Source organism: Modestobacter sp. SYSU DS0875 (assembly GCF_054050915.1).
The window spans coordinates 1-44,662 of record NZ_JBJHAH010000033.1; the positions used below are offsets into that span (position 1 = coordinate 1).

A 44,662-nucleotide genomic window follows, 5' to 3' on the forward strand; every position below is an offset into this window, starting at 1 on the left:
GTGCGCTGCCCACCCGCGGTGGGCAGCGCACGACCGCGCCGGGTGGCGCCGTCAGAGCAGGTCGAACTCGTTGTAGGCCGCGCCGCCGGCGAGCAGCGCGTAGCCCGGTCCCCGGTCGAAGAACGGCTCGGTCTCCGGGCGGTCCGCCCGCATCGCGGCACGCAGTTCTCCGGTGGCGGCCTCGTCGGCGGTGCCGTCCTCCCGGACGACCACCCCGTAGTCGCGGCGGGCGCCCTCGACGCTGACCTTCCGCCACGCGATGTCGCGCAGCACCTCCTCGACCGGCCGGTCCAGCGGGTCGCCCCAGCCGCCACCGCCCGTCGTCCGCACCCGGACGACGGTGCCGGCCTTCAGCGGCTCGGCGTCGGCCAGCGCGTCGACCTCGTGCTCGTCGGGACCGCCCGGGTCGACGGTGATGGAGAACGGCCGCCCGGCCTTGCCGCCGTTGACGCCCCAGCAGGACAGGATCGAGCGGTCGGCGATGGACATGAAGTGCGCGTCGCGCAGCACCCGGATGTCCTTCTCGTAGCCGCAGCCACCGCGGTAGCGGCCCGGGCCACCGGAGTCCTTCGCCAGCGCCAGCCGCTCGATCCGCAGCGGGAAGCGCGACTCGGTGAACTCCGTCGGCAGGTTCCGGGAGTCCGGGACGACGTGGATGGTGTCCTCGCCGTCGGCGTAGTACCGCCCGCCCGAGCCGCCGCCGAGCACCTCGCGCATCAGGTACGGCTCGCCGTTGGCGTCGGTGCCGTAGACGCCGGTGTAGCGGATCGTCTCCTGGTCGGCGGGCATCCGGCCGCCGGTGGCCTTGGCCAGCACCCCGGCCAGCACGCCGAGCAGCCGCAGGATGACGAACGTCCGGGCGTTGGTGGGCGCCGGGAAGATCGGGGTGAGCAGGGTGCCCTTCTCCGGGAACCGCATCTCGATCAGCGGCACGACGCCCTCGTTGACGTCGAGCTCGGCCATCCGCTCGGGGCTCTCGGCGAGGTTGCGCAGGATCGGGGCGAGCCACTTCTTCAGGAAGTTGCCGTCGGCGTAGTCGCCGCAGTGGTTGATCGGGCCCTTGGCCTGCGGCCCGGTGCCGGTGAAGTCGATGACCAGCGGGACGTCCTTGCTGGAGTCCATGGTCAGCGTGATCCGCTGCCGGTGCAGCTGCGGCTCCTCCACGCCGTCGTGCTCGGCGTAGTCCTCCCACACGTAGGAGCCGTCGGGGATCTGGGACAGGATCTCGCGGCGGTAGACCTCGGTCGAGCTGCTCAGGATCGCCTCGAAGCAGGACTCGACCGCGGCCACCCCGTACCGGTCGAACAGCTCGCCCAGCCGGCGCGCGCCGGCCAGGCAGGCGGAGCACTCGGCGTCGAGGTCGGCGGCGAGCGAGTCGGGCATCCGCGAGTTGCGGGTCATGATCGTCAGCGCCGCGTCGTTGCGGACGCCGCGGTCCCACAGCTTGATCGGGGGGACCATCAGGCCCTCCTCGAACACGCTGGTCGCCGCCGACGGCATCGAGCCCGGCACCGCGCCGCCGATGTCGTCGTGGTGGCCGAAGGCCTGGATGAACGCGACCACCTCGGGGGTGCCGTCGGCCGCCGCGGCGAACACCGGCACCGTGACGCACAGGTCGGGCAGGTGGCCGATCCCGCCCTCGGAGAGGTAGACGTCGTTGTGGAAGAAGACGTCGCCGGGGTGCATGGTCTCGATCGGGTGGTCGCGGACCACCGGGTGCACCAGCGCCGAGTACGACCGGCCGGTGAGCTTGCGCAGCTGGCGGTCGTGGATGCCGGCCCGGAAGTCGTGCGCGTCGCGGATCATGGGGGATCTCGACGTCCTGCCGATGGAGGTCTCGACCTCCTTCTCGATCGCCGCCAGCGTGCCGGCGACGATCTCGACCAGCACCGGGTCGGCGGCGTCAGTGCCGCCAAAATGGCCATTCTGGCGGTTCATCGGGTGGTCTCCTTCGTGAGCAGCAGGTTCCCGAAGCGGTCGACGGTGGCGAGGAACCCGGGGTGCACCGGGACGGTGGAGCCGAACTCCTCGATCACCGCGGGCCCGGCCACGACGTCGCCGGGGGAGAGGTCCGGCCGCCAGTGCAGCGGCGCCTCGACCCACTCGTCGAAGAACACCGGCCGGGTGCCCCGGCGCGAGTCCCGGCCGGTCGGCGCCGGCTCGACGATCTCCGGACGGCGGATCGGGCCGACACCGCTGACCCGCAGGTTCACCCACTCCACGGCCTGGCGCGGGTCGTCGGCGAAGTCGTAGCCGTACAGTTGGCGGTGGGCGGCGTGGAAGGCGGTGGCCACCGCCTCGATCGCCGCCGCGTCGAGCTCGCCCTCACCGACCGGCACCCGCACCTCGAACGCCTGCCCGACGTAGCGCAGGTCGGCGGTGCGCTGCATGCGCTGCTCGTCGCGCGGGAAGCCCTCGCCGTCCAGGGCGACCCCGGCCTGGCCCTCGAGGTCGGCGAAGGCGGTGGCCAGCGTGGCCGGGGCGACGTCGGCGTGCCGGGCGACCATCGTCTGCACGTAGTCGTTGCGGACGTCGACGGTCAGCAGCCCGAAGGCGCTCACGTTGCCCGGGTTCGGCGGCACCAGGGTGCGCGGCAGGCCGAGGACGTCCATCAGCCGGCAGGCCAGCAGCGAGCCGGAGCCGCCGAAGGTGGTGAGGGTGAAGTCGCGGACGTCGAGGCCACGGGCGACGGTGACCTGGCGCAGCGCGTTGGCCTGGTTCCACGCCGAGATCTCCAGGATCCCGGTGGCGGCGCGCTCGACCGACAGGCCCAGCTCCCCGCCGAGTCGCTCCAGCCCGGCGCGCGCGGCGTCGACCGACAGCGGGATCTCACCACCCAGCAGGTGCGGGGGGATCCGGCCGAGGACGACGTGCGCGTCGGTGACGGTCGGCTGCTCGCCGCCGTTGTCGTAGCAGATCGGCCCCGGGTCGGCGCCGGCCGACTTCGGCCCCACCTTGAGCGTGCCCTCCGGTGACAGCCAGGCGATCGAGCCGCCGCCGGCGCCGACGGTCACGACGTCGATCATCGGGATCTTGGACGGGTAGTCGCCCACCGAGCCCTCGGTGGTCAGCGTGGGCTCTCCGTCGATCACCACGGTGACGTCGGTGGAGGTGCCGCCGCCGTCGCAGGTGAGCACCCGGTCGAAACCGGCGGTGCCGGCGATGAGCGCGGCACCCAGGGCACCGGCGGCGGGGCCGGAGAGCATCGTGGTGATCGGCTGGTGCACCACCTCCGACGCGCTCAGCACGCCGCCGTTGCTCTTCATCACGTAGAACGGCACGCCGGGGGCGATCTCGTCGAGCCGGCGGCGGATGTTGGTGACGTAGGCGCCGACCCGGGGCTTCACCGCGGCGTCGACCAGCGTGGTCACCGACCGCTCGTACTCGCGGTACTCCCGCAGCACCTGCGAGCTGATCGAGACGACGGCGTCGGGGTGTTCCACGTGGAGCACGTCGAGCATCGCCTGCTCGTGCGCGTCGTTCGCGTAGGCGTGCAGGAAGCAGACGCCGATGGTGGTGATGCCGGCGTCCCGGAAGAAGCGGGCGGCGGCGACGGCGTCGTCCCGGTCGAAGGGCCGCACCTCGGCGCCGGTGACGTCGAGCCGGCCGTGCACCGTGCGGACCAGGTCGGCCGGGACGATCCGCGGCGGCTTGACCCAGAAGTAGCTGTTGCCGTAGCCGTCGGGCACCGACTGCCGGGCGATCTCCAGCACCGACTCGTAGCCCTCGGTGGTGATGAACCCGATCCGGTCGAGCTTGCCCTCGAGCAGCTGGTTGGTGGCGACCGTCGTCCCGTGGCTGACCGCGGTGACCGCCGAGCCGTCCAGGCCGAGCTGGCCGAGCACCTTCTGCACGCCGGCGAGGAACCCCTCGGCCGGGTCGGCCGGGGTGCTCGGCGTCTTGGTGGTGGCGACCTCACCGGTCGCCTCGTCGACGGCGACGACGTCGGTGAACGTGCCCCCGGTGTCGATCCCGATGCGTACCCGGCGCCCGCTCATGCCGAGAAACCTTAGCGGTGAGGTACCGCGGCCGGAAGACTCCTCCCGATGAACGCCGCGGCAGGCGCGGGACGGCCGACGGCTGTCGTTCCGTCGGTGCGGCTGGCTAGCGTCGGTGCATGGCAGACCGCCCGCGGATGACGCTGACCGCCACGGTGCTCGACACCCCGGACCCCCGTGGGCTGGCCCGGTTCTACGCCGCCTTGCTCGACTGGCCGATCGGCACCGACGACCCGGAGTGGGTGACGCTGCGCCCGGGTGGCCCGGCGCTCAGCTTCCAGCTGGAGCCGGACCACGTGCCGCCGGTCTGGCCCGCCGGTCCCGGCGACCCCCCGATGCAGTCGCACCTGGACATCGCCGTCGACGACCTGGACGCGGCCAGCGCGTTCGCCCGGTCGCTGGGCGCCACGCCGGCCGCGTTCCAGCCGCAGGAGCACGTCCGGGTGCACCTCGACCCGGCCGGCCACCCGTTCTGCCTCTACCTGCCGGAGTAGGTCAGCCTGCTGCCCGCGGCTGTCCCGGTGGGTCCAGCAGCGCGTTGCGCAGGCCGCCACCGGCGTGCACGGGAGTGCCGGCGCCGGTGAGTCGGTCGCGGAGGAAGGCGACGGCGTCGGCCCGGGCGTCGCTGGTGGGGTGGCCGGGTTCCTCGGCCTGGGGGTGGGTCAGCACCCGGTGCGCGGTCCTGCCGATGCCGGCGGGGTTGCCGGCGCGGGAGCTGATCACGATCGGCAGCCAGCCGTCGCCGAAGGCGGCGCGCAGGGCGCGGAAGCGGTCGGGCGGGCAGGCCTTGTCCTCGCTGAACCGGAGGCCCAGCAGGCGCAACCCCTCGCCGTGCACCCGCTCGATGACGGCGTCCCGCTCCTCGTCGGACACCCCCAGGTCGCCCCGCCGTCCGGGCGTGACGCCGAAGGGCAGCGACGGGTGGCTGGCCACCGGTGCGAGCACCACCGGTTCGGTGGCGGCCGCGAGCGCGAGCCCGCCGCTGATGCCCGTGCCGACCACCCCGACGCCCGGCCCGCCGAGGCGGTCGTGCAGCCGGCGGGCGACCGCGCGGACGTAGCCGGCCACCGGGCGCTCGGCGCGCCTGGCGAGGGTGCGGAACTCGCGGGTGAGGCAGGTTCGCGCCGTCGACCCGAGGGCGTACCCGGGGGAGAGCGGCCGGCCGGGTTCGCCGAACAGCGAGATCGCGGTGACGGTGAAGCCGGCCTCGACCAGGTGGTCGGCCAGCCCCATCACCTCGGGCGTCATGCCGGGGACCTCCGGCAGCAGCAAGACCCCCGGGCCGGAGCCGCGCGAGAACAGGGTGTGGGTGATGCCGGCGTCGGTGAAGTCCTCGGACGTCCAGCCTGCCAGTGCTGACGACTCTGTCATCGCCTGATCGTGGCGCACGGGGCACCGATCGGTCGAGACCTGTGCGCGCGGCCGGGGCAGCTGGTCGGGCCCGGCAGCCCCATCAGTCGGTGAGCTGGCGCAGGATCCGTTCCAGCGTCGCCCGGTCCTCGGCGGAGAGCCGGCCGAACAGCTCGGTGGAGTCGGCGGCTCGCGCCTCGTCGACCTCGCGCTGCACCGTGCGGCCGACGTGGGTGGCCACCAGCACCACGGCGCGCCGGTCTCGCGGGTCGGCGGTGCGCTCGACGAGCCCGCGCTCGGCCAGGCCGTCGGCGACCTCCGTCGCCGAGCGGGGGGCGATGCGCAGCGCGTCGGCGAGCTCGGAGAGCCGGACGCCGTCCCGCGAGCAGACGACGCGCAGCGCGCGGGCCTGGTGCGGGGACAGGTCCCAGGGCGCCAGCGTGGCGGTGAACCGGCGGCGCAGCGTGCGCGCGACCCGCATGAGCAGGTCGCCCAGGGTCGCCGTCCCGCCGTCGCGCATGCCGGAAACAGTACCGGGGGGGTGTGCGGTTACCACACCATGAGGTAACCTCAGCAACCTTCGAGAGAGGGGTGGTCGCCATCGACGACACCTTCCAGTCCGGCCGGGGAGGCGGGCGCCCCGGCGGGCGGCCCGACCCGGCCGACCGCGCGCAGCTGGAGCGCTCGCCCGTCCGGTGGTCCCGGGTGGCCGGGCTGTTCCGCCCGTACCGCGCGCAACTCGCCACCGTGGTCGCGCTCATCGTGGCCAGCTCCGCCATCGCGCTGGCCACTCCGTTCCTCATCCGGCTGGTCATCGACGAGGCCATCCCCGAGCAGGACGTCCCGCTGCTGGTCTGGGCGGTCGTCGGCATGATCGGCGTCGCGGCGGTGACCGCCGTCCTCGGCGTGCTGCAGACCTGGCTGTCCACCACCGTCGGCCAGCACGTCATGCACGGCCTGCGGACATCGGTCTTCACCCACCTGCAGCGCCAGTCGCTGGGCTTCTTCACCCGCACCAAGGGCGGCGAGGTCCAGTCGCGGCTGACCAACGACATCGGTGGCATGCAGTCGGTGGTCACCTCCACCGCCACGTCCTTCGCCGCCAATGCCACCACGGTCGTCGGTACGGCGATCGCGATGGTCGCGCTGAGCTGGCGGCTGTCGTTGCTGTCGCTGATCGTGCTGCCGCCGGCGATCTGGCTCACCCGCAAGGTCGCCCGGATGCGCCGCACCATCACGGCGCAGCGGCAGCGCCACCTCGCCGACCTGCACTCCCAGGTGGAGGAGGGGCTCAGCGTCAGCGGCGTGCTGCTGGGCAAGACCCTCGGCGCCGGGCCCGCGCAGTCGGCCCGGTTCGCCACCACCTCCGACGACCTGGTCGCCCTGGAGGTCCGCTCCCAGCTGGCCGGCCGGTGGCGGATGGCCACGATGAGCATCGTCTTCGCCGGCATCCCGGCGCTGATCTACCTGGCCGCGGGCCTGCCTGCGACGTCCGGGGGGATGACGATCGGCACGCTGGTCGCCTTCACCACGCTGCAGGGCGCGCTCTTCCGGCCGTTGATGGGCCTGCTCGACATCGGCGTCTCGCTGACCGCCTCGATGGCGCTGTTCAGCCGGGTGTTCGAGTACCTGGACCTGCCGGTCGACATCGACGACCCGGCGCACCCGGTGCCGCTGGGCGACGTCCGCGGCGAGGTGCGGTTCGAGCACGTCGGCTTCCGCTACGCCGACGGGCACCGCGACGCGCTGACCGACGTCGACCTGGCCGTGCCGGCCGGCGCGACGCTGGCGCTGGTGGGGGAGACCGGGTCGGGCAAGAGCACGCTGGCCTCCCTGGTCGCGCGGCTCAACGACCCGACCACCGGCCGGGTGACCATCGACGGCATCGACGTCCGCGACGTGACGCTGGCCGACCTGGCCCGCACCGTCGGCGTCGTCGCCCAGGAGACCTACCTGCTGCACGGCACGGTGGCCGAGAACCTGCGGCACGCCAAGCCCGACGCCACCGACGCCGAGCTGGTCGACGCCGCCCGGCGGGCCCAGGTGCACGAGGTCATCGCCGCGCTGCCGGCCGGCTACGACACCGTGGTCGGCGCCCGCGGGCACCGGTTCTCCGGCGGGGAGAAGCAGCGCCTGGCGATCGCCCGCACGCTCCTGCGCGACCCGCGGGTGCTGGTGCTCGACGAGGCGACCAGCGCGCTGGACAACGCCACCGAACGCGCGGTGCAGACGGCGCTGGACGAGGTCAGCCACGGACGCACGACCATCACCATCGCGCACCGGCTCTCCACCGTGCGGGACGCCGACCTGATCGCGGTGCTCGCGCAGGGCCGGGTGGTCGAGCAGGGCACCCACGAGGAGCTGCTCGCCCGCGGCGGTCGCTATGCCGCGCTGACCGGCGCCGCCGAGCGGGAGGCCGTGCTGGCCTCCTGAGCCCCGGCCGGCTCAGCGACCGGGTTCCCGCGGGGACCGGGTCACCGCGAGCACGCTGCCGGCCGCCCCGATCACCAGCACGGCCAGGCCCACGCTGACCCAGCCGAAGGTGTCCCAGTAGACGTCCTCGAGCTGGATGAGCAGCGCGGCCTCGTCCACGATCAGGGCCAGCGCGACGCCGTAGAGCAGCCCGAGCCCCGCCCGGACCCGGTTCGACCGGTCCCCGATCGCCGCACCGCCGACGACGGCCAGCAGCAGGATGCCCCAGAGGTAGTGGTGCAGGTGGGTGCCGCCGACCTCGACGTCCCCCAGCCCCGCCACGTCGACGCGGATCAGCCAGGTGAGCAGCCGCAGTGCCGCGAACGTGACGGTGAACCCCCACCAGGCCAGCACGTAGCCACGGCGGGTGGCGGCCACCTCGCGCAGCCGGTGCGGACGGCGGTCGGTGCGCTCGGCGTTCACGTCAGCACCATGCCCGACGTCCCGCCGAGCGCGTCGAGCGGCCCCGCTCAGCCCCGGGCGCCACCGTGTGCGGCCTTGGAGACCGCGTCCCACTCGCGCCACTCGGCGAGCCGGGACTCGTAGTCCGCGGTCGCGATGGCCAGCGGTGCCTCGCCGAAGAAGATCCGCAGCGGCGGGTCCTCCGCGTCGACGAGGGCCAGGACGGCGGCCCGGGTGGCGGTCGGGTCGCCCGGCGTGCCGCCCAGGCGCTGGCGGCGCTGCTCGGCGGCCTTCTCGCGGAACTGGTCGTAGGCCGGGTTCGGGGTGGCGTGCTTCGCCGAGGCGCCGCCCCAGTCGGTGGAGTAGCCGCCGGGCTCGATGAGGGTGACCTTGATGCCGAAGTCGGCGACCTCCGCGGCCAGTGACTGGGTCATCGCCTCCAGCGCCCACTTCGAGGCGTTGTAGATGCCGATGTTCGGGAACGCCGAGATCCCGCCGATGCTCGACACCTGCAGGACGTGCCCCGAGCCCTGCGCACGCAGGAACGGCAGGGCGGCCTGGGTCACCCACAGCGCGCCGAAGACGTTGGTCTCGAACTGCGCGCGGGCCTCGGCCTCGGAGATCTCCTCGATCATCCCGAACTGGCCGTAGCCGGCGTTGTTGACCACGACGTCCAGGGAGCCGAAGTGGTCGTGGGCCCGCCGGACGGCGGCGAACGCGGCGTCCCGGTCGTCGACGTCGAGCCGGATCGGCAGCACCCGGTCGCCGTACTGCTGCACCAGGTCCTCCAGCGATGCGGTGTCGCGCGCGGTCGCGGCCACCCGGTCGCCGCGTTCGAGGGCCGCGATCGACCACTCCTTGCCGAAACCGCGCGATGCGCCGGTGATGAACCAGGTCCGGGCCAATGGGAACTCCTCGTGACGGTGGGGATCTGGCAGGCCTCAGCGCCGGGTCGGGCCGCGGTGTTCCGGGTGCGGCGCGTCGGGCGGCTGCGGCGGCGCTGACGGCGGAGTGAGCCTCGCCGCAGTCGAGCCCGGGCCGGAATGGTCGTCGTGCGCAACCACCTTGTGCACGGCATGGACCTGTTCTCCCCCGTGACGCTCGGTGACCTCGAGCTCGCCAACCGCGTCGTGATGGCCCCGCTGACCCGTATGCGCGCCGGTGCCTCCGGCGTCCCGAACGACCTGCTCGTCGAGCACTACGCCCAGCGCGCCTCGATCGGCCTGATCATCACCGAGGGCACCTACCCGCGGTTCGAGTCGCAGGCCTTCGTCGGCCAGCCCGGCATCGTCACCGACGAGCAGGCCGCCGGCTGGGCGCGCGTCGCGGAGGCGGTGCACGCCCGCGGCGGGCGGATCGTCCTGCAGCTCATGCACGGTGGCCGGGTCACCCACCCCGACGTGAACGGCGGGCGCCGGGTCGAGGCGCCCAGCGCGATCGCGATCAACGGCGCGGGTCACACCGAGAAGGGCAAGCAGCCCTACCCGGTGCCGCACGCCCTCACCACCGAGGAGGGCGCGCAGGTCCGCGACGACTTCGTCGCCGCCGCCCGGCGCGCGATCGACGCCGGCCTGGACGGCGTGGAGGTGCACGGCGCCAACGGCTACCTGCTGCACGAGTTCCTCTCGCCGGCGTCCAACCAGCGCGACGACGTCTACGGCGGCACACCGGAGAACCGCGCCCGCTTCGTCGTCGAGGTGGTCACCGCCGTCGCCGAGGCGGTCGGTGCGGGCAGGGTCGGCCTGCGGATCTCCCCGGAGCACAACATCCAGGACGCGCTGGAGACCGACCGGGGCGACGTCCTGGCCACCTACGGCACCCTGGTCGACCAGCTGGCGCCGCTGGGCCTGGCCTACCTGTCGATCCTGCACGCCGAGCCGGCCGGTGACCTGGTCCAGGAGCTGCGCCGCCGCTTCGGCGGCCCGCTGGTCGCCAACAGCGGCTTCGGCACCGTGACCACCCGCGCCGAGGCGGTCGCCCTGATCGAGGCGGCGCACGCCGAGGCCGTCGCCGTCGGCCGGGCCGCGATCGCCAACCCCGACCTGGTCGAGCGCTGGCAGGGCGAGCACCCGGAGAACGAGCCGAACGCGGCGCTGTTCTACGCGGCCGGCGCCGAGGGCTACACCGACTACCCGACCCTGGTGGCGTCCCAGAGCTGATCCCCACCGTCGTGCGCCGGGCGTGCGTTCCCCGCCCGGGGACCGACGACCGGCGCACGACGGCGACCGGGGGCCCACCGCGGGGCGGTCGGGACCTGACAGGCTGTCGGTCGTCCGTTCCCGGTGATCGAGAGAGGCAGTCGCGATGGCGCGCACCCCCTACTTCCGCATGAGCCGGCGCACCGACCTCGTGCTGACCGGCGCGGGGTTCGCGGTGGCCGGCGTCGCGCTGCTCGCCTGGGTGGCCGCCGAGGAGGCGCTGAGCGCACCGCGGTCGATCGGCGCGCTGCTGCTGGTCCTCGCCGGGGCACTGCTCGTCGTGTCCGGGGTGCGGGGATCGGACGGGACGGCGGCGCCCGCGTTCCGCGACCGGACGACGTTCGGCCTGCTCCTGCTGCTGATGAGCGCCGAGCTGGCGCTGTGGAGCGTGGGCGTGCCCGACCGCGCTGGCCGGTTGGGCGCCGCCACCGGGTTCCTCGTGGTGGGGGCGGTGTTGGTGATCCGCGGCGTCCGGTCCCGGCGGTCCACCGACTGACCGGCGTCGACAGGGACGTCGGCCGCGGCGGGCCGGCCGAACAGCATGCCCCGGCCGCTCCTCCCGCTCACGCACGGTGGCGGGCGACGGTCACGGACCAACCGTCCAGTTCCGGTGACCACTCCGCAGGAGTCGCGGGTCAGGGCTCCAGCAGGCCGGCCTCGTGGGCGAGGATCGCCGCCTGGGTGCGGTTGGCCAGGTCGAGCTTGGTGAGCAACCGGGAGACGTAGGTCTTCACCGTCGCCTCGCTGACGAACAGCCGCCCGGCGACCTCGGCGTTGGAGTCGCCCCTGCCCAGCAGCGCCAGCACCTCCCGCTCCCGGTCGGTCAGCGCCGCCACCCGGCGCAGCGCCTCGGCCCGTCGGGGCGCGGTCCGGCGGTGCACGTAGGAGTCGATGAGCGTCGCGGTCACGGCCGGGGAGAGCGTCGCCGTCCCGTCGGCGACCGCGCGCACCGCGGCCGCGATCTCCCGGGGCGGGGTGTCCTTGAGCAGGAAGCCGGCCGCGCCGGCGGCGAGCGCGGCGTACACGTACTCGTCCTGGTGGAAGGTGGTGAGCACGGCGACCTGCGGCGGCTGGGGCAGGGCCAGGATCTGCTCGGTCGCCGCGAGCCCGTCCAGCACCGGCATCCGGATGTCGATCAGGACCACGTCCGGCCGCAGCTCCCGGGCCGCCCGCACCCCTGCGGCGCCGTCGCCGGCCTCGCCGACGACCTCGAAGCCGCCCGAGGACTCCAGCACGGTGCGCAGGCCGAAGCGCACCAGCTCCTCGTCGTCCACGAGCAGCACCCGGACGTCGGGCCCGGTCACGCCGGCAGCTCCGCGTCGATGCAGAAGCCGCCGTCCAGCCGGGGCTCGGCCGTGAGCCGGCCGCCGAGGGTGCGCACCCGCTCACCCAACCCCACCAGGCCGTACCCGTCACCGTCCACCGGCTGCGGTGGGCGGGTCGGTGCGCCGTTGACCACCCGCAGCCGCAGTTGCTCCGGCCCGCGCTCGACGGTCAGCTGCACCCGCGCGCCGGGGGCGTGCTTGCCGGCGTTGGTCAGCGCCTCCTGCGCGATCCGGTAGGCGGCCCGGCCCACAGCCGGATCGACGGCCGGCTCGGGCGCGGGGTCGGCCGGGCTGGTGAGGGCCACGTCCATCCCCGCCTCCCGCGCTTGGTCGACCAGCCGGGGGAGGTCCTCCAGGCCGGGCTGCGGGCCCAGCGGCGCCTCGTCGTCGACGTCCCCGGCGCGGAGCACGCCGACCATCTGGCGCAGCTCGGCCAGTGCCCGCCGTCCGGCGCTCTGCACCTGCCCGGCCAGCTGCTCGACCCGCTCCGCGTCGCGCGCGGCGAGCTCGATCGCGCCGGCCTGCAGCACCATCAGGCTCACCCGGTGCCCGACGGCGTCGTGCATCTCCCGGGCGATCCTGGTCCGCTCGGACAGGACGGCGTCGCGGGCGGCCAGCTCCCGCTCGGCCTCGGCCCGCTCGGCGCGCTCCTGCAGCACGCGCAGCAGCTGCTCCCGGGTGCGCTGCCAGATCCCCAGCGCGGCGGGGAGGGCGACGATCACCCCGGTGACGGCGACGACGATCGTCCAGCCGCCGACGGTGATGGGGTCCGCGGCCACGGCGATCGCGACGGCCCCGGCGAACCCGGCGCCGCCGCGCACCCACCAGGAGCCGCTGTAGCGGCCGACGGCGTAGCTGGCGACCAGCCACGGCGCGGTGGGGGACAAGCCGAGCGCGGTCGAGACGACGCAGACCGCGAAGGGGACCGCCGGCCGGCTCCGGCGGAAGAGGAGCAGGGTGAGCGCCATCAGCCCGGTGGCGACCGCGGCGGCGACCAGGCCCAGCTCCGGGGGCGCGATCGTGCCGAAGTCGCTCGCGGTGAGCACCACGGCCAGCCCGGCGAGCAGCGCCTCCAGGCCGATGCCGCGCGCGTCCAGGCCCGGCCAGATGCGCTCGCGGACCCTCATGCGCCGGAGCGTAGGTCCCGGCCGGTGGGCGGCGGGTCGCCCGCGCGGCGACCGGTGATGTCCTCTTTCGGATGACCGGGACGCGACGTCCGGCCAGCCGGGTCGCTGCCTCCGGCCGACGCGCCGACCAGGGGATTCGCCGGAGATTGGGAGCACACACCGATCCCCGGAGGCACCCATGATCTCGGTCAGCGGACTGACCAAGCGCTACGGCGGGCGCACCGTCGTCGACGACGTCACCTTCACCCTCGAGCCCGGCACGGTGACCGGCTTCCTCGGCCCGAACGGCGCCGGCAAGACCACCACGATGCGGATGACGACCGGGCTGATCCCGGCCACCGCGGGCACGGCGACGATCGACGGCCGGCGCTACGCCGACCTGGCCAACCCGGGCGCCGTCGTCGGCATCCTGCTCGACGCCTCCGCCGTGCACCCCGGCCGCACCGGCCGGGCGCACCTGCGGCTGCTCGCCACCGCCGTCGGCGTCGACTCCCGGCGGGTCGACGAGGTGCTGGAGCTGGTCGGGCTCGCCGACGCCGCGCGGCGACGGGTGGGCGGGTACTCCCTGGGGATGCGGCAGCGGCTCGGCATCGCTGCAGCGCTGCTCACCGCTCCGCCGGTGCTGGTGTTCGACGAGCCGGCCAACGGGCTGGACCCGGACGGCATCCGCTGGCTGCGTGGCCTGCTGCGCGGCCACGCGGCGCGCGGCGGCACCGTGCTGCTCTCCTCGCACCTGCTCAGCGAGGTCGAGCACACCGTCGACCGGCTGCTGGTCATCGGCGGCGGGCGGATCGTCGCCGACGGCCCGGTCGGCTCGCTGCTGGGCGACAGCGGCACCGCGGTGCGGTCGGTCGACCCCCGGGCGCTGGGCGACGCGCTGCGGGCCCGGGAGTTCCACGTGGAACGCCAGGACGACGGCGTGCTGGTCGTGACCGGCGCCGACCCGGCCACCGTCGGCGCCGTCGCTGCCGAGGCCGGGGTCGCGCTGATCGAGCTGCACCCGGTGCAGCGCGGCCTCGAGGACCTGTTCTTCCAGCTCACGGACGACGCCGGAGCTGCCCCCACCCCCACTGAGCGCTGAGGAGACCGGACATGAGCACGACCCTCGACACCGCCGCCCCGGTGCGGCCCACCGTCCGCCCGACCCGCGCCTCGCTGCCGACCCTCGTCGGCCTGGAGCTGCGCAAGACCCTGACCACCCGCTCGGGCCGGATGCTCGCCCTCGCCGCCGTGCTGGCCGGGCCGGCGGGAATGGCCCTGCTGGAGGCGACCGACGACGGCTATCCCGACGTGACCGGCCCGTTCGCGGTGGTGGGCATCATGGCCGGCCTGCTGCTGCTCGCCCTGGGGGTGCTCAGCACCGCCGGGGAGTGGACGCACCGGACCGCGGAGACCACCTACCTGCTGGTGCCGCAGCGCGGACGCGTGCTCGCGGCCAAGACGCTGGCGCTGGCGCTGCTCGGTGTCGCCCTCTCGGCGGTGTCGGTGGGGGCGTCGTGGCTGGTCCTCGCCGGGCTGGCCGATCCCGCCGTCTCCTGGGACGGCGCCGTCCAGGCGGCGCTGACCGCGGTGGGCGCCGGGGCGGCGTTCGCGCTGATCGGCCTGGGCGTCGGCGCGGCGACGGCGAACGCCCCGGCGGCGCTGACCGGCCTCTACCTGGCGATCCTCGGCCTGATGCAGGTCGTCCGCGCCTGGGACCGGCAGGTCGCCGACGCCGTCGACCCCGCACAGGCGGTGCTGCGGTTCGCCCGCGGCGATGCCGAGGTGGCCTCGCTGCTGACGATGGGCGGCTGGGTCGTCGCCTCGCTGGTCGCGGGCTGGGCGCTCAGCAGGCGGCGGCCGGTGCAGTGACCCCGCACCGGCCGCGGCCGGGAGTCGGCACCGCCTGCTCCCGGCCGTCGCCGTGTGCCCGCGCGCTCACCGGGGGAGCGCGCGCTCGATCCGCTTCTCGAGCTGCCGCTTCCGCCGGTGCAGCTTCCACCAGCTCCACGTGCCGGACACCTGGGCCCGGCCGAGCTCGTGGGCGCTCGGCAACCCGTCGGCCGCGAGCGCCGCGTCGATCTCGGCCGGCTCCCTCGATCTGCGCTCGTCCACCACCGTGCGGGCGGCCCGGATGCGGTCCGAGGCCAGCGGATGAGCGGCGATGCGCGCCGTCACCTCCACGAGCTCGGCCCGCAGGGCACCCACGTCCTCCCGTCGGCCCAACACCTGTCCGCCCCCCTCGTACCGCCCACCTGCGGGTCGTGTGACGACATCGTGCCCTCTCCGGGGGGCGCGTGACCTGCGGAGCGGGCCTGGCTCGCCGGGCGGTTGCGGGACCGGGCCGCGGCGGGCTGAGCCGCTCAGGCGGCCGCGGGAACCGGGCGCGGCCGGGACGGCGCGGCCGGTCGGCGCCGCAGCGCCCACTCGACCACCGCCAGGTTGACCACCCAGCCGGCCAGCATCGCCGCCACCCGGCCGCCACCGGCGGGTTCGCCGCCCAGCAGTGCCCAGGGCAGGTGGGTCAGCACCTGGGTACCGGCGCCGAGACCGATCGCGTAGCCACGGGCCATCCAGGCACGGTGGTGCATGATGTCGCGCCGCTGGATGGCCACGAACCCGAGCACGATGCAGCCGGCCATCGCTCCGCCGAAGAACAGCCGGATCGGGGTCAGCAGCACGTCGTCCGCCGGCGGTCGCGCGTAGAACAGCGTCATCCACACGCCGGAGAGCGCTGCGACGAGCCCGGCGGGGATCAGCACGCGACCGGCGAGCCGGTGCCAGCCGGGCCGGCGCCGGCGGATGCGCGGGACGAACTGGAACGCCCCCAGCAGGGAGTACACCGTCGCGCTGACGATGTGCACGACCACGGGTGCCGGGGCGGCGACGAACCGGGCGTTGGCCGCGGTCACCTCCGGGTCGCCGGCGAGCTCGCCGATCCGGACCGCACCGGCGAGCACCGGGACGAGGCTGAGCAGGAGGAGACCTGCCAGGACCCACCACTGGCGCCTGCTCGCGCTGCTGGAACCCACGACGAACCCCTCTCGCCTCGTTGGTGTACGGCGTACACCCGACGCGGAGGACGCTAGGTGTACGTCGTACACCTGTCAACGGGGTAGGTTGCCCGGGTGGCTCCGACGGGGCGGCGGACGCCGCTGAGCACCGACCGGGTGCTGCGCGCCGCGGTCGACCTCGCCGACGCCGAGGGGGTCGAGGCGGTGAGCATGCGGCGGCTGGCTCAGGACCTCGGCGTCGTCCCGATGGCGCTCTACAAGCACGTCGCGGGCAAGGACCAGTTGCTCGACGGCATGGTCGACGTCGTCGTCGGCGAGTTCGAGCCGGCCGACCCGGCGCTGGACTGGCAGGCCGCGGTGCGGGCCCGGGTGCTCTCGGCGCGGCGGGCGGTGCTGCGGCACCCGTGGGCGCGGCAGGCGATCGAGTCGCGGACCCACCGGACGCCGGCGGTGCTCGGGTACATGGACTCCCTCGCCGGCACCTTCCGGCGCGGGGGGTTCTCCGCCGACCTCACTCACCACGTGATGCACGCGCTGGGCAACCGGATCTGGGGGTTCAGCCCCGAGCTGTTCGACGAGCCGCCGGCTCCGGACCCCACGCCCCCGACGCCCGAGGAGCAGCAGGCGCTGGCGGCGGAGTTCGCCGAGAAGTACCCGCACATCCTGGAGATCGCGGTGGCGGCGACCGCCGGTGACCTGTCCGGCGTCGGCGCGGGGTGCGACGAGCAGTTCGAGTTCGAGTTCGCCCTCGACCTGCTGCTCGACGGCTTCGACCGACTCCGCGCGCAGGGGTGGACCTCCGTCCGCGGCTGATCTCAGGGGGGGCGTGTCACCTCGTCGTCCGGCGCCGGGCGGTGCCAGCCCTGCGCGACCGAGGCGCCGGCGCGGTCGGGGTTGTCGCCGCAGGCGGTGAAGAGCGCGCCGAGCAGGAACGGGCCGTGGTCGAGGATCTCGCGGGGCAGCGGGCCGGTGGCGACGAGGGAGACCAGCCCGTGGCCGATGCTCCAGCTCTGGATCGCCAGGTCCAGCGGGACGACGTCGGCCCGGAAGCGCCCGGCGTCCCGGCCCCGGCGGGCGGCCTGCACCAGGTGCTCGAGGGTCGCGTCGGCGGCGGGGAGGTCCTCCAGGTCGACGCTCGCGTCGAACATCACCCGGTACAGGTCGGGGTGGGTGAGTGCGTGGTCCAGGTACGCCACGGACAGGGCGGTCAGGTCGCGCACCGGATCGGCCGTCGTGGCGACCGTTGCGAACCGGGCCCCCAGCCGGGTGAAGCCCTCCTGCCGCAGGGCCTGCCACAGGCCGTCCATCCCGTCGAAGTGCGTGTAGACGGCCATCGTCGAGACCCCGGTGCCGGCGACCAGCGAGCGCAGCGTGATCGGCTCGCGCGCCCGCAGCATGGCGGCCGCCCGCTCGATGAGCAGGGTGCGGACCGCCGGGTCCTTCGGGCGGGCCACGAGCTGGACAGTACATTCCATAACGCTGCTATGTTGACCCCGCGCCCGGAGTCGCCGGGCCCTTCGGACGAGGAGTCAGCATGGCGATCACCCTGGTCAACCCGGCCGGTCTGCCGGCGCCCGACGTCTACCACCAGGTCTCGGTGGCGACCGGGTCGAGGCAGGTGTTCGTCGCCGGCCAGGTCGCCGTCGACGCGTCGGGGGAGAAGGTGGGCGTGGGCGACTTCGCGGCCCAGGTCGCGCAGGCCTACCGCAACGCCGGCACCGCGCTGGCCGAGGTCGGCGCAACCTTCGCCGACGTCGCGAAGATGACCGTCTACGTCGTCGACTGGACGCTGGACAAGATGCCCGCCTTCCTCGACGGGGTGGCCCGGGCCTCGGCCGAGCTGGGCGTGACCCCGGCCGCGCCTGCGTCGCTGATCGGCGTCTCGGTGCTCTTCGACCCCGACTTCCTGGTCGAGGTGGAGGTCACCGCCGTCCTGGACTGATCGCGGCCGGGCCCGCGACGACGCGTCCCCGGTCGAGGGCGAGGACCGCGTCGGCGTGCGCGACGGCGGCGTCCTCGTGGGTGGCGTGCAGCACCGCGGCACCTCGCTCCGCCTCGGTGCGCAGCGCGTCCAGGAGGGCCTCCTGCGTCCCCGCGTCGACCCCGGCGGTCGGCTCGTCGACGAGCAGGACGTCGGCGCGGGCCACCAGTCCCTGGGCCACCAGTGCCCGTTGTCGCTGCCCGCCGGAGACGGCCGACAGCGGGCGGTCCAGCAGCGGGGTGAGGCCCAGCCGGTCGGCGCAGTCGGCAACCAGGTCCCGGTCGGACCGGCGCAGCCGCCGCCACGGCCCCCGGTCCCGCCAGCGCCCGATGGCGAGCGTGTCGGCGACGGTCAGCGGCAGGTGGGGGCTGACCGCGCTGTGCTGGGGCACGTACGCCATGGTCAGCCCGCGCGGCCGCTCGACCCGGCCGGCCGTCGATGGCAGCACGCCGGCGAGCACGTCGAGCAGCGTCGACTTCCCCGCGCCGTTCGGGCCGTCCGCGGGATGGCGTTCCTGGGGGAGGCGCTCGCACACGGCATGCTGCCGGGGGTCGCGGTGGCCGTGCTCGCCGGCTGGCCGCCGCTGGTCGGCGCGGCCGTGAGCGCCGGGGTGATGAGCGTCGGGGTCGGCGCGGTGTCCCGGCGGGCCGGCCTGTCCCACGACACGTCGATCGGGCTGCTGTTCGTCGGCATGCTCTCGCTCGGCGTCGCCATCGTGTCCCGCTCCCGGTCGTTCGCCACCGACGTCACGGCGATCCTCTTCGGTGACGTCCTGGCGATCCGCCCGGCCGAGGTGGTGCTGCTCTCCGTCGCGCTGGTCGTCCTGATCGGCGCCACGGCGCTGCTGCACCGACCGTTCGTCGCGCTCTCCTTCGACCCGCGCGCGGCGGCCACCCTCGGGCTGCGCCCCCGCGCGGCGCACGTCGCCATGGTGCTGCTGGTGACCGCCGCCGTCGTCACCAGCTACCAGGCGCTGGGCACCCTGCTGGTCGTCGCGCTGCTCCTCGCCCCGGCCGCCGCGGCCAGCCAGTGGACCGACCGGCTGCCCTCGACCATGGCCCTGGGGGCGCTGTTCGGCGCCGCGGCCGTGCTCGCCGGCCTGCTCCTGTCCTGGCACGCCGGCACCGCCGGCGGCGCCTCGATCGCCTTCTCCGCGGTCGTGCTGGTGGCCATGTCGGTCACCGCGCGCGCCGTCGTCCCCCGCTGACCCCCGACCTCTGGAGCAGCCGTGTCCCGTCCGCCCCGCCCCGCCCTGAGTGCCCTGACCGGTGTGCTGCTGCTCGCCGGCTGCGCCTCGGGTGCCTCAGACGCCGCCGGGCCCACCGACGCTGCGGCCGCCTCCTCCACCGGCGGGCACGGCTACGTGGCCGGCGCCGCCGAGCTGACCGAGCCGCAGCTGCAGCTGGCCTACCTCGACGACGCCGGCTCGGTGCACGCCATCGACCTGCTCACCGAGGAGTCGGCCGAGCTGGGTGCGGTCGGCGACGTGGCCGAGGTCGCCACCGACGGCCGGTTCCTGTTCGCGACGTCCGAGCCCGAGGGCGAGCTCACCGTCGTCGACACCGGGACCTGGACCGTCGACCACGGCGACCACGTGCACTACCACCGGGCGCCGGCCCGGGTGGTCGGCACCCTCGACTGGTCCGGCCGCGTCCGGGTCGCCTCCTCGGAGACGCTGACCGCGCTGTTCTCCCCGGACACCGGGGCCGGGATCGTGCTCGACCGCACGGCGCTGGGCGACGGGGAGCTGACCGAGGTCGGGCAGGTGGAGGCCGAGCCGCACGACGGCGCCTTGGTGCCGCTGGGCAACCGGCTGGTCGCGACCACGGTCGGGTCCGTCGGCGGCCTGGCCGCGGACGGCGAGCCGCTGTCGAGTGGCAGGACCCGCACCCGGCGCTGAAGGTCGTCGACGGCATCGCCTACGTCACCGAGCCGGCCGCGAACGCGGTGCACGCGGTCGACCTGGCCACCGGCGAGGTGCTGGCCACCGGCGAGCTCGACGTCACCCCGAACGAGATCGCCGTCGTCACCGGCTGACGTCGCTCCCTGCCCGATCGGGCCGGGCCGGCCTCGCGCCGGCCCGGCCGGCAGTCCTCACATGGTGTTGACGATGAGCCCGATGTGGGTGAAGAAGTTCAACGCGCCGAAGAGGAAGAAGGCGGCTCCGGACACCGCCCAGCAGATCCCGGCGATCCAGGCGACGAGGTTGAGCCGACGTGCGCGCAGGACCAGCGGCAGCAGGACCGCCCCGATGCCGACCAGGACGAACAGCATCGAGATGAACGTCGCCTCCAGCATGGGCTGGTCGGCGAAGTTGCCGGAGATGGGCTCCTCGGGAGGGGCCGCGAAGAGCGTGTACCGCCAGCCGGCGGCGGCGATCCCGAAGCAGCCCAGGCCCATGCCGACGGCGAAGAGGGAGAAGGGCAGGAACGTCCTCGCCAGGGAAGCGAGCGGATCCGCCTCCGCGGCCAGGCTGGCGCTGCGCTTCCACAGGTAGAAGGACGTCGCCAGGAGCATCACGCCGAAGGCGAGCGACGTCTCACCGAAGACGATGTTGTCGAAGGGGAAGTCGGGTGCCAGTGGCCAGGTGAGGGTCATGTGCAGGCCGGTCGGCGTGAGGATCAGGCCGAGGACCCCGAAGGCCAGTGCCCATCCCTCGAACGCCACCGTGCGACGCGTCACCAGCAGGTAGCCGAGAGCCACCAGCAGGAGGAGCCCGGCGCCACCGGCCACGGACATCACGGTGTTGTAGGTGGGCAGGTTCTCCCAGTCGATCGTCAGCCCCTGCTCTTCAGCTGCCAGCACGTTCACCATGTCAGTTTTCACCAGCCCACCCCGTCATCAACGACCACTTGTGTCAACCCCCGGGGGCACCCGTCGGGGGTGCGGTGGGGAGGCGGAGCCGGACGGCGGGGCCTGCGCCGAGGCGGCTGTCGGCGGCGACCGGCCGGCCGTGCCCCACCACCGACGCCAGGAAGCGGCTGCGGGGGCCTCGCGCAAGGCTGCCTGGGGGGCGAAGTGGCAGGGGCAGCGCGGCCGCGACAAGGAGCAGGGCTGCACCCCGCCGTGGACGGCGCAGGCCTGCGACCAGGTCAGCAGCCGGGCCGGCCTGTCGCGTGTCAGCGGCGCCGGGCGGCCGGGGCCAGAGCGGGCGTCGTCCACATGTTGTCGCCGACGTTGACGGTGTGTCCGGGCGGGACGATCGCGTCGATGCGGTCGAGCACGTCGTCGGACAGCTCGACGCCGTCGGCGGCCAGGTAGGACTCCAGGTGCTCCATCGTCCGCGGGCCGACGATCGCCGAGGTCACCGCCGGGTGCCGGACGACGAAGGCGATCGCCAGCTGCACCAGCGTCAGCCCGCTCTCGTCGGCGAGCGCGCCCAGGGCGTCGGCGGCGTCGAGCTTGGCGGCGTTCGCCGGGTTCGCGGCGTCGTAGACGCCGGGGAACCGCTGGGCGCGGCCGACCGAGCCCGGGCCGCTGACCTCTGCGCCCTTGCGGTACTTGCCGGACAGCCAGCCGCCGGCCAGCGGGCTGTAGCTGAGCACGCCCATCCCGTACCGCTGGGCGGTGGGCAGGACGTCGGCCTCCACGGCGCGGGTCAGCATCGAGTACGGCGGCTGCTCGGTGCGGAACCGCTCCCGGCCGCGGCGCTCGGCGGTCCACTGCGCCTCGACGATCTCCGACGCCGGCACCGTCGAGGCGCCGAAGGCCCGGATCTTGCCGGCGTGCACCAGGTCGGACAGCGCGCCCAGGGCCTCGTCGACGTCGGTGGCCGGGTCGAGGCGGTGCACCTGGTAGAGGTCGATCCAGTCGGTGCCCAGCCGGCGCAGCGAGTTCTCCACGGCCTGGGTGATCCAGCGGCGCGACATGCCGCGCTGGTTGGGGTCCTGCCCGAACGGCAGGCCGACCTTGGTGGCCAGCACGACGTCGTCGCGACGTCCGCCGGCCAGGGCCTTGCCGACGACCTCCTCGGACTCGCCGCCGGAGTAGACGTCGGCGGTGTCGATGAAGGTGATGCCGGCGTCGAGGGCGCGGTGGACGATCCGCATCCCCTCGTCGTGGTCGGGGTTGCCGGCGGCGCCGAACATCATGGCGCCGAGGCAGAGCTGGCTGACGGACATGCCGGTGCGGCCGAGGGGTCGCTGTTCCACGGTGTGCTCCTCGTCGTGGCTAGGCTGTGCCGGAAGCGGACAGCCTGTCCGTTCACCGTAGTGGACACCCTGTCCGGTTAGGAAGCCATGCCGCCCAGACGAGCCGACGCCGAGCGCAACCGGGAGCGCATCCTCGCCGCCGCCCGGGAGGGGTTCGCCGAGCCGGGTGCGCCGATGTCGATGGCGGAGATCGCCCGCCGCGCCGGCGTGGGGATGGCGACGCTCTACCGGAACTTCCCGGGGCGACGGGAGCTGCTGGAGGCGCTCTACACCGACCAGGTGGACGCCGTGTGCGCGGCGGCGTCCGCGCAGGCCGGTTCTCCGGGCGACGCGCTGATCGCCTGGGTGCACCGGTTCGCCGCGTTCATCGCCAGCAAGCACGCGATCGCCGCCGAGCTGCTGGCCCAGGCCGACGGCCCCGGCCCGGTGCTCGACCGCAGCCGCGAGCGGGTGCTCACCGCCGGCCGGCCGCTGCTCGCCGCCGCCCAGGACGCCGGCGAGATCCGCGGTGACCTGGCGTTGGAGCAGGTGCTCGACATGGTCATCGCGGTGAGCGCCATCCACGGCGACCCCGGCTACTCCAGGCCGATCCTGGCCACGGCGCTGGACGGCCTGCGCGTCACCAGCGCGCGGTGACGAACCGGCCATCACGCCGGGGGGCGGCTGACCTGGTCCACCGAGGACTCCTCCGCGCCCGTGGCCAGGTCCTGGTGGCCGATGACCGCCAGCAGCTCCAGCTGGCCGACGGCCGCGCTGCCCGGTGGGGCGGTGAAGAACAGCAGCCGCTGCCGGCCGTCCTCGCTGAACAGCCGCTGGCAGTCCAGCTCCAGCACCCCGAGCGCCGGGTGCACGATCCGCTTGCGCACCGACCGGCGGACGGCGACGTCCCCGGAGTCCCAGAGCGCGGCGAACTCCGCGCTGGCCGCATGCAACCGGGCGACGAGCTCCGCTGCCTGCGCGTCCTGCCCGCGGCGGGCGACGGTGGCCCGCAGGTCGGCGGTGAACTCCCGGGAGTGCCGAGGGTGGTCCTCGACCGGGTAGATGCTGCGGCTGGCCGGGTCGGTGAACCAGCGGTACACGAAGCTCGCCTCGAGCCCGGCGGTCGGCCCGGGGTCGCCGAGCAGTGCCGCCCCCAGCCGGTTCTGGGCGAGCGTCTCGTCCAGGTCGCTGATGATCCGCGCCGGCGTGCGGTCCAGCCGGTCCAGCAGCGCCAGCATCCCCGGCTGGACGTGCTCGGTGCCGGGACCGGTCGGCTGCACCGGCAGGCCGGCCAGGTGGAACAGGTGGTCGTGCTCGTCCGCGCTCAGTCGCAGCGCCCGCGCCAGCGCGGTGAGCATCTGCGCCGAGGGGTGGGCGCCCTTCCCCTGCTCGAGCTCGGTGTAGTACTCCACCGACGCCCCGGCCAGCGCGGACACCTCGTCCCGGCGCAGCCCGGGCACCCGTCGCCGGGGCCCGGTGGGCAGGCCGACGTCCGCCGGCCGGATGCGCGCCCGCCGCGAGGCGAGGAAGGCGCCGAGCTCTGCTGCGTCCACGTCCTCAGTGTCGGCACCCGGGGACCGGGCAGCCAGGGGTCGTCGTCCCCCGGGTGAGCGGCGCCTGGTTGCCCGTCGCCGGTCGGCCCACGGTGGTCGCAGTGCCGGTCCACCCCGGCCGGCAGGGAGCGAGAGGACCACCATGACCGAGAGCACTCCGCGCGTCGCCGTCGTCACCGGAGGATCCCGTGGCATCGGCCGCGCCATCGTCCGCCGGCTGGCCGCCGACGGGTTCGCCGTCGTCGCCGGCTACGCCGGGCGCACGGCCGATGCCGAGTCCGTCGTCGCCGAGGTGCGGCAGGCCGGTGGGCAGGCGATCGCCGTGCAGGCGGACGTCGCCGACGAGGCCGCCGTCGCCGCCGCGTTCGGCGCCGCCGAGGAGGCCTTCGGCGGTGTGGACGTCGTCGTGCACGCCGCCGGCCGGATGGCGCTGGCCCCAGTGGCCGAGCTGGACCTCGCCGACCTCGACGCCATCCACCGCACCAACGTCCGCGGCAGCTTCGTCGTCGCCCAGCAGGCCGCCCGCCGGCTGCGGGCCGGGGGTGCTCTGGTGCTGTTCTCGACCTCGGTCGTCGGCCGGCCGCTGCCCGGCTATGGCGCCTACGCGGCGAGCAAGGGAGCGGTCGAGGCGCTCACCGCGGTGCTGGCCGAGGAGTGGCGCGGACGGGACGTCACGGCCAACGCCGTCGCCCCCGGCCCGGTCGCCACCGACCTGTTCCTGCACGGCAAGAGCGAAGAGCTGCTCGCCCGGCTGGCCGCCGAGCCGCCGATGGAGCGGCTGGGGACGCCGGACGACGTCGCCCGGGTGGTCTCCTTCCTCGCCGGTTCCGATGGTCGCTGGGTGCACGGGCAGGTGCTGCGCGTCAACGGCGGGCTGGTCTGACCCGCCCCACCCCGAGAAGCCCACCCCGAGAAACCCACCCCACGAAAGAGGAGAGTCCCGTGCCGTTCGCCAACCTCAAGGTCCCCGCCGACACCCTCACGCCCGAGTCGAAGCAGAAGCTCATCGACGCCGTCACCGACGCCTACGCCGACGTGTACGGCGAGCGGGCCCGCGCCACGACCCTCGTGCTCGTCGACGAGGTGGTCGAGGGCGGCTGGGGGCTGGGCGGTCAGGTGCTGACCGCCGAGATGCTCGGCCGCAGCTGACCGGCCGGGTGCGGGGGATGGGCTCCACCCCCGCACCCGCCGGTCAGCCTCTCGGCCCGCCGGCCGAGGCGTCGGCGCGGGTGCGCTCGTGGTGCCGGCGGGCCTTCATCCGGTTGCCGCAGGTGGCCATCGAGCACCAGCGCGCCCGGTTCGGCTTGCTGCGGTCGAGGAGGAACAGCGCGCACTCCTCGTTGGCGCACGGCCGCAGGCGCCCGGGGTTGGTGCGGTGCACCGCATCCCAGGCCAGCAGCGCCCGGACCGACAGGCTCCGGGCCGGTGGCACCTCGACGAGGCCCCAGCTGATGCCCTCGTCCCCGACGGTGGGTGCCAGGCGGACGCCGGACAGCAGCGGCGTCAGCGACCCGGCCGGCTCCTCCCCGCGAGCGACGGCCTGGAGTGCGTCGCGGGCGGTGCGGGTCGCGTCCTGCTCGGCCGCCGACCCGTCGCCGCCGTGGTCCCGCAGCCACGCCCTGCCCGGTTCGCCGGCCAGCAGGTCCTGCCGGGCGCCGTCGACGACCGGGGTCGTGTTCAGCAGCTCGAGCAGGAACGCCTCGTCGGCCGGCGAGTGATCCGTCGGGTGCACCTAACCTCCCTGAGTCGTTTGACAGGTTACACACGGGCCTGCCATGTTCCTAACTACCAACGGCATTCAGAGGGGTTAGACATCATGGATCACGTGCACCACCGGACCGCTGTCGTCAACGGGCGGCAGCTCTTCTACCGCGAGGCGGGTCCGGCCGACGCCCCGGTCGTCGTCCTGCTGCACGGCTACCCGACCAGCTCGTTCATGTTCCGCGAGCTGATCCCGCGGCTGGCCGACCGTCACCGGGTGATCGCGCCGGACATGCTCGGCTTCGGGCTGTCCGATGCGCCGCCGGTCACGGAGTTCGACTACACCTTCGACGCACTGGCCGACCTGACCGCCGGTCTGCTGCGCGGGCTGGGCGTGACGCGGTACGCCGTCTACGTCCAGGACTACGGCGCCCCGGTCGGCTGGCGGCTGGCGCTGCGCGACCCGGAGGCGATCACCGCGATCGTCACCCAGAACGGCAACGGCTACGACGCCGGCTTCGTCGACAGTTTCTGGGCGCCTGTCTGGGACTACGCCCGGGACCCAAACCCGGCCACCGAGGCGGCGATCCGGACCGCGCTGAACCTCGACGCGATCCGCTGGCAGTACCTGCACGGGGTCGCCGACGAGACCGTGGTCAGCCCGGACACCTGGCACCACGACTCCGCGCTGGTGTCGCGCCCCGGCAACGACCTCGTCCAGCTGGCGCTGTTCCGCGATTACCGCACGAATCCGCCGCTGTACCCGGCGCTCCACCGGTACCTGCGGGACAGCCGGGTGCCCGTGCTCGCGGTGTGGGGGAGGAACGACGAGATCTTCGGCCCGGACGGGGCGCGCAGCTTCGCGCAGGACGCCGTCGATGCGGAGGTTCACCTGCTCGACGGCGGCCACTTCCTGCTGGAGAGCGCGGGGGGCCAGGTCGCTGCGCTGATCCGCGACTTCCTCGGCCGACGGGTCGCGGGAGCTGCCGCGACCTGATGTCCGGCCGGCGGGCGGCCAGTTCTGCAGCGTGGACGGAGGACCGGTGAGCGCCCGCCTCCGTTACCGTTCGCCCATGCCACCGGCATCGAGGACGACGGCTGCTCCCCTCGCCGCGACCGTGCTCGCCATCGCCGGCTGCAGCAGCTCTGCCGCGCCCGAGCTGGCCGTGTTCGACCGGCCCGCGACGACGGTGGACGCCGTTCCCGACGGCGTCGACCTCCATCAGGAGCTGGGCGAGACCCGCTACATCGGGGAGGTGCAGGGCGCCCGCGTCTACGCCGCGCAGGGGCCGGCCGACCGCCCGTGGTGCGTCGTCGCCCTGACCGGCACCGTCGAGGACGGGGACTGGGTGGCGGGTTCGTCGTGCGCGAACGACGCGGACTTCGACCAGCGCGGGGTCTGGATCGGAGTCGGTGGCGCACAGGTCGAGGGCGGCACCGCCCGGCTGCTCCCCGATGGCTTCACCGGGGAGCTCGAGGACGGTTGGCAGATCGCCGGGCCGAACCTCGCCGAACCCGTCGAGTCGTAGGGGTCGGGTCAGCCGCGGCGGCCCAGGAGGTAGCCGACCCAGACGCCGAGCAGGGTCAGCAGACCGCCGCCGGCGGCGCCGACCAGCAGCGGCCTGGCCTCCGCCGGCACCCAGCCACCCGCCGCAGCCGGGGCCTTCGCCGCGAGAGTCACCGGTGCGGCCGCGACCTCCGCGGACGTTCCCGCGGGAACGTCCGCGGCGAGCGGGGTCACCTCGGCGACGACGTTCGGCTCGGTGAGCTCCTTGTCGATGGCGGCGAAGAACTGCCCGGCCATCCGCTTCGCGACGCCGGTGATCATCCGCTGCCCCACGCCGGCCACGGCCCCGCCAACCACGGCGTCGGCCGACCAGGTCAGCTCCGTGCTGTCGTCGCCGGAGGGCACGAGCTTGATCTGCACCGTCGCCCGCACCGACCCCGGCCCACTCGACCCGCTCGCGTGCATCACGTAGGAGGACGGGAAGGTGAGGTCCGACAGTCGCACCTCGCCCGCGTACTTCCCGCGGATCGCGCCCACCCCGGCCGAGACGACCATCGTGTAGCTGTCCTCGCCGACCTGCTGCAGCGACTCGCACCCCGGAATGGTCCGCGCCAGCACCGCCGGGTCGGTGATCACCGACCACACCCGCTCCGGCGCCGCCGAGAGCACCGCACTGCCGTCCAGGTTCACGCCATCGCTCCAGTCGCGTCGGGAGAAGAGTTGATCACGCGCTCGCTGTCCGAGCGCACCAGGTCGTACAGCTCCGACGGCGAGATCGGCATCGCCGCGATCCGCCGTTCCACCGCGTCCTCGATCGCCGAGGCGATCGCCGCGGACCCGGGGATCACGCCGGCCTCGCCGGCGCCCTTGATGCCCAGCGCGTTCAGGGGTGACGGCGTCTCCTGGTGGTCGATCGCCACCGGCGGCACCTCGCTCGCGTACGGCATCAGGAAGTCCATGAACGACGCGTTGGTCAGCTGCCCGTCGCGGTCGTAGGCCATCCGCTCGTACAGCGCCCCGCCCACGCCCTGCGCCACCCCGCCGTGCACCTGGCCCTCGACGATCATCGGGTTCACCACGTTGCCGCAGTCGTGCACCACCGAGTACTTCAGGATCTCGATCTCCCACGTCAGCGGGTCGATCTCCACCTCCGCGGCGTGCGCGCCCGAGGCGAACGTGGAGCGCAGCGGCGAGTAGTAGTCGGTGTGCTCCAGCCCCGGTGCATCGCCCTCGGCGACCGGCGGCTTGGAGTCGTCGCCCGGCCCGGAGAACTGGGTGGCCTGCCGCGCCGCCTCGTCGAAGGCGTACCGCAGCGGGTTGGACAGCACCGCCACCGTGCGCAGCGGGATCGTCGCCCCCGGCGTCCCCTTCACCCCGATCAGGCCCTCGTCGATCTCCAGGTCGGCGGGGTCGACCTCCAGCACCTCGGCGGCGATCCGCAGCGCCTTCTCCTTCACGCCGCGCGCCGCCTGCGCCACCGCGTTGCCGCTCACCACCGCGGCCCGCGAGGCGAACGTGCCGACCGCGTACCCGAACCGCCGGGTGTCACCGGTGGTCACCTCGACGTCCTCGATCGGGACGCCGAGCTCCGCGGCCGCCAGCTGGGCGAACACCGTCTCGTGCCCCTGGCCCTGCGACGTCAGCCCGGTGGAGACCAGCACCTTGCCGCTGCCCAGCACCTGCACGTGCGCGCCCTCGTACGGTCCGGGCCCGGTGCCCTCCACGTAGGGCGCCAGCCCGATCCCGCGCAGCTTCCCGCGCGCCTCGGACTCGGCCCGGCGCTCGGCGAACCCGTCCCAGTCGGCCAGCGCCCGGAGCTTGGCCATCATCCCGGGGTAGTCGCCGGAGTCGTAGACCAGCGGCCGTCCGTCCTGGAACGTCAGGCCCCAGTCGTAGGGGAACTGGTCGACCTGGATCAGGTTGCGCATCCGTACTTCGAGCCGGTCCAGCCCGCGCTCCTGCGCGATCCGGTCCATCGCCCGCTCCATCGCGAACGTGCCCTGCGGCCGGCCCGCCCCGCGGTACGGGGTGACGACGACGGTGTTGGTGTAGACGCTGTTCACCACCGCCCGGTAGACCGGGACGTCGTAGGGACCGCACAGCTGGGTGGCCGTGTTGATCGGCACGATGATCCCGTAGGGCGTGTACGCGCCGTTGTCGTGCCAGACCAGGACGTCGAGCGCGGTGATCCGCCCGTCGTCGTCGTAGCCCACCGTGACCTCCTGGCGCTGCTGCCGCTCGTGCGCGCTGGAGATGAAGTGCTCGCGGCGGTCCTCGGTCCACTTCACCGGGTGCCCGAGCAGTCGCGCGGCCATCGGCACCAGCAGCTCCTCCGGCCACGGGTGCACGATCTTCACGCCGAACCCGCCGCCGACGTCCGGGGCGATGACCTCGACCTTCTCCAGCGACAGCTCGAGCTTCGCCGCGACCGCCGCCCGCACCGACGTCGACGCCTGGGTGCTGGAGTAGACGCGCAGCGAGGAGTCGGCGTCGTCCCAGCGCGCGTGCACCCCCTTGCCCTCCATCGGCATCGAGGCGCTGCGCTCGAAGTACTGGGTGAAGGAGAGCGTGTGCGCGCTGGCGGCCAGCGCCGCCTCGACGTCGCCGGTCTCCTGGTGGTGCCGGGCCGCGACGTTGTCCGGGACGTCGGGGTGGACGACGGCCTCGGCCCGCTCGGCGGCGTCGACCCCGACGACCACCGGGAGCTCCTCCCAGGTGATCGCGATCTTGTCCGCGGCGTCCTCGGCGACGTACCGGTCGGTGGCCACCACCATCACCACCGGCTCGCCGACGTGTCGAGCGACGTCGCGGACCAGCGGGTAGCCGGTGCGCGGGGCGGTGAGCTGCGGGTGGGGGATGAGCACCGGCAGCGGCTCGGCCATCGGACCGGTGAGGTCCTCGTAGGTGTAGATCGCCAGCAGACCCTCGACGTCCAGCGCATCGGCGACGTCGATGTCCACCACCCGCGCGTGCGCGTAGGGGCTGCGCACGAAGGCGGCGGCGTAGGCGTCGGCGCCGATGTCGTCGAGGTAGCGGCCCTTGCCGACGATCAGCCGGGCGTCCTCCCGCCGGCGCACCGGCTCGCCGAAGAACTTCGTCGTCACTGGGCCGCCTCGCGCATCGTCTCGGCGGCCCGCCGGCAGGCCTTCTTGATGTTGGCGTAGCCGGTGCAGCGGCACAGGTTGCCGCCGACCAGCTCGTCGACCTCCTCTTCGGAGATCGGCACCGCCGGGTCGCGGGCGTCCAGGCCCGCGGCGATCGTGGTGAGGAAGCCCGGCGTGCAGAAGCCGCACTGCAGGGCGTGGCACTCGCGGAACGCCTCCTGGATCGGGTGCAGCACCTCCCCGCCCTGGTGGTCCGGCCGGGAGAGACCCTCGACGGTGGTCACCTCGTGCCCGTCGACCTGCACCGCGAGCACCAGGCAGGAGCGGGTCGGCTCGCCGTCGACGAGCACCGTGCAGGCCCCGCACACCCCGTGCTCGCAGCCGACGTGGGTGCCGGTCAGCCCGAACTCGTGCCGCAGCGCGTCGGACAGCAGCCAGCGCACCGGCACGGATGCTTCACGTGCAACACCGTTCACGACGACGGAGATCCGCCGGGTCTGCTCGGTCATCACTGCTCCGTCCGGGATGCGGCCTCGGCCGCGGCGTCCGCCAGGGTGCGGGCGGTCAGCGTGGCCACCAGCAGCCTGCGGTAGTCGGCGCTGGCGTGCAGGTCGCCGTCCGGCTCCACCAGGCCGCGGGCCAGCTCGCCGGCCGCGGCCCAGTCGGCGGTGTCGACCGGCTGCCCGCCCACCGCGTCGGTCAGATCGTGCACCTCGGGCACCAGCCCCACCGACAGGTAGGCCGCCCGCGCCGCGGCGACCCGGCGGTCGGAGTCCAGCGTGACGACGACGGCGGCGCCGGCCACCGCGTAGTCGCCCTTGCGCCGGGCGATCTCGGCGAACGCCGTCCCCGAGCGGTCGGGCAGTGCCGGGAAGAAGGCATCGGTGACGACGGCGGGCCCCTGCACCGAGGTCTCCAGCGGCCCGACGAAGAAGTCGCGCCAGCCGATCGTCTCCGGCCCGCCCGGGGTGGCGACCGTGACGGACCCGTCCGTCAGCGCCAGCACCGCGGTCATCTCCCCCGACGGGTCGGCGTGTGCGATGGAGCCGACCGTCGTCCCGCGGGTGCGGATCGCCGGATGCGCGACGTTCGCCGTCGCCCGGCCCAGCAGTGGCTGGACGGCGGCGGCCTCGGCCGAGGCGAGCAGCGCGGCGTGCCGCACCAGGGCGCCCACCCGGACGCCGTCGTCGCCGGCCTCGATCCGGTCCAGCCCCGGCACCCGGTTGATGTCGACCAGCGTGGTCGGCGCGGCCAGTCGCATGGACAGCAGTGGCAGCAGCGACTGGCCGCCGGCGAGCACCTTCGCGCCCTCCGAGTCGAGCAGGCGCAGGGCCTCGTCGACGGACGACGGGTCGGCATAGCCGAACGGAGCGGGCTTCACCGGCTGCGGGTCACCTCCGGGCTCGGGTGCGGACGGCGGGTTGTGGAAGGCGTCACTCTGTCACTGCCATCCCGCGAGGCGGAAGTACCTCAGTGCTAAATCTTCGTGACGCGGTCAGCGTGGTCGGGTCGACGCCGTGGCTGCCGAGAACGCGGTCGAGTTGTTCCGCTGCGCCGCACCGACCACGAGGAGTCGACGCATTCGATGATCGGGATCACCTCGACCGCCGACGCATCGGCGCCGTACGGCGTCCGGCGTCCTGCCGGCGTCGCGCCGGTGAGCTCGGCCGGCCGGCCGGAGAACCTGCTCACGGTCTTGACCGCGGACGACCGGGCCCTCCTCTTCGAGGCGACGGGTGCCCAGCTCACGTCGGAGGGCGTCCGGGAGGACGGGCGCGCCTTCGCGCCGATGATCGCCTCCCAGGTCGCGATGGACCGCACGAGCGGGGTGCTCCCGTCCGGTCAGCCGGTCACGGCGACCTACCTCCGCGACCTGCTGTCCCGGCAGCCCGCGGCAGACGGAGACCGTTCCGGCACCAGCGCGCACATCACGGCCATGCTCGACGTCCTGGCCCGGCGCGGCGGCGCGCAACGGCTGGACCTCCGCGCCTGAGTCGCCAACTACTTCACCGCTAAGAGGGTTTTCCGGTAGCGTCCGCGAAGGTGAGCGAACCCCAGGGCGTCCGGCACGTCTCCCTGCGCAGCGGCGTCTACGCCGACTCGGTCCGGTTGATGCAGGTCAGCCGCGAGATCGGCGCCCGTGACGGGGTCACCGCGGTGCTCGTCGCGATGGCCACGCCGCTCAACCTCGAGCTGGCCGCCGGCATGGGCCTGGCCCCTGACGGCGAGGCGCAGCCCGACCAGCTGCTCATCGCGCTGCGCGCCACCGACGACGCCGAGCTGACCGCCGCGGTCGGCGCCGTCGAGGCCGCGCTCACCGCTCGGGAGGACCGCGGCTCGGCGCAGGCCATCCCCGCCCGCACCGTCGGCGCCGCGCTCGCCGACGCGGGCGACCCGGCGCTGGCCATCGTCAGCGTCCCCGGCCCCTACGCCGTCGCCGAGGCCGCCGACGCGATCGCCGCCGGCCGCTCGGTGCTGGTCTTCAGCGACGGCGTCCCGGTCGAGCACGAGGTCGCGCTCAAGCGCGCCGCCCACGAGGCCGGCGTCCTGGTCATGGGCCCGGACTGCGGCACCGCGATCGTCTCCGGCGTCGCCCTGGGCTTCGCCAACGTCGTCCGCCGCGGCCCGGTCGGCCTGGTCGCCGCCAGCGGCACCGGCGCCCAGCAGGTCAGCTGCCTGCTCGACGCCGCCGGCGTCGGCGTCTCGCACGTGCTCGGCGTCGGCGGCCGCGACCTGTCGACGGCGGTCGGCGGGCTGGCCACCCTCGATGCGCTGGCCGCCCTGGACGAGGACCCGGCCACCGAGCGGGTGCTGCTGGTCTCCAAGCCGCCGGCGCCCGAGGTGGCCGAGCGGGTGCAGCAGGCCGCCGGGCAGCTGGCCACGCCGGTGCGGTCGGCCGCGCTGTCACCGGAATCCCCCGACCTCACCGCCGCGGTCGAGGCGTTGCTCCGCGACCTGGGCGTCGCCGTCCCCGAGTGGCCCGCGCGCCCCGGCGCCGCCGACGCCGTCGCGACCGGCGCCGTCCTCAAGGGCTTCTACTCCGGCGGCACGCTCGCCGACGAGGCGATGCTGCTGGCCGCCCCCGTGCTCGGCGACGTCCGCTCCAACACCCCGCTGCGGCCCGAGCTCGACCTCGGCACCGATCTGCGGGCGACCGGCCACGTGGTCATCGACTTCGGCGACGACGCGCTCACCGTGGGGCGCGCGCACCCGATGATCGACCCGACGCTGCGGCTGGAGGCGATCGCCGCCCTGGCGCAGAGCGGGGAGCCCGCCGTCCTGCTGCTGGACGTCGTCCTCGGCCACGGCGCCGACCCGGACCCGGCCGCCGTCCTCGCCCCCGCGCTCCAGGCCGCCGGGCTGCCGGTGGTCGTGGCGCTGGTGGGCACCGAGGCCGATCCGCAGGGCTGGTCGCGGCAGGCCGACGCGCTCGCCGAGGCCGGCGCCGCAGTGTTCGCCAGCAACGCCCAGGCCACCCGGTACGCCCTCGACCTGATCGGAGACCGCGCGTGATGAGTGCAGGCGTGAACCCCCTGCTGTCGGCAGCGCCCGCCATCGTCGCCGCGGGGGTCGAGGTCTTCTCCTCCGCCGTCCGGGCCCAGGGTGCGACGGTCACCGACGTCGACTGGCGCCCGCCCGCCTTCGGTGCCGCCGACGACCTCGCCCAGCTCGTGCTCGACCCGCGCCGCGCCTCGGCCAACCGGACGGCGGTCGAACGGCTGCTCGCTGCCGGATCGCACCTGGTCGACGTCCGGCCCGCGCACGAGGTGCTCGACGTCGGTGACCGCACGCTGCTGCACTCCGGCCCGCCGCTGACCTGGGAGACGGCGTCCGGCCCGATGCGCGGCGCGTTCATCGGCGCCTGCCTGTTCGAGGGCTGGGCGTCCACCGTCGAGGAGGCCGAGCGGATCCTCGCCGCCGGGGAGATCACCCTCGACCCCTGCCACCACCACCGCACCGTCGGGCCGATGGCCGGGGTGACCAGCCCGTCGATGTGGATGTGGTGCCTCACCGACCCGGTGCACGGCGGGCAGGCGTTCTGCAACCTCAACGAGGGCCTGGGCAAGGTGCTGCGGATGGGCGCCTTCAACGACGAGGTGCTCACCCGGCTGGCCTGGATGCGCGACGTGCTCGGCCCGCTGCTGTCCAAGGCCGTGCGGTCGCGCACCGAGCCGCTGGACGTCAAGGCCGTGCTCGCCCAGATGCTGCAGATGGGCGACGAGGGGCACAACCGCAACCGCGCCGGCTCGCTGATGACCCTGCGCGAGCTCTCCCCGGCGATCGTCGGCGTCGATGCGCCCTCGGCCGACATCGCCGCCGCGCTGGCCTTCATCGGCGGCAACGAGCACTTCTTCCTCAACCTCGGCATGCCGTCGGCGAAGCTCGCGCTGGACGCCGCCCGCGACGTCCCCGGCTCGACGATGGTCACCGTGATGTCGCGCAACGGCACCGAGTTCGGCATCCAGACCGCCGGCACCGGCGACCGCTGGTTCACCGGCCCGGCGAACACCCCGGTAGGGCTGTTCCTCGGCGACTACGGCCCGGACGACGCCAACCCCGACATCGGTGACTCGGCGATCATGGAGACCTACGGCATCGGCGGGTTCGCCATGGCCGCCGCCCCTGCGATCGTCCGGTTCGTCGGCGGCACCGTGCCCGACGCCCTGGCGACGACGGAGCGGATGTACCAGCTCACCCTGGCCGAGAACCCGGCGATGCAGATCCCGATCCTGGGCTTCCGCGGCTCGCCGACCGGGATCGACGTCCTGCAGGTGGCGCGCACCGGGTGGCTGCCGCAGATCAACACCGGCATGGCCGGGCGGGTCGCCGGCACCGGTCAGGTCGGCGCCGGCCTGGTGCAGCCCCCGCAGCAGTGCTTCGAGCAGGCGCTGGCCGCCCTCGCCGAGGAGTCCCGCGCCGCCTGAGGGCGGAAATGGCCATTTCTGCCCTCCCGTTAGCGAGGTGGGTGCTCGGGTAGTCGGTTGCGCACGCGACCACCCGGGTCGCGCCGACGAGAGGAACGCCCCATGGCCAGCTGCGAGGTCTGCGGCAACGACTACCGGCTCAGCTTCGAGGTGCACACCGCCGGCGCGGTGCACACCTTCGACAGCTTCGAGTGCGCCATCCACGCGCTCGCGCCGGTCTGCGAGCACTGCGGCGTCAAGGTGGTCGGCCACGGCGTCGAGGCCGACGGCGTCTTCTTCTGCTGCGCCTCCTGTGCGCGCCGGCACGGCGGGCCGGACAGCGCGGCCGAGTTGGTCGACCACGCCGGCCGGGCGCCGGACGAGCGCTGAGCCCCGTGGACGCCTACCCGGTCGTCCGGGCCCTGGTCCGGCCGTTCGTCCTCGCCCTCTTCCGCCCCCGGGTCGAGGGCGCCGAGCACCTCCCGGCCTCCGGACCGGTCATCCTGGCCGGTAACCACCCCTCGACCCTGGACCAGTTCTTCCCACCCGTGCTCCTCCGTCGCCGGGTGACGTACCTGGCCAAGAGCGAGTTCTTCACCCTGCCCGGACTGCTCGGCAAGGCCATGCGCCTGCTGCTGGAGAGCATCGGCATGGTGCCGCTGGACCGGGGCGGCGCGTCGGCCGCGGAGGCGGCGTTGCGGCGCGGCCGGGAGGTGCTCGCCGACGGCGGTCTCCTCGGCATCTACCCCGAGGGCACCCGGTCGCCCGACGGCCGGCTGCACCGCGGCAAGACGGGCGTCGCGCGGCTCGCGCTCGCCACCGGCGCCCCGGTGGTGCCGGTCGCCGTCGTCGGCACCCACGCGCTGCACCCGGCCGGTGCCCGGCTGCCGCGGCCCGGGCGGGTGGTCATCCGGTTCGGCGCGCCGCTGGACTTCTCCGGTGAGCGCGGATCGGCCGACGACGGCGCCGTGCTGCGCCGCCTGACCGACCAGGTCATGGCCGAGCTCCAGCGGCTCTCCGGCGACGAGTACGTCGACCGGTACGCCGCCGACGTCAAGGCCGAGGCCGGTGGGCGGGCGGCCTGACCGCCGCGGTCCGGACGTCGTCCGGGTGAGCAAGCGGCTGTCCTACGTGCTGCGGCACCGGCCGGACGCCGTCGGGCTCACCCTGGACGCCGCCGGCTGGGCCGACGTCGACGAGCTGCTCGCCGCCCTGCACCTCACGAGGGCCCAGCTGGACGACGCCGTGGCCCGCAACGACAAGCAGCGGTTCGCCGTCGACCCCACCGGCACCCGGATCCGGGCCAGCCAGGGGCACAGCGTGCCGGTCGACCTCGGGTACGTGGCCGCGGTGCCGCCGGACGAGCTGTTCCACGGCACGGTCGAGCGGTTCCTCCCCGCGATCCTGGCCGAGGGGCTGGGGCCGGGGAACCGGCACGCGGTGCACCTGAGCGCCGATGTGGAGACCGCCCGGAAGGTCGGCGCACGGCGGGGGAGACCCGTGGTGCTGCGGGTGGAGGCCGCGGCGATGGTCCGGGACGGCGCCACCTTCACCCGCTCCGCCAACGGGGTCTGGCTGGTCGACGCCGTCCCGCCCCGGCACCTGGAGCGGTTGGACTGAGCAACGAGCGGGCAGGAGTGCGTGGTCCGTTCCCGAGCCAGGAGATCCCCATGCCCGCCGTCTACACCGCCGTCGCCACCTCGACCGGGGACGGCCGTAACGGCCACACCCGCTCCGATGACGGCTTCGTCGACCTCGACCTGGCAGTGCCGAAGGAGATGGGTGGCCCGGGTGGGGCGACCAACCCCGAGCAGCTGTTCGCCGCCGGTTACGCCGCTTGCTTCCACTCCGCGCTGAAGGCGGTCGCCGGTCAGCGGAAGGCGCCGATCTCCGACTCCGCCGTCACCGCGGAGGTCGGCATCGGCCGCACCGACGACGGCGGGTTCGGGCTGGAGGTCGCACTGCACGTCGAGCTGGGCGGCGTCGACCAGGCGACCGCGGACGCCCTGGTCGAGGCCGCGCACCAGATGTGCCCGTACTCCAACGCCACCCGCGGCAACGTGCCGGTGACGCTGGAGACGACCGTCGCCTGACGCGGGCGGGAGCATCGCAGCGAGGTCTGCGAGCGAGGAGCGGACCGGCTGCGGAAGGCGCCCAGTGCGCACCGTCGCCTGACGCGGGCGGGAGCGTCGAGGCTCTCGTCAGCCTTTCCCCGGGGTCGCCGGGCTGCAGACCCGCGGGTGCACGTGGGCGGTTTCGCCCGCTGAGGTGTGCGGTGCCACGCCCGGTGGCACAGACGGTGGGTGTCCCGCGTCCTGATCACCGGCTCCACCGACGGGCTCGGCCTGATGGCCGGGCAGCTGCTGGCCGCCCAGGGCCACGGCGTCACCCTGCACGCCCGGAACGAGTCCCGCGCCGCCGACGCCCGGGCGGCGCTGCCCGCCGCGGAGGCGGTGGTGGTCGGTGACCTGTCCACCCTCGCCGGGATGCGGTCGGTCGCGGACCAGGCCGGCCGCTACGACGCCGTCGTCCACAACGCCGCCGTCGGCTACCGGGAGCCCCGGCGGATCGAGACCGAGGACGGCCTGGCGCACGTGTTCGCGGTGAACGTGCTGGCCCCGTACCTGCTCACCGCGCTGATGCCGCGACCGGACCGGCTGGTCTACCTGGGGTCGGGGATGGCTCGCGGCGGGACCCCGGCGCTGGACGACCTGCAGTGGACCCGGCGACGGTGGAACGGCTCGCAGGCCTACGCCGACAGCAAGCTGTGGGACGTCGTCCTCGCGTTCGCCGTCGCCCGGCGGTGGCCCGACGTGGCGTCCAACGCCGTCGAGCCGGGCTGGGTGCCGACGAAGATGGGTGGTGCCGGTGCGCCCGACGACCTCTCGCAGGGCCCGGTCACCCAGGCGTGGCTCGCGGCCGGCGACGACGCCGAGGCGCGGACCAGCGGCGGCTACTGGTACCACCAGCGGCGCCGGGAGGCCCACCCGGCGGCGGCCGACATCGCCGTCCAGGACGGCCTGCTGACGGCCTGCGCCGAGCTCACCGGCGTCCCGCTGCCTCCGTGATGCGCGAGGTCTGCGATCTCGGGCTCTCCGGTGGGGAGAAGGCCCGAGATCGCAGACCTCGAGGACTACGCCTTGATGATCGCGGCGACCGGGCCGCCGCCGCTCGGGCCCTGGTGCACCGCGGCCACCGACACGAACACCGCCGGGTCGCCGGTCACCGACGCGGCCACGCCGCCGACGGTGGCCTTGATCTGCCGGTGCCAGAAGACGTCGGAGTCGTCCAGCATCGCGTTGCGCCGGCCGCGCACGTAGCCGGTCGGGTCGGCCTCGCACTTGAGGAAGACGTTGACCAGCCGGTCGCCCAGGTCGCTGACGTGCGGCCGCTCGGGCAGGTCCATCCCCGCCTCGCGGATGGCGTTCCAGATGCCGTCCTGGTCCAGCGCGTCCTTCATCACCGAGTGGCCGATCCGGTAGGCGCCGCCGTGCCCGCGGGCGTTGCCGACGACGACGATCTGCGCCCGGTCCAGCTCCACGCCCGACGAGCAGGACGCAACCGCGCTGAACAGCGACAGGTCGCGCATGACCTGCTCCTGCGTCGGCATCTCGATCTCGCCCAGCGCCACCGCGATGCCCAGCGCCGTCGTCCCGTTGGACAGGTCCATCGAGCCGTGCGGCTCGTCGTAGTAGGTGTCCTTGCCGCGGGACTTCGCCTCGCGGATCGTCTCGATGGTCAGCAGCGGTGTCTTGGTCTGCACGTAGTGGACGTCGGCCGGGTCGGTGATGCCCGCTGCCTCCATCGCCCGGCGCACGCCCTCGGCGACCTTCTCCACCATGGCGATCCGGCCGATGTCCTCGGGCAGCAGCACGTCGCTCATCGCGTAGCCGACGGTCAGCCGGGGCTCGTCGGTCTTCTCCACCGACTCCTCGGGCAGCGTGGCGAAGATCGTGGCGTGCGGGCTGATCACGCCGTCGGTGCCGCCGGACCACACGATCGGGATCTCGCCGACCTCCTCCTTGCTCCGCGAGCCCTTCTCCAGCAGCACCTCGCGGAAGGCCCGGTCGGCGATGATCCGGGTGTAGTCGTTGACGCCGCCGTTGCCCTCGGTCTTGCCGATGACGGCGACGACCCGGTCGGCCTCCATGACGCCGTCGTCGATGAGCTTGGCGAGCTCGGAGGCGTCACTGACGTTGTGCAGCGGGACCTTGCGGACCTCGATCGGTGCGGGCACGGCGGTTCTCCTCGTTGGCTCAGACGGTCAGGACGGTGCCGACGTCGTCGGTGACGGCGTCGGAGATGTGCTCGAGCGAGGTGATGACGGCGCGGGCGCCGGGCCGGCGGTCGACGAAGCGGAGCGCGGCCTCGACCTTCGGGCCCATGCTGCCGCGGGCGAACTGCCCGGCCGCGGCGTGCGCCCGCACCTCGGCGACGGTGACCCGGCCCAGCGGCCGGGCGGCCGGCGTGCCGAAGTCGACCATCACGTTCGGGACGTCGGTGGCGACCACCAGGGTGTCGGCGCCCAGGTCGGCGGCGAGCAGGGCCGCGGTCAGGTCCTTGTCGATGACCGCCTCGACGCCACGCAGGGCGCCGCCGTCGTGGCCGTCGACCACCGGCACGCCGCCGCCCCCGGCGCAGACGACGACGAATCCGGCTCCGGCCAGCGCCCGGATCGCCGGGACGTCGACGACCGACTGCGGCTCGGGGGAGGCGACCACGCGCCGCCAGCCGCGCTCCCCGCGGTCCTCCCAGACCTGCCCCAGCTCGATGAAGTGCTGGGCACGGTCCCGCGGCAGGTGCCGGCCGACCGGCTTGGTCGGCGACCGGAACCCGGGGTCGGCCGGGTCGACCAGCGTGCGGGTGACCAGGGCCGCGGTGCGCTGCGGCATCCCGCGGGCGGCGAGCGCGGCGTCCAGCTCGTCGGCGAGGGTGAAGCCGATCGTCGCCTGGGTCTGGGCGACGTTCCAGTCCAGCGGGACCGGGGGCACCTCGTGCGCGGCCAGCTCGTTCTTCACCAGCAGGTTCCCCACCTGCGGACCGTTGCCGTGGGTGACCACCACCTCGACCCCGGTGGCGACCACGGCGGCCAGGTGCCCGGCGGCGACGGCGATCGCGGCACGCTGCGCACCGGGCGTGGCCGACCCGTCGGGGCCGGTCATCGCGTTGCCGCCCAGGGCGACGACCACGCGGCGGGGAGAGGTCACCCGCCGGACCCTAGCGGCAGGATGCCTTAGCGGTGAAGTACCCGCGTCAGGCGGCGACGGTGTGGTGCGCGTCCTCGACGGGGAGGGCGAACTCGTCGGTGACGGCCGTGGCCAGGCGGGCGGCGTTCCGGTGCACCGGGAGCGGGGGCAGGGCCGGGAGCTCGGAGGGCAGCAGGACCCGGATCTCCTCGGGCTCCGCGACAGCCTCGTCCTCGTCCTCGTGGACGGCGACGTTGGCGGCCGGCTCCTCGGCCTGCGCCCCGGCCTCCTCGCCGGCTGCGGCGTCGTCCACCGTGTCGTCGTCCACCGTCTCGACGGCGACGGCGACGTCGTCCGCGGGGACGTCGTCCGGCTCGGCCGGGGCGGGCTCGGCCTCATCCCAGTGCTCGGCGAAGTCGGCGATCAGCTGCATGGCCTCGTCGTGCAGGCGCTCGACCCGCTCGCGCCCGGCAGCGGCCATCTCCGCGAACGAGACGACGTCCTGGGTGGTCTGCAGATCGGTCACATGGGTGTTCTCGGCAGCCCCGGCGCGGACCGTTACCTCCGGGTTCCGTTACTCAACGGCGCCAGAAGTCGAAGCGGTCCCGGCCGGGCCGGAAACCGGCCTGCTCGACGACGTCGACCGCGAGGTCGAAGCGCTGCCCGACCAGGTGCGGCTGGTGGGCGTCGCTGCCGAAGCTCACCGCGTCCCCGCCCTCCTCGCGGTACCAGCGCAGCAGCTCCACCGACCACAGCGGGCTGGTCGTGTTGACCTCGAGCGCGCGGCCGCTGCCGGCCAGCGCCCGGAAGACCGCCCGGTACTCCTCCTCGAACTCCGCCTCCGGGTAGGCATCGCGCCCGCCGGGCCAGTAGCGCCGCGGGTAGTCGCAGTGCGCCAGCACCTGGAAGACGTCGCTGCTCTCGATCATCCCGACCATCTCGGCGAGGTAGCGGCGCATCGTGGCGATCACGTCGGTGCCCGGTGCGTGCAGCAGCCGGTTGACGCCCATGAGCCGGCCGTCGACCGGGAGGGAGTGCAGCGACCCCAGGATGCGGTCGACCGGGGAGGCGCCGAGGTGCGCGGCGACGCTGGCCCCGAACAGGTGCGGCTCGCCGGCCTCCACGCCGGACCACACCCGCAGCTGGGGATAGCGCTGCCGGGCCTCCCAGATGGTCTCGGCGTAGAGGTCGACGTCGATCGGCAGCTGGTTGGCCGGGTGCCGGTCGGTCAGGCCCTGCGCGGTGGCGCGGTCCGCGGCGTCCCAGAACGTGAAGTCCAGGTGCTCGGTGAAGGCGATCGCGGGCAGGCCGATCTCCACGGCGCGCGCGCAGGCCCGCAGGAGCGAGGCCCGTGGCCCGGTGTCCCAGGAGAACTCGCTGTGCACGTGGTTGTCCGGCGGCAGCATCAGTCGCCATCCAACCGTTCGCCCACAGTCTCCGCACACCGGGTCCCGTTGTCGGTCCCGGCGCCTACGGTCGGGGCATGAGCACCACTGTCGAGACCGATCTGGCTGACGAGGCGCTCGGCGTCCTGCGCGAGCTGACCGGGCGCGGGGACGCCGTCTTCCGCGAGGGGCAGGACGCCGCCGTCACGGCCCTGGTCGAGCGGCACGAGCGTGCGCTGGTCGTGCAGCGCACGGGCTGGGGCAAGTCCGCCGTCTACTTCGTCTCCACGGCGTTGCTCCGCCGCCGCGGCGCCGGGCCGACGCTGCTGGTGAGCCCGCTGCTCGCGCTCATGCGCGACCAGGTGGCGGCCGCCGCCCGGGCCGGCATCAAGGCGGTGGAGATCTCCAGCTCCAACGTCACCGAGTGGGACGACGTCAACGCCCGGCTCGCCGCCGACGACGTCGACGTCCTGCTGGTCTCCCCGGAGCGGCTGACCAACCCCCGGTTCCGTGACGAGCAGCTGCCCGGTCTGGTCGACCGGTGCGGGCTGCTGGTGGTCGACGAGGCGCACTGCGTCTCCGACTGGGGGCACGACTTCCGCCCCGACTACCGGCGCATCCGCGACCTGCTCGGCCAGCTGCCCGCGGGCACCCCTGTCCTCGCCACCACGGCGACGGCGAACGAGCGGGTGGTCGACGACGTCGCCGAGCAGCTCGGCGCCGGCGGGGTGGAGGTCACGACCGTCCGCGGTCCCCTGGCGCGGGACTCGCTGCGCCTGGGCGTGCTCCGGCTGGACACCGACCGGGCGCGGCTGGCCTGGCTCGCCGCCCACCTGGGTGACCTGCCGGGCAGCGGCATCGTCTACACGCTCACCGTCGCCGCGGCCGAGGAGACGGCGGCGCTGCTCCGCGACGCCGGGCACGAGGTGCGCGCCTACACCGGCCGGCTCGACGACGCCGACCGCAAGGACGCCGAGGAGGCGTTGCGGGAGAACCGGGTGAAGGCGCTGGTTGCCACCTCGGCGCTGGGCATGGGCTTCGACAAGCCCGACCTGGGGTTCGTCGTCCACCTGGGGGCGCCGTCGTCGCCGGTCAGCTACTACCAGCAGGTCGGGCGCGCCGGCCGCGCCGTCGAGCACGCCGACGTGCTGCTGTTGCCCGGCCCCGAGGACATCGCGATCTGGCAGTGGTTCGCCACCTCGTCGATGCCGCGGGAGGACCACGCGGCGGCGGTGCTCACCGCCATGGCCGACGGCAAGGCCTGGTCGGTGGCCCGCCTGGAGACCGTGGCCGACGTCCGCCGCTCCCGGCTTGAACTGCTGCTGAAGGTGCTGGCCGTCGACGGCGCGGTCGAGCGGGTGCAGGGCGGTTGGCGTTCCACCGGCGTCCCGTGGGTCTACGACGCCGACCGGTACGCCCGGGTCACCGCCACCCGGGAGGCAGAGCAGCGGTCGATGCTCACCTACGCCAAGCCGGTCGACACCGCCGAGTGCCGGATGGCCTTCCTGCAGGAGGCGCTCGACGACCCGACCGCCGCCCCCTGCGGCCGCTGCGACGTGTGCGCCGGCCCCTGGTACGCCACCGACGTGCCCGCCGGCGCCGCCGAGGCGGCCTCCGCCCGGCTGGACCGGCCCGGTGTGGAGCTGGCGCCGCGCGCCCAGTGGCCCACGGGTGCCGACCGGCTCGGGGTCGAGGTGAAGGGCAAGATCGCGCCGGGTGAGCAGGTCGCCCCGGGGCGCGCCGTCGCTCGGCTCACCGACCTCGGCTGGGGGCAGCGGCTGCGCACGCTGCTCGGTGACGACGGGGTCGGCGGGGTGGCGACGTTGGCCGACGACCTCGAGGCCCCGCCCCTGGAGGAGGACCCGGACGCCGCCTACGACGTGAGCCACCGGGTGATCCGCCCGGGGCTGCCGACCGACGCACCGCCGGACGAGGAGCTGCTGAAGGCCTGCGGCCGGGTGCTCGGCGCCTGGGACTGGGCGCAGCGCCCGGGAGCGGTCGTGGCCATGCCCTCGCGGCGGCGGCCGGCGCTGGTCACGGGGGTGGCCGAGGGGCTGGCCCGCATGGGCCGGCTGCCCTACGTCGGCACGCTCGACCTCGCGCACGGCGGGCCGACCGGCGGGCCGGGAGGCAACAGCGCCTTCCGGCTGGCGGGGGTGTGGCAGCGGATCGTCGTCGGGCCCGAGCTGCGCGAGCAGCTCGCCCGGCTGGGCGACGCCCCGGTCCTCCTCGTCGACGACCTGGCCGACTCGCGCTGGACGATGACCGTCGCGGGCCGAGAACTACGGCTCGCCGGGGCCGGGTCGGTGCTGCCCTTCGCGCTGGCGCTCTCCGCCTGAGGTTGTCCACAGGTTTTCGAACAACTGTGCGAAACCGGGGGTAGCCTCCTGCCATGTCGCTCGCGCACCAGCCGTCCATGTGGGACGTCGCCGAGGAGCCGGCACTGACGCCGCTCGCCGGTCGGGTCACCCGCCACCAGCTGAGTCGTGGCGCCTGGATCGACCACCTGCCCGGTTGGGTGGAGGGCTCCGACGCCGTGCTCGATGTGCTGCTGGGCGACATCGGCTGGCGGGCCGACCGGCGGCAGATGTACGACCGCGAGGTCGCCGTGCCCCGCCTGCTGCGCTGGTACGGGGGTGGCGAGCAGCTGCCACACCCACTCCTCACCGCGGCCCGGCGCAGCCTGGACGCGCACTACGGCCCCGAGCTCGGTGAGTCGTTCGTCAGCGCGGGCATGTGCCTGTACCGCGACGGTCGCGACAGCGTCGCGTGGCACGGCGACCGCATCGGGCGCAGCCGCTCGGCGGACACCATGGTCGCCATCGTCTCCTTCGGCTCGCCCCGCCCACTCCTGCTGCGCCCGGTCGGTGGCGGCGAGAGCCTCCGCTTCCCGCTCGGTCACGGCGACCTGGTCGTCATGGGCGGCTCCTGCCAGCGCACCTGGGAGCACTGCATCCCGAAGACGACGAAGGCGGTCGGACCGAGGGTCAGCGTCCAGTACCGCCCCCGCGGGGTGGCCTGAGCGCCGTCCTCCCAGGTCAGCGGGCCTCTGGCGTCTTCGGCGGACCCCCAGGGACCCCCCGGTTTGCAGGGCCCTCAGAGGGCGTGTAATGTTCTCTCTGCACCGAGCGAGAACAGACCGGGCCGCAAGGCCTGGGAAACCGCCGGCCGAACCCCCTGAGGGTGAGCCGCTGCGGAACTCGGTGTACAGTGGGAACACCGCCACGAACGAGGGCCGAAGAGATTCGGTTGGGTTTCGTGCGCGTCCGCTCCTTGAGAACTCAACAGCGTGCCGAAAGTCAGTGCCATATAGTTAAACCCCCATTCGGCCTGGTCGTTCTGCGAT

The 44,662-nt window shown here is 74.3% G+C and carries 49 protein-coding genes; 25 read left to right on the plus strand and 24 right to left on the minus strand.

Translation table 11 applies throughout. The annotated features are described in order from the left end of the window. Nucleotides 1-51: 51 nt before the first annotated feature. Both ACI79Y_RS16615 and ACI79Y_RS16620 read right to left on the minus strand, forming a co-directional pair. Complete coding sequence (locus tag ACI79Y_RS16615; protein WP_457159552.1) at nucleotides 52-1,938, minus strand: hydantoinase B/oxoprolinase family protein; 1,887 nt, start codon at nucleotides 1,936-1,938, stop codon at nucleotides 52-54. Then, entirely contained in the window at nucleotides 1,935-3,998 is a 2,064-nt protein-coding gene (locus ACI79Y_RS16620) for a hydantoinase/oxoprolinase family protein (protein ID WP_457159553.1), read from the minus strand. Before ACI79Y_RS16620 ends, ACI79Y_RS16615 begins: the two co-directional genes overlap by 4 nt. A gap of 119 nt (nucleotides 3,999-4,117) precedes the next feature. On the opposite strand from ACI79Y_RS16620, the gene ACI79Y_RS16625 reads away from it, so the two are divergent. Continuing rightward, a complete protein-coding gene (locus tag ACI79Y_RS16625) occupies nucleotides 4,118-4,492 on the plus strand; it encodes a VOC family protein (protein ID WP_457159554.1) in 375 nt (124 codons plus the stop codon). Nucleotide 4,493: 1 nt separating this feature from the next. Here ACI79Y_RS16625 and ACI79Y_RS16630 read toward each other — a convergent pair whose 3' ends face one another. Further along, a complete protein-coding gene (locus tag ACI79Y_RS16630) occupies nucleotides 4,494-5,369 on the minus strand; it encodes a dienelactone hydrolase family protein (RefSeq protein WP_457159555.1) in 876 nt (291 codons plus the stop codon). A gap of 82 nt (nucleotides 5,370-5,451) precedes the next feature. Beyond that, nucleotides 5,452-5,868, minus strand: coding sequence for a MarR family winged helix-turn-helix transcriptional regulator (locus ACI79Y_RS16635; protein WP_457159556.1), 417 nt, complete (start codon nucleotides 5,866-5,868; stop codon nucleotides 5,452-5,454). Between the two features lie 71 nt (nucleotides 5,869-5,939). Between ACI79Y_RS16635 and ACI79Y_RS16640 the strand changes: the two genes are divergently transcribed. Then, a complete protein-coding gene (locus ACI79Y_RS16640; RefSeq protein ID WP_457159557.1) occupies nucleotides 5,940-7,781 on the plus strand; it encodes an ABC transporter ATP-binding protein in 1,842 nt (613 codons plus the stop codon). 12 nt (nucleotides 7,782-7,793) lie between these two features. On the opposite strand, the gene ACI79Y_RS16645 is transcribed toward ACI79Y_RS16640, so the two are convergent. Together ACI79Y_RS16645 and ACI79Y_RS16650 are read right to left on the minus strand one after the other, a co-directional pair. After that, nucleotides 7,794-8,243 (minus strand): hypothetical protein, encoded by a 450-nt coding sequence (locus tag ACI79Y_RS16645; protein ID WP_457159558.1) that lies wholly within the window; start codon nucleotides 8,241-8,243, stop codon nucleotides 7,794-7,796. Nucleotides 8,244-8,290: 47 nt separating this feature from the next. Next, a complete protein-coding gene (locus ACI79Y_RS16650) occupies nucleotides 8,291-9,127 on the minus strand; it encodes an SDR family oxidoreductase (protein ID WP_457159559.1) in 837 nt (278 codons plus the stop codon). 147 nt (nucleotides 9,128-9,274) lie between these two features. On the opposite strand from ACI79Y_RS16650, the gene ACI79Y_RS16655 reads away from it, so the two are divergent. Both ACI79Y_RS16655 and ACI79Y_RS16660 read left to right on the plus strand, forming a co-directional pair. Beyond that, nucleotides 9,275-10,381, plus strand: a complete 1,107-nt coding sequence (locus tag ACI79Y_RS16655) for an alkene reductase (protein WP_457159560.1) — start codon at nucleotides 9,275-9,277, stop codon at nucleotides 10,379-10,381. A 145-nt stretch (nucleotides 10,382-10,526) separates the two neighbouring features. Beyond that, nucleotides 10,527-10,916, plus strand: coding sequence for a hypothetical protein (locus ACI79Y_RS16660; protein ID WP_457159561.1), 390 nt, complete (start codon nucleotides 10,527-10,529; stop codon nucleotides 10,914-10,916). Between the two features lie 139 nt (nucleotides 10,917-11,055). On the opposite strand, the gene ACI79Y_RS16665 is transcribed toward ACI79Y_RS16660, so the two are convergent. After that, nucleotides 11,056-11,724, minus strand: a complete 669-nt coding sequence (locus ACI79Y_RS16665) for a response regulator transcription factor (protein ID WP_457159562.1) — start codon at nucleotides 11,722-11,724, stop codon at nucleotides 11,056-11,058. After that, a complete protein-coding gene (locus ACI79Y_RS16670; RefSeq protein WP_457159563.1) occupies nucleotides 11,721-12,872 on the minus strand; it encodes a sensor histidine kinase in 1,152 nt (383 codons plus the stop codon). Before ACI79Y_RS16670 ends, ACI79Y_RS16665 begins: the two co-directional genes overlap by 4 nt. 178 nt (nucleotides 12,873-13,050) lie before the next feature. Between ACI79Y_RS16670 and ACI79Y_RS16675 the strand changes: the two genes are divergently transcribed. Together ACI79Y_RS16675 and ACI79Y_RS16680 are read left to right on the plus strand one after the other, a co-directional pair. Next, nucleotides 13,051-13,953 (plus strand): ABC transporter ATP-binding protein, encoded by a 903-nt coding sequence (locus ACI79Y_RS16675; RefSeq protein ID WP_457159564.1) that lies wholly within the window; start codon nucleotides 13,051-13,053, stop codon nucleotides 13,951-13,953. Nucleotides 13,954-13,964: 11 nt separating this feature from the next. Further along, entirely contained in the window at nucleotides 13,965-14,723 is a 759-nt protein-coding gene (locus ACI79Y_RS16680) for a hypothetical protein (RefSeq protein WP_457159565.1), read from the plus strand. 66 nt (nucleotides 14,724-14,789) lie between these two features. Here ACI79Y_RS16680 and ACI79Y_RS16685 read toward each other — a convergent pair whose 3' ends face one another. Together ACI79Y_RS16685 and ACI79Y_RS16690 are read right to left on the minus strand one after the other, a co-directional pair. Further along, the gene (locus ACI79Y_RS16685; protein WP_457159566.1) at nucleotides 14,790-15,059 is read right to left on the minus strand and encodes a hypothetical protein; all 270 of its coding nucleotides are present in this window, start codon (nucleotides 15,057-15,059) and stop codon (nucleotides 14,790-14,792) included. A gap of 155 nt (nucleotides 15,060-15,214) precedes the next feature. Continuing rightward, a complete protein-coding gene (locus ACI79Y_RS16690; RefSeq protein ID WP_457159567.1) occupies nucleotides 15,215-15,883 on the minus strand; it encodes a DUF2306 domain-containing protein in 669 nt (222 codons plus the stop codon). A gap of 96 nt (nucleotides 15,884-15,979) precedes the next feature. Here ACI79Y_RS16690 and ACI79Y_RS16695 point away from each other — a divergent pair, with 96 nt between their 5' ends. After that, nucleotides 15,980-16,678, plus strand: a complete 699-nt coding sequence (locus ACI79Y_RS16695) for a TetR/AcrR family transcriptional regulator (protein WP_457159568.1) — start codon at nucleotides 15,980-15,982, stop codon at nucleotides 16,676-16,678. Between the two features lie 2 nt (nucleotides 16,679-16,680). On the opposite strand, the gene ACI79Y_RS16700 is transcribed toward ACI79Y_RS16695, so the two are convergent. Then, a complete protein-coding gene (locus ACI79Y_RS16700) occupies nucleotides 16,681-17,319 on the minus strand; it encodes a TetR/AcrR family transcriptional regulator (protein ID WP_457159569.1) in 639 nt (212 codons plus the stop codon). An 80-nt stretch (nucleotides 17,320-17,399) separates the two neighbouring features. On the opposite strand from ACI79Y_RS16700, the gene ACI79Y_RS16705 reads away from it, so the two are divergent. Then, nucleotides 17,400-17,807 (plus strand): RidA family protein, encoded by a 408-nt coding sequence (locus tag ACI79Y_RS16705; RefSeq protein WP_457159570.1) that lies wholly within the window; start codon nucleotides 17,400-17,402, stop codon nucleotides 17,805-17,807. On the opposite strand, the gene ACI79Y_RS16710 is transcribed toward ACI79Y_RS16705, so the two are convergent. Then, entirely contained in the window at nucleotides 17,788-18,381 is a 594-nt protein-coding gene (locus ACI79Y_RS16710; protein WP_457159571.1) for an ATP-binding cassette domain-containing protein, read from the minus strand. The genes ACI79Y_RS16705 and ACI79Y_RS16710 overlap by 20 nt on opposite strands. A gap of 3 nt (nucleotides 18,382-18,384) precedes the next feature. On the opposite strand from ACI79Y_RS16710, the gene ACI79Y_RS16715 reads away from it, so the two are divergent. Both ACI79Y_RS16715 and ACI79Y_RS16720 read left to right on the plus strand, forming a co-directional pair. Then, nucleotides 18,385-19,053 carry a metal ABC transporter permease gene (locus ACI79Y_RS16715; protein WP_457159572.1) on the plus strand — a complete coding sequence of 223 codons (669 nt, stop codon included), beginning with the start codon at nucleotides 18,385-18,387 and terminating at the stop codon, nucleotides 19,051-19,053. Nucleotides 19,054-19,074: 21 nt separating this feature from the next. Further along, entirely contained in the window at nucleotides 19,075-19,746 is a 672-nt protein-coding gene (locus ACI79Y_RS16720) for a hypothetical protein (protein ID WP_457159573.1), read from the plus strand. Nucleotides 19,747-19,940: 194 nt separating this feature from the next. On the opposite strand, the gene ACI79Y_RS16725 is transcribed toward ACI79Y_RS16720, so the two are convergent. After that, nucleotides 19,941-20,672, minus strand: coding sequence for a DUF981 family protein (locus ACI79Y_RS16725; RefSeq protein ID WP_457159574.1), 732 nt, complete (start codon nucleotides 20,670-20,672; stop codon nucleotides 19,941-19,943). Between the two features lie 293 nt (nucleotides 20,673-20,965). Continuing rightward, on the minus strand, nucleotides 20,966-21,997 hold the full coding sequence (locus tag ACI79Y_RS16730) for an aldo/keto reductase (RefSeq protein ID WP_457159575.1): 1,032 nt from the start codon (nucleotides 21,995-21,997) through the stop codon (nucleotides 20,966-20,968). Nucleotides 21,998-22,084: 87 nt separating this feature from the next. On the opposite strand from ACI79Y_RS16730, the gene ACI79Y_RS16735 reads away from it, so the two are divergent. Then, nucleotides 22,085-22,633 (plus strand): TetR/AcrR family transcriptional regulator, encoded by a 549-nt coding sequence (locus ACI79Y_RS16735; RefSeq protein ID WP_457159576.1) that lies wholly within the window; start codon nucleotides 22,085-22,087, stop codon nucleotides 22,631-22,633. Between the two features lie 11 nt (nucleotides 22,634-22,644). Here ACI79Y_RS16735 and ACI79Y_RS16740 read toward each other — a convergent pair whose 3' ends face one another. Then, nucleotides 22,645-23,529, minus strand: coding sequence for a helix-turn-helix domain-containing protein (locus ACI79Y_RS16740; RefSeq protein WP_457159577.1), 885 nt, complete (start codon nucleotides 23,527-23,529; stop codon nucleotides 22,645-22,647). Between the two features lie 142 nt (nucleotides 23,530-23,671). Between ACI79Y_RS16740 and ACI79Y_RS16745 the strand changes: the two genes are divergently transcribed. Together ACI79Y_RS16745 and ACI79Y_RS16750 are read left to right on the plus strand one after the other, a co-directional pair. Beyond that, complete coding sequence (locus tag ACI79Y_RS16745; RefSeq protein ID WP_457159578.1) at nucleotides 23,672-24,412, plus strand: SDR family oxidoreductase; 741 nt, start codon at nucleotides 23,672-23,674, stop codon at nucleotides 24,410-24,412. A 59-nt stretch (nucleotides 24,413-24,471) separates the two neighbouring features. Further along, nucleotides 24,472-24,678 (plus strand): tautomerase family protein, encoded by a 207-nt coding sequence (locus tag ACI79Y_RS16750; RefSeq protein WP_457074190.1) that lies wholly within the window; start codon nucleotides 24,472-24,474, stop codon nucleotides 24,676-24,678. A 43-nt stretch (nucleotides 24,679-24,721) separates the two neighbouring features. Here the strand turns inward: ACI79Y_RS16750 and ACI79Y_RS16755 are convergent, their stop codons facing one another. Beyond that, on the minus strand, nucleotides 24,722-25,261 hold the full coding sequence (locus ACI79Y_RS16755) for a CGNR zinc finger domain-containing protein (RefSeq protein WP_457159579.1): 540 nt from the start codon (nucleotides 25,259-25,261) through the stop codon (nucleotides 24,722-24,724). Between the two features lie 93 nt (nucleotides 25,262-25,354). On the opposite strand from ACI79Y_RS16755, the gene ACI79Y_RS16760 reads away from it, so the two are divergent. Together ACI79Y_RS16760 and ACI79Y_RS16765 are read left to right on the plus strand one after the other, a co-directional pair. Continuing rightward, nucleotides 25,355-26,227: an alpha/beta fold hydrolase gene (locus ACI79Y_RS16760; RefSeq protein WP_457159580.1), complete on the plus strand. Its 873-nt coding sequence runs from the start codon at nucleotides 25,355-25,357 to the stop codon at nucleotides 26,225-26,227. A gap of 76 nt (nucleotides 26,228-26,303) precedes the next feature. Next, nucleotides 26,304-26,759 carry a hypothetical protein gene (locus tag ACI79Y_RS16765; protein WP_457159581.1) on the plus strand — a complete coding sequence of 152 codons (456 nt, stop codon included), beginning with the start codon at nucleotides 26,304-26,306 and terminating at the stop codon, nucleotides 26,757-26,759. Between the two features lie 8 nt (nucleotides 26,760-26,767). On the opposite strand, the gene ACI79Y_RS16770 is transcribed toward ACI79Y_RS16765, so the two are convergent. Genes ACI79Y_RS16770 through ACI79Y_RS16785 form a run of 4 tightly spaced genes read right to left on the minus strand, consistent with a single transcriptional unit; the run spans nucleotide 26,768 to nucleotide 31,222 of the window. Beyond that, nucleotides 26,768-27,427 (minus strand): SRPBCC family protein, encoded by a 660-nt coding sequence (locus ACI79Y_RS16770; RefSeq protein ID WP_457159582.1) that lies wholly within the window; start codon nucleotides 27,425-27,427, stop codon nucleotides 26,768-26,770. After that, complete coding sequence (gene cutA, locus ACI79Y_RS16775; RefSeq protein WP_457159583.1) at nucleotides 27,424-29,841, minus strand: aerobic carbon-monoxide dehydrogenase large subunit; 2,418 nt, start codon at nucleotides 29,839-29,841, stop codon at nucleotides 27,424-27,426. Before cutA ends, ACI79Y_RS16770 begins: the two co-directional genes overlap by 4 nt. Beyond that, nucleotides 29,838-30,350: a (2Fe-2S)-binding protein gene (locus ACI79Y_RS16780; protein ID WP_457159584.1), complete on the minus strand. Its 513-nt coding sequence runs from the start codon at nucleotides 30,348-30,350 to the stop codon at nucleotides 29,838-29,840. Before ACI79Y_RS16780 ends, cutA begins: the two co-directional genes overlap by 4 nt. Beyond that, a complete protein-coding gene (locus ACI79Y_RS16785) occupies nucleotides 30,350-31,222 on the minus strand; it encodes an FAD binding domain-containing protein (protein WP_457159585.1) in 873 nt (290 codons plus the stop codon). The genes ACI79Y_RS16780 and ACI79Y_RS16785 overlap by 1 nt, the downstream gene beginning before the upstream one ends. A 204-nt stretch (nucleotides 31,223-31,426) precedes the next feature. On the opposite strand from ACI79Y_RS16785, the gene ACI79Y_RS16790 reads away from it, so the two are divergent. From ACI79Y_RS16790 to ACI79Y_RS16825, 8 genes are all read left to right on the plus strand, one after another. Next, the gene (locus ACI79Y_RS16790; protein ID WP_457159586.1) at nucleotides 31,427-31,834 is read left to right on the plus strand and encodes a hypothetical protein; all 408 of its coding nucleotides are present in this window, start codon (nucleotides 31,427-31,429) and stop codon (nucleotides 31,832-31,834) included. A 50-nt stretch (nucleotides 31,835-31,884) separates the two neighbouring features. Further along, entirely contained in the window at nucleotides 31,885-33,354 is a 1,470-nt protein-coding gene (locus ACI79Y_RS16795; protein WP_457159587.1) for an FdrA family protein, read from the plus strand. Nucleotides 33,355-33,365: 11 nt separating this feature from the next. Further along, nucleotides 33,366-34,766, plus strand: coding sequence for a DUF1116 domain-containing protein (locus ACI79Y_RS16800; RefSeq protein ID WP_457159588.1), 1,401 nt, complete (start codon nucleotides 33,366-33,368; stop codon nucleotides 34,764-34,766). Nucleotides 34,767-34,868: 102 nt separating this feature from the next. Continuing rightward, complete coding sequence (locus ACI79Y_RS16805) at nucleotides 34,869-35,135, plus strand: hypothetical protein (protein WP_457159589.1); 267 nt, start codon at nucleotides 34,869-34,871, stop codon at nucleotides 35,133-35,135. A 5-nt stretch (nucleotides 35,136-35,140) separates the two neighbouring features. Further along, nucleotides 35,141-35,830, plus strand: a complete 690-nt coding sequence (locus ACI79Y_RS16810; protein WP_457159590.1) for a lysophospholipid acyltransferase family protein — start codon at nucleotides 35,141-35,143, stop codon at nucleotides 35,828-35,830. Nucleotides 35,831-35,855: 25 nt separating this feature from the next. Next, nucleotides 35,856-36,365: an RNA 2'-phosphotransferase gene (locus ACI79Y_RS16815; protein ID WP_457159591.1), complete on the plus strand. Its 510-nt coding sequence runs from the start codon at nucleotides 35,856-35,858 to the stop codon at nucleotides 36,363-36,365. 50 nt (nucleotides 36,366-36,415) lie between these two features. Next, complete coding sequence (locus tag ACI79Y_RS16820) at nucleotides 36,416-36,838, plus strand: organic hydroperoxide resistance protein (protein WP_457159592.1); 423 nt, start codon at nucleotides 36,416-36,418, stop codon at nucleotides 36,836-36,838. Nucleotides 36,839-37,048: 210 nt separating this feature from the next. Next, entirely contained in the window at nucleotides 37,049-37,813 is a 765-nt protein-coding gene (locus ACI79Y_RS16825) for an SDR family NAD(P)-dependent oxidoreductase (protein WP_457159593.1), read from the plus strand. Nucleotides 37,814-37,878: 65 nt separating this feature from the next. Here ACI79Y_RS16825 and bar read toward each other — a convergent pair whose 3' ends face one another. The 4 genes from bar to ACI79Y_RS16845 are packed head-to-tail and all read right to left on the minus strand — an operon-like array spanning nucleotide 37,879 to nucleotide 41,337. Next, nucleotides 37,879-38,982, minus strand: a complete 1,104-nt coding sequence (gene bar / locus ACI79Y_RS16830; RefSeq protein WP_457159594.1) for a barbiturase — start codon at nucleotides 38,980-38,982, stop codon at nucleotides 37,879-37,881. A gap of 19 nt (nucleotides 38,983-39,001) precedes the next feature. Beyond that, a complete protein-coding gene (locus ACI79Y_RS16835; RefSeq protein WP_457159595.1) occupies nucleotides 39,002-39,952 on the minus strand; it encodes a carbamate kinase in 951 nt (316 codons plus the stop codon). 46 nt (nucleotides 39,953-39,998) lie between these two features. Next, on the minus strand, nucleotides 39,999-40,457 hold the full coding sequence (locus ACI79Y_RS16840; RefSeq protein ID WP_457159596.1) for a hypothetical protein: 459 nt from the start codon (nucleotides 40,455-40,457) through the stop codon (nucleotides 39,999-40,001). A gap of 52 nt (nucleotides 40,458-40,509) precedes the next feature. Then, nucleotides 40,510-41,337 (minus strand): PHP domain-containing protein, encoded by an 828-nt coding sequence (locus ACI79Y_RS16845; protein WP_457159597.1) that lies wholly within the window; start codon nucleotides 41,335-41,337, stop codon nucleotides 40,510-40,512. A 77-nt stretch (nucleotides 41,338-41,414) separates the two neighbouring features. On the opposite strand from ACI79Y_RS16845, the gene ACI79Y_RS16850 reads away from it, so the two are divergent. Both ACI79Y_RS16850 and ACI79Y_RS16855 read left to right on the plus strand, forming a co-directional pair. Further along, a complete protein-coding gene (locus ACI79Y_RS16850) occupies nucleotides 41,415-43,655 on the plus strand; it encodes a RecQ family ATP-dependent DNA helicase (protein WP_457159598.1) in 2,241 nt (746 codons plus the stop codon). A gap of 53 nt (nucleotides 43,656-43,708) precedes the next feature. Beyond that, on the plus strand, nucleotides 43,709-44,338 hold the full coding sequence (locus ACI79Y_RS16855) for an alpha-ketoglutarate-dependent dioxygenase AlkB (RefSeq protein ID WP_457159599.1): 630 nt from the start codon (nucleotides 43,709-43,711) through the stop codon (nucleotides 44,336-44,338). Nucleotides 44,339-44,662 lie beyond the last annotated feature (324 nt).

Excerpts from the sequence above, each read along its gene's own strand:
- ACI79Y_RS16615 (WP_457159552.1), bottom strand. The coding sequence starts at position 1,938 with ATGAACCGCCAGAATGGCCATTTTGGCGGCACTGACGCCGCCGACCCG.
- ACI79Y_RS16620 (WP_457159553.1), bottom strand. The coding sequence starts at position 3,998 with ATGAGCGGGCGCCGGGTACGCATCGGGATCGACACCGGGGGCACGTTC.
- ACI79Y_RS16625 (WP_457159554.1), top strand. The coding sequence starts at position 4,118 with ATGGCAGACCGCCCGCGGATGACGCTGACCGCCACGGTGCTCGACACC.
- ACI79Y_RS16630 (WP_457159555.1), bottom strand. The coding sequence starts at position 5,369 with ATGACAGAGTCGTCAGCACTGGCAGGCTGGACGTCCGAGGACTTCACC.
- ACI79Y_RS16635 (WP_457159556.1), bottom strand. The coding sequence starts at position 5,868 with ATGCGCGACGGCGGGACGGCGACCCTGGGCGACCTGCTCATGCGGGTC.
- ACI79Y_RS16660 (WP_457159561.1), top strand. The coding sequence starts at position 10,527 with ATGGCGCGCACCCCCTACTTCCGCATGAGCCGGCGCACCGACCTCGTG.
- ACI79Y_RS16670 (WP_457159563.1), bottom strand. The coding sequence starts at position 12,872 with ATGAGGGTCCGCGAGCGCATCTGGCCGGGCCTGGACGCGCGCGGCATC.
- ACI79Y_RS16675 (WP_457159564.1), top strand. The coding sequence starts at position 13,051 with ATGATCTCGGTCAGCGGACTGACCAAGCGCTACGGCGGGCGCACCGTC.
- ACI79Y_RS16680 (WP_457159565.1), top strand. The coding sequence starts at position 13,965 with ATGAGCACGACCCTCGACACCGCCGCCCCGGTGCGGCCCACCGTCCGC.
- ACI79Y_RS16705 (WP_457159570.1), top strand. The coding sequence starts at position 17,400 with ATGGCGATCACCCTGGTCAACCCGGCCGGTCTGCCGGCGCCCGACGTC.
- ACI79Y_RS16715 (WP_457159572.1), top strand. The coding sequence starts at position 18,385 with ATGCTGCCGGGGGTCGCGGTGGCCGTGCTCGCCGGCTGGCCGCCGCTG.
- ACI79Y_RS16735 (WP_457159576.1), top strand. The coding sequence starts at position 22,085 with ATGCCGCCCAGACGAGCCGACGCCGAGCGCAACCGGGAGCGCATCCTC.
- ACI79Y_RS16745 (WP_457159578.1), top strand. The coding sequence starts at position 23,672 with ATGACCGAGAGCACTCCGCGCGTCGCCGTCGTCACCGGAGGATCCCGT.
- ACI79Y_RS16765 (WP_457159581.1), top strand. The coding sequence starts at position 26,304 with ATGCCACCGGCATCGAGGACGACGGCTGCTCCCCTCGCCGCGACCGTG.
- ACI79Y_RS16780 (WP_457159584.1), bottom strand. The coding sequence starts at position 30,350 with ATGACCGAGCAGACCCGGCGGATCTCCGTCGTCGTGAACGGTGTTGCA.
- ACI79Y_RS16790 (WP_457159586.1), top strand. The coding sequence starts at position 31,427 with ATGATCGGGATCACCTCGACCGCCGACGCATCGGCGCCGTACGGCGTC.
- ACI79Y_RS16805 (WP_457159589.1), top strand. The coding sequence starts at position 34,869 with ATGGCCAGCTGCGAGGTCTGCGGCAACGACTACCGGCTCAGCTTCGAG.
- ACI79Y_RS16820 (WP_457159592.1), top strand. The coding sequence starts at position 36,416 with ATGCCCGCCGTCTACACCGCCGTCGCCACCTCGACCGGGGACGGCCGT.
- ACI79Y_RS16845 (WP_457159597.1), bottom strand. The coding sequence starts at position 41,337 with ATGCTGCCGCCGGACAACCACGTGCACAGCGAGTTCTCCTGGGACACC.
- ACI79Y_RS16850 (WP_457159598.1), top strand. The coding sequence starts at position 41,415 with ATGAGCACCACTGTCGAGACCGATCTGGCTGACGAGGCGCTCGGCGTC.
- ACI79Y_RS16855 (WP_457159599.1), top strand. The coding sequence starts at position 43,709 with ATGTCGCTCGCGCACCAGCCGTCCATGTGGGACGTCGCCGAGGAGCCG.